The sequence below is a fragment of the Pseudomonas sp. PS02288 genome, from assembly GCF_029959715.1.
GTDB classification, from domain to species: domain Bacteria; phylum Pseudomonadota; class Gammaproteobacteria; order Pseudomonadales; family Pseudomonadaceae; genus Pseudomonas_O; species Pseudomonas_O kuykendallii.
The window spans coordinates 1-57498 of record NZ_JASCPA010000013.1; the positions used below are offsets into that span (position 1 = coordinate 1).

The following is a 57498-nucleotide window of genomic DNA, read 5'->3' on the forward strand; positions in this document are numbered from 1 at the left end:
GGGCTTGTGTGGAACCCCCCCCCTTTTAGAGAACCGCTTTCTTGCGGCGACGCATAAGGAACTGCACGGGGCCGGAAAGCGCATAGGCCAAGAAGATAAGCAGGAGAACCCGTGGCGGATCGCTAAAGATGACCGCGAACACCAGCACCACGATAAGGATGGCCACGAACGGCACACGCCCTTTCAAGTCCAGATCCTTGAAGCTGTAGTACTTGATGTTGCTGACCATCAGCAGGCCAGCGGCAGCCACCATCAACGCGAACAGCATCACCAGCGGGATCGGCATATGCACACCTTCCACGCCGAAGTCGCGCAGCGTCCACACGATTCCGGCCACCACACCCGCTGCCGCCGGGCTGGCAAGACCAATGAAGAAGCGCTTGTCGACCTTGCCGATCTGCGTATTGAAGCGCGCCAGGCGCAATGCCGCGCAGGCGACATAGATGAATGCGACCGTCAGGCCAACGTTGACCAGCCCGGACAGCGCCCACTCGTAGGCCAGCACTGCCGGTGCCAGGCCGAAGGCAACCATGTCGGACAGCGAATCGTACTCAGCGCCGAAGGCACTCTGCGTATTGGTCAGGCGGGCGACACGGCCATCGAGGCTGTCCAGCACCATGGCGACGAAGATCGTTACCGCGGCGACTTCGAAGCGGCCGTTCATTGCGCTGATGATGGAATAGAAGCCTGCGAACAGATTGGCCGTGGTGAACAGGTTGGGCAGAAGGTAGACGCCGCGGTGACGAACCTTGCGCCCCTCGGCGTCGTGACCTTCTTCGATGTGTTCATCGATGGGCAACAGACTGTCTGCCAGGGGGTCTTTTTTCGGTTCCTCGGGTTGATCGGTCATTAGCAGTACCTTGCAACGGATTCGTAAATTTTGACAGGTTCGAACATTCAGGGTTCGAGCTTGCGCCTGCGTGGCGCTTTATACCAGAACGGGCCTGTAACGAAAAAACGCGGCCAAAGCCGCGTTTTTTCATTCGTGCAACCAGCCTCAGTTCTTGGCTTTGTCGACGATCTTGTTGGCCGAGATCCAGGGCATCATCGCGCGCAGACGCTCGCCTACCTGCTCGATCGGGTGAGCGGCGTTGTTGCGACGATACGCCGTCATGGACGGGTAGTTGCCGGCGCCTTCGGCGATGAACATCTTCGCGTACTCGCCGTTCTGGATGCGCTTGAGTGCGTTGCGCATGGCCTGACGGGATTCGGCGTTGATGACTTCCGGGCCGGTTACGTATTCGCCGTACTCAGCGTTATTGGAGATCGAGTAGTTCATGTTGGCGATACCGCCTTCGTACATGAGGTCGACGATCAGCTTCAGCTCGTGCAGGCACTCGAAGTAGGCCATTTCCGGCGCGTAACCGGCTTCGACCAGGGTTTCGAAGCCGGCCTTGACCAGCTCGACGCAACCGCCACAGAGAACGGCCTGCTCGCCGAACAGGTCGGTTTCGGTTTCGTCCTTGAAGGTGGTTTCGATGATGCCGGTACGACCACCGCCCACGCCACAGGCGTAGGACAGGGCGACGTTCTTGGCATTGCCGGAAGCGTCCTGATAGATCGCGACCAGGTCAGGAATGCCGCCCCCCTTGACGAACTCGGAGCGCACGGTGTGGCCCGGCGCCTTCGGCGCGATCATGATCACGTCGAGGTCGGCACGCGGAACGACCTGGTTGTAATGGATGGCGAAGCCGTGGGCGAAAGCCAGGGTCGCGCCCTTCTTCAGGTTCGGCTCGATCTCCTTCTTGTACAGCTGCGACTGGAACTCGTCCGGGGTGAGGATCATCACCACGTCGGCGGCAGCGACGGCGCTCGGCACGTCGGTGACTTTCAGGCCATGGGCTTCGGCCTTGGCGACGGTGGCGGAACCTGCACGCAGGCCGACGGTGACGTCGACGCCCGAGTCCTTCAGGTTGCACGCATGGGCGTGACCCTGCGAGCCGTAGCCGATGATGGCGACTTTCATGCCCTGAACAATGGAGAGGTCGCAGTCTTTGTCGTAATAAACTTTCATGAACGTTTCCTTCTATTTACCTGTGGGGCCTCGCGGCCACTCGCTAATTGGGTCAGATGCTCAGCACTTTGTCGCCACGGGAGATACCGGTGACGCCGCTGCGTACGGTCTCCAGAATCGACGCGGTGCCGACCGCCTGAATGAAGCTGTCCAGCTTGTCGCTGGTTCCCGCCAACTGGATCGTGTAGACGCTGCTGGTGACGTCGACGATCTGCCCGCGGAAGATATCGGTGGTGCGCTTGACCTCGGCGCGCTGCGCGCCGGTGGCCTTGACCTTCACCAGCATCAGCTCGCGCTCGATGTGGGCGCTCTCGGACAGGTTCACCAGCTTGACCACCTCGATCAGCTTGTTGAGGTTCTTGGTGATCTGTTCGATGACCTCATCCTGGCCGACGGTGGTCAGCGTCAGACGCGACAGGGTCGGGTCCTCGGTCGGCGCCACGGTGAGGCTTTCGATGTTGTAGTTGCGTTGGGAGAACAGGCCGACCACGCGGGACAGCGCGCCCGGTTCGTTTTCCAGCAACAGGGAAATGATGTGTCGCATGCTCAGGTCCGCTCCGTCTTGCTCAGCCACATGTCACGCATCGCGCCGCCCCGGATCTGCATCGGGTAGACGTGCTCGCTGGTATCCACCGCGATATCGAGGAACACCAGGCGATTCTTCATCGCGAAGGCTTCCTCCAGGCCCGGCTTGAGGTCCTTCAGCTCGGTGATGCGCATGCCGACGTGGCCATAAGCCTCGGCCAGCTTGACGAAGTCGGGCAGCGACTCCATGTAGGAGTGCGAGTAGCGGCTGCTGTACTGCATGTCCTGCCACTGGCGGACCATGCCCAGCGCGCCGTTGTTGAGGTTGACGATCTTCACCGGCAGGTCGTACTGCAGGCAGGTCGACAGCTCCTGGATGTTCATCTGGATGCTGCCCTCGCCGGTCACGCAGGCCACGTCGTCATCCGGGAAGTTGAGCTTGACGCCCATCGCCGCCGGGAAGCCGAAGCCCATGGTGCCGAGGCCGCCGGAGTTGATCCAGCGGTTAGGCTTGTTGTAGCGGTAGTACTGCGCCGCGAACATCTGGTGCTGGCCCACATCGGAGGTGATGTAGGCGTCGCCCCGGGTCACGTCGTAAAGCGCCTCGATCACCGCCTGCGGCTTGATAATCGAACCGTCGCCCTTGTCGTACGGGAACAGGCCGCGGTCGCCGCGCCACTCTTCGATCTGCTTCCACCAGCTGGCGACGGTTTCCTTGTTCGGCGTGTGGCCGATTTCCTTGAGCACCGCAACCATCTCAGCGAGCACGCTGTCCACCGGACCCACGATCGGGATGTCCGCCTTGACGGTCTTCGAGATCGACGCCGGGTCGATGTCGATGTGGATGATCTTCGCGTTCGGGCAGAACTTCGCTGCCGTCTCGCCATTGATCACGCGGTCGTCGAAGCGCGCACCGACGGCGAGGATGACGTCGGCATGGTGCATCGCCAGGTTGGCGGTGTAGCTGCCGTGCATGCCGAGCATACCGACGAACTGACGGTCACTGCCCGGATAGGCGCCCAGGCCCATCAGCGTATTGGTGACCGGCAAATTGAGCAGTTGTGCCAGCTCGGTCAGGGCCGAGGAAGCGCCACCCATGATCACGCCACCGCCGGAATACATCACCGGGCGCTTGGCTGCGAGCAGCATCTCGGCGGCCTTGCGGATCTGCCCGGAATGCCCGCGAACGGCCGGGCTGTAGGAGCGCAGCTTGACCTTCTTGGGATGGACGTACTCGAACTTCTGCGTCGGATCGCCCATGTCCTTGGGAATGTCCACCACCACCGGACCGGGGCGACCGGATTCGGCAATGTAGAAGGCCTTCTTCAGAACCTCGGGGATTTCCGACGGGTGCTTGATCATGAAGCTGTGCTTCACGATCGGCCGGGAGACGCCGACCATGTCGGTTTCTTGGAAGGCATCGGTACCCACCACGGTGCTCGCCACCTGGCCGGAGATGACCACCATCGGGATCGAGTCCATGTACGCGGTGGCGATGCCGGTAATAGCGTTGGTCGCACCGGGACCCGAGGTCACCAGTACCACGCCGGCACGGCCGGTCGCCCGCGCATAGCCATCGGCCATATGCGTGGCGGCCTGTTCGTGGCGAACCAGAATGTGCGTTACCGCCGGTTCCTTGAACAGGGCATCGTAAATATGCAGGAGGGCACCGCCCGGGTACCCATAGATGTACTTAACGCCTTCGTCACGCAGGAAGCGGACGACCATTTCAGCGCCAGATAAGAGCTCCACGTTTGTCACCTCTAGAACGCCAGAATGCCATCCACGATGGATGGCCCTAATAGGTCTACTGCCAAGCAGAGCATGAGCGACGGTGGTCGCCGACTACGTCAGCTACTGACTGAGCAAGTATTGGGAAGGCGCCAGACTGTTGCGGTGCCATCCCACCCAGCGCGAGGTAACGCGTTGCGGGTGTTACAGGTCGGCGCGGGTATGCGCCTCATGTCTGCTGAGCTGCGGCCTGCTTGCGGCGGACCCCACTACAGCGAGCGTTGAATTGTTCGGATTAGACCGGCGCAAGTCAAGTCGCGCGTCATGCTTTATTGGATTAGGCCGTGACGCGCTGCAGGATCGCGACGAGCGGCTTTTGGTTATAGTAGCGGCACGTACCACCGCTAATCCAAGGACACCGCATGCACCGCATGATCCTCGCCGGCAGCCTGCTGCTGGCTCTCGCCGCCCCCGTTTCGGCCCAGGTCTACAAATGGGTGGACGCCGAAGGCATCACCCATTTCGGCTCGCAACCGCCACAGGGCCAGGCCGCCACGGCGGTAGACACCGCGGCGGCGCCTCCCAAGCCGGCAGCGCAGGTTCCTTCGCCAGGCAGCCTGCCAAAGCTCGACAGCCAGATGGAAGACGACGAGCAGGGTGCGATCGACGCCAAGGTGAAGGAAGAGGTCGCCGCGCGCGAGGCCGAGCGCAAGCGTTACTGCGATGCGGTGCGGACCAACCTCGCCCAGCTGCAGAACAATCCGCGGGTGCAGGTGAACATCGATGGGCAGGTGCGTCGGCTGCGCGAGGACGAACGCCAGTCGCGGATCGCCGAGAGCCAGAAGGCGATCGCCGAAAACTGCAGCAAGTGACCCGCTAGCCTCGACCGACGATCAGTCGGTCGAATTCGCCGAGGGCTTCCAGCAGCCCTCGCGCCTGATAGACCCTGTCGCGATAGACCTCTTCAGCCATTTCACGAATTCCCGATACCGCCGGCAGCGCGGCGTCGTTTTCCAGCAGCAGCTTCATCCGCGGCAGAAAGATCCACTGCAGCCATTGCTCGAACTCCAGCGTATCGATGCAGAACGGCTCGGGGCTGGACAGCGCAGCCTCGCTCGGCGAGACGTCAGCCCACCAGCCCTGTACCCGCAGCTCGCGCTCGATCAGCAGCAATTGCTCGGCTACCGCTGGAAAGCGCGAATCCATTACAGATTGACCTTCGCCTGGGCGCGCGCCTGAGCGGCGCCGGCAGTGTCACCCTGGCGTTCGCGGGCCTGGGCGATCAGGTTCCACAGGCTGCCCTGCAAGGCGGGGCGCCCGTTCGCGTAGGTCAGCCCGCGCCGTGCCAGTTGCTCGGCCTGGGCGGCGTCGCCCTGTGCCAGCCGCACTTCGGCGAGACGATAGAGCACCTGCGGCTCACGCGGGGCAATGCGCTGGGCACGCTCGAGGCTGGATGACGCGCCGTTGAGATCGCCGCCGCTCTGCTGTTGCTGCGCGGAGGTCAGCAGCGCCAGCACCGGTCCGTCGAGCTGTTCATCGGCGGACAGCACGCTGCCGCCGGCGCTGGGAATGCCGCTTGGCGCAGGCGCCGCGTACTGCGGCGTCGAGGCGTACGGGGCCGGCGCGGAATAGCTGCCGCCGGTCACAGGGCCGACGGTGATCGGCGTGGTGCTGATCGGCGCGCTGCTGGTCGCGCCGCCGTATGGGGTGGAGGTCGCCGGATAGCTCTGCACTGGCGACGAACCGGCGCCACCGGGCACCATCACCACCACGCCGGAATCTTCCTCGATGGCGCGGGGCTGGGTCTGCGCGGCCGGCGGAGTGTAGCCGCCACTGCGGGCGAAGCGCTGCTCGCCGTTGGAGACCGGCGCGCCGGCGTCGACGACGGGCACCGAGCCGCGCGGGTTGGTGGTGCAGCCGGCGAGCAGGGCGAGAACCGCCAGTGCAGGGAAAACCTTGTTCAACTTCATAACCTCCTGGCTCATGGCAGCCAGCCCTTGACCCAGTCCATCACCGAGTCGACGGGCGCCTGAATGCCGCCACAGCCGGTGCCGGCGGGCGGCTCGCTGCCGCGAATATACGGCATCTGTACGGAATTCGGGCAGCTCTGGTCGGAGCCCTGCCCGGTGCTCGCATCGATCCAGGCTAGCACCACGTTGTCCGGCATCGGCATGTCCAGCGGCAGCGGATCGGACCTGCGCATGAAGTTCGTCCACACCTGCAGCGCGCCGGTGGCGCCGGTCAGCGGGGTCTGCCCGTTGTCGTCGCGGCCGAGCCAGACCACCGCCAGCAGGTCCTGGCTGAAACCGGCGAACCAGCTATCACGCGAATCGTTGGATGTGCCGGTCTTGCCGGCCAGGGTCAGCGACGCCGGCAGCTGGTTGTAGACCGAGCGCCCGGTGCCCTCGCGCATCACCCGCTGCATGGCGTTCTGTACCAGGTAGATGGCACCCGGATCGAAGCGCTGCTGGATCTGGAACGGATAGCGCTTGAGCGGCTCGCCGTCCGCCGCCAGCACGCTGCGGATACCGCGCAACGGCGTGTTGAAGCCGCCGTTGGCGAGCGTCTGGTACATGTTGCTGACTTCCATCGGGCTCAGCGAACCGGCGCCGAGAAGCATCGACGGGAACGCCGGCCACTGCCGCGAAATGCCCAGCCGCTCGAGGGTCTTCAGCACGTTCGGCACACCCAGTTCCAGACCGAGCTTGGCCGTCGACAGGTTGAGCGAGTTGGCCAGCCCCTGGTAGAGGAAGATCGAGCCGCGCGCCTTGTGATCGAAGTTCTGCGGACTCCAGACCTGGCCGTCCTTGCCCTTCACCGAGAACGGCTCGTCCTGCACGATGCTGGTCAGGGTGTAGCGGCTGGGCTGCTCCAGCGCGGTCAGATAGACCGCAGGCTTGACCAGCGAGCCGATCGGCCGCACCGCGTCGATCGCCCGGTTGAAGCCGGCGAAACGCGGCTGACGGCTGCCGATCAGCGCCTGCACCTCGCCGGTTTCGGGGTTCGTCACGACCATCGCCGCCTCGACCTGGTCGATACCCTTGCGCGTGCCCAGGCGCTTGAAGGTCTCGGCCATCGCGCTTTCGGCCTTGAACTGCAGGATCGGGTCGAAACTGGTGAAGATGCGCAGGCCTTCCTCGGTGAGGTCTTCCTCGCGGTAATCCTCGCGCATCTGCCGTTTGACCAGGTCGATGAAGCCCGGATACGAGGTATCGGCCATGCTGCCGCGGGAGGTCACGCCCAGCGGTTTCTGCTTGGCCGCCGCGGCTTCCTCGGGGGTGACAACGCCCTGCTCGGCGAGCACGTCGAGCACCAGGTTGCGCCGTTCCAGCGCGCGTTCGGGATTGCGCCGCGGGTTGTAGTAGGTCGGCCCCTTGACCATGCCGACCAGCAGGGCGACCTGATGCAGCTTGAGTTCGGAGAGCGGCTGGCTGAAGAAGTACTGGCTGGCCAGGCCGAAGCCGTTGATCGAACGCTGGCCGTCCTGCCCGAGGAACACCTCGTTGAGGTAGCCCTCGAGGATCTCGTTCTTGTCGTAGTGCATTTCCAGCAGCACCGCCATCATCGCTTCGGTGGCCTTGCGGGTGAGGCTGCGCTCGTTGGTCAGGTAGAAGTTCTTCACCAACTGCTGGGTCAGCGTGCTGCCACCCTGGCGCAACTGGCCGGCACTAGCGTTGACCCACATGGCGCGGGCGATGGATTTGGGCGAGACGCCGAAGTGGTGGAAGAACTCGCGATCCTCCACCGCCACCAGGGTTTCCACTAGGTAGGCGGGCACCTGATCCAGCTTGATCAGGATGCGGTCCTCGTTATGCGCCGGGTAGATGCCGCCGATCATCAGCGGCTCCAGACGCGCCACGGCGAGGTCCTTGCCGTCGGCCTGGCTGAGGCCGGCGACGTAGCTGCCGGAGAAGCGCACGCGGATCGACTTGGAGGGCTCGGCGCCCTCGTAGAACTGGAAGCCACGGGTATAGAGGTCGACGGTATTGCCTGCCACCGAGGCGGAGCCAGGCCCCTCCACGGAGGGCTCGCGCCGGTAGCCGAGGGCATCGAGTTCCTTGAGGAAGTCGTCCTTGCCCAGCTTCAGCCCGGTGAACAGTTCCAGCGGCCGCGCATAGACCTTGGCCGGAATCGTCCAGCGCTTGCCGGAGAATTTTTCCTGGACCACGGCATCGAGATAAACCGCGAAACCGGCCAGTGCGACCAGGCCGACGAGGCCCAGCTTCAATACCCAGCCGAATAGAGTTCGCCAGCCGCCAGAGGGGCGTTTGGCACGGGAGCGAGAGGAGCGGGAACGAGTCATGGCGGCGGATTATACGCACTTTGCCAGGGCCGGGCAGGCGCCTCCCGGCGGTTTGCATCACCGCCCGCAGTCGCCATAATGCCGGCTCCGAACGAACCCGAAGGCAAGGAAAGACCGTGAGCCAAGCACTGATAGCCGCGCTGCAGAACCCGGCCCTGTATGCCCACCCTGTCGAGGGATTCCAGGTCATCGAGACGCATATCTCCTGGGTCCTGCTCACCGGCCCTTTTGCCTACAAGATCAAGAAGCCGGTGAATTTCGGCTTCCTAGACTTCACCACGCTCGAGGCCCGCAAGCATTTCTGCGAAGAGGAAGTGCGCCTCAACCAGCGCCTGACCAAGAACCTCTACCTCGATGTGATCGCCATCGGCGGCCGCCCCGAGGCCCCGATGCTGAACGCCGACGTCGCGCCCATCGAGTACGCCATCCGCATGAAGCAGTTCCCGCAAAGCGACCTGCTCAGCGCGGTGCAGGCGAGGGGCGAGCTGGGCAACGCGCAGATCGACCAGTTGGCCGGATCGATCGCGCACTTCCACCTGGACGCCCCCAAGGTGCCGGCGGACAACCCGCTGGGCTCGCCGGAAAACGTGCGCGCGCCGGTGACCCAGAACTTCGAACAGATCCGCCCGCTGCTGCGCGACGCCGCCGACCTGACCCAGCTCGATGCCCTGCAAGCCTGGGCCGACAGCAGTTTCGAGCGCCTCGAAGGCTTGTTCGCCCAGCGCAAGGCCGAGGGCTTCATCCGCGAGTGCCACGGCGACATTCACCTGGGCAACGCTGCTGTCGTCGACGGCCAGGTGGTGCTGTTCGACTGCATCGAGTTCAACGAACCCTTCCGCCTCACCGACACCTATGCCGATGTCGGCTTCCTGGTCATGGACTTGGAAGATCGCGGCCTCAAGTGCCTGGCGCGGCGCTTCCTCAGCAGCTACCTGGAGCTGACCGGCGACTACCAGGGGCTGGAGCTGCTCAACTACTACAAGGCCTACCGCGCCATGGTTCGGGCCAAGGTCACGCTGTTCGGCCTGACCGAGCAGAGCACCCCGGTGGAGCGCGCCGCCGCGCTGCGCCAGTACCGCCGCTACGCCAGCCTGGCGGAAAGCTACAGTGCCATCCCCTCGCGCTTCCTGGCGATCACCCATGGCGTATCGGCGGTCGGCAAGAGCCACGTCGCGCTGCGCCTGGTCGAAGCGCTCGGTGCCATCCGCCTGCGCTCGGACGTCGAACGCAAACGCCTGTTCGGTACCCAGCAGAGCACCGACAGGGGCCATCTAGACGCCGGCATCTATCACCCCGACGCCAGCCTCGCCACCTACCAGCACCTGCACCGGTTGGCCGATACGGTGCTGCACGCCGGCTTTCCGGTGGTGATCGACGCCACCTACCTCAAGCAGGCTCAGCGGCGCGGCGCGGCCCAGGTCGCCGAACAGACCGGCGTGCCCTTCCTGATCCTCGACTGCCAGGCGCCGGAGGCGGTAATCGCCGGCTGGCTGGAACAGCGGCAGCAGGAGGCCCGCGACCCCTCCGACGCGACGCTGGAGGTAATGAAGACCCAGCAGGCCACCCGCGAACCGCTGGACGCCGAAGACCAGGCGCACAGCAAACGCGTCGATACCCACGATGCCGCCAGCCTGGACAGCCTGGTGGCGCGCATCCGCGACCGTCTTCCCGGCCTCTGAAGCCGCCTCGTGTGCGCCGGGCAGAGCGCGGCGCACCTTCTATACTGGCGAGTAGCTTTCCACCGGGAGCTCGCCATGAGCCAGCCACATCAACTCGACAACCCGCTCTATGCCCTGTTGCGCGACGACAAGGTCCACGCCTTCAACGAAGGCAAGCCGCAGGAAGGCGAGATCGATCTTTCCGGCGGCGACTTTCGCGGGCTCGACCTGCGTCGGCTGAATCCGGAGCGGATCAACTTCACCGACGCCTATTTCCGGGGTGCCGACCTGCGCGGGCTGGACCTTCGCCAGGTGCGAATGGAGGGCGCCAGCATCGCCCACGCCCAGATATCCGGCACCTATTTCCCGGAAGCGCTGAGCGCCGATGAAATCCTCATGTCGCTGAATTTTGGCACTCGCCTGCGCTACCGCAGTGGCAGCCGATGAGCGAGGTCGTGCAGCTGTTCGGCGCCCGTGCGGGCGCTTACGCCAGTTTCCGCCCGCACTACCCGGATGCATTGTTCGACTGGCTCGCCGATCGCGCGCCGCGGCGCCGCCATGCCCTCGATATCGCCTGCGGAAACGGCCAGGCCAGCCGCCCGCTGGCGAAACGCTTCGAACGGGTGCTGGGTTGCGATGCCAGCGTCGAGCAACTGCAGGCAGCGGACGTCGACGGCGTGGCGCTGTTCGCCGCCGATGCCGCGCGGCAGCCGCTGGCGGATGGCAGCCTGGACCTGATCGTCGTCGCTCAAGCGCTGCACTGGTTCGCCACGCCGGCGTTCTTCGCCGAAACGCGCCGCCTGCTGAAGCCCGGCGGCCTGTTCGTCGCCTGGTGCTACGGGCTGATGCGCATCGATGCACGCACCGATGCGCTGGTCGACCATCTGTACCACGTCACCCTCGACGGCTGCTGGCCGGAAGGTCGCGCCAGCATCGAGGCCGGATACCGCGACCTGCAGCCGCCCTTTCCACGCCTCGAGGTGCCGGAGTTCAGCATGCAGGCGCACTGGAGCCTGGAGCAGTTAGCCGGCTACCTGCGCACCTGGTCGGCAGTTCAACGCTGGGAGCGCCAACACGGGCATGACCCGATCACCGACCTGATGCCGGCGCTGCGTCAGGCGTGGGGTAACGACAGGCACCAGAGGCGGGTGTCCTGGCCGCTACATTTCCTCGCCGGTTATCCCGCTGGCTGACCCCAACCCGCGCAAGGAGGCACGATGAACGACGAACTGCAGAGCATGAAGAACCTCGGCAAGACGTCCGCCCAGTGGCTGCACGCCGTGGGCATCCACACGCCCTCCGACCTGCGCCGCCTCGGCGCGGTGGAAGCCTATCGCAGCGTCCGGGCAAGAGGTTTCCGGGCCTCGCGGGTGCTGCTGTATGCCATCGAGGGCGCGCTGCTGGACATTCACTGGAACCAGTTGCCAGAGGCGCACAAGGCGGAACTGAACGCCCGGCTGCACCAGTGAACGCCACATTTAAGCGCTAGCTCACAGGCTGCGTATGAGATGATTTACGCGCGAAGCGGCGCCCTTTATCGTTGGGCCGTTCGTACGCTTTTGCCAGCCCAGCCAGTTCAAGGATTACTGTCATGTACCTACTCGGGGAGCAACCGGCCTACGCCGATCAGCTGATCAATCGCCTGCAGAGCATCCCCTCGCAGCTGCTGAAAGATCTCGCGCCGGCCGGCCCTGCGCTGCAGCTCGACCCCACCGACGATCTCGCCGAAGCGCTCCCGGGTACGCGGCTGTTCGTCATCGAAAGCGGCCTGCTGCACGCCTCCGTGGAGGACCGCCCGCTGTTCTATCTGCAGGAAGGCGATCTGCTCGGCCTGCGTCAGGGCATCGACATGCCCTCCTGCCGCTACAGCAGCGAGGAAAGCGTCAGCCTGATCCCCTACAACCGCACTGAAGTCTTCCGCCACATCTATGCCGACGAGCAACGCCAGGAGCTGTTCCTACAGTACCTGATCGGCCAGACCGCCCTCCTCTCCGACGCGGTGGCACGACTGAAGCAGCCGGAGATTCGCCCGTCCACCGGCTTCCAGCATTTCGCCGCCGGCGATCAGTTGATCCAGCAGGGCGACGAGGCGGACAACGTGTTCATCATCATCGACGGCCATGCCGAAGCGTTCGTCGATGGGCAGAAGGTCGGCGATGTGCAGAAGGACGAGATCTTCGGCGCGATGGCCGTGTTCACCCGCGAGAAGCGCAGCGCCAGCGTGGTCGCCAGCGAAGCCTGCACGGTGATGGTCATTCCCAAGGAGCAGTTCCTCAGCCTGATGCAGAGCAATCCGCGCATCGCCCACAGCCTGGTTGAAAGCATGGCCCGGCGCATCGACCTGATGAACAAGGAAATCACCCAGCTGCGCCGCGCGCAGCTCGACGACTGAAGCGAATCCGCATCCAACGGACCCGGCCATGTGCCGGGTTCGTGGTTTTTAGGGAGGCGAATATCAGGCGGCAGAAAATAAGTGAAGGTCGGGTGTTGACTATGGAATGAGAATTGTTATTATTAACTCAACTGGTCGCGAGATCAGCCAGGTAAGCAAAGAGTCCCTCATCAGGCTCTTCGGTTATCTCCTCATCAGGCTAATCACGGTTATTGACCCGGCACTTTGCCGGGTCTTTTTTTGCCTGCGATTTCTTGAATCCGGCGGCCTCAGCGACGCAGTTCGGCGCAGTGATCCTGTTCCGGCTGGGCGGCGGTGTACCAGATGAAATCTGCGCTGCCCGGCGCTACCTGCTGGCCGACCTCGACGAGCAGCAGCACGCTGGCATCGCGCACGCCGAGGTCGGTCAGGTGCAGCGGCACGCCCAGGTCGCGGCTTGCGTGGTAGGCGCCGGTGAACAACAGCGCAGGCAGCGGCGCATCGCGCAGGCGTTCGGCGATGCGCCGGTCGCGTTGCTGCTGCACCGCCAGCATCGCCGGAAGCTGCGACTCCGGCAGCAGCCCGCAGTGCGACTGGCGAATCTGCTCCAGCAGCGGCTCGCGCACGGCCGGCGCGGTGGAAGCGCGGCCACTCAGCGACGGCGCCGCGCGATAGATGCCCATGATCTCGCTGCGATCAAGATTGGCCGCGAGCAACGGATAGGGTTGCGCCAGCGCGTAGCGCACCAGAGGCCCATAACCTGCCCAGTCCCAGCCTTTCTGCCAGGCCAGCGCGGCGGGCAGGTCCGCCGGTGGCGTGCCCTCGGCCACCTGCTGGCGAGCCGCATCGACGTTCGCCTGTTGCGCCGGCTCGAGCATCTCCAGCAGCACGCTGCCCTGTGCACGCCGGCTGGCGAGCGCCTGCAGCAGCCACAGCTCCAGCGCATGGTGATCCGGGTTGTCGTGCTGCTCGCCGACCAGCACGCGGTCAGCCCCGCCGAGGCGCTCGACCAATTGCGCGGGGGTCAGCCTCGCGCCCGTGCTCGACTCGATGATCTGGCCCAACTGCGGGTCGTCACGCCCCTGCGGACTCTGCCACGCGGGAATGGGCGCCAGGCTCTGGCAAGCCGACAACAGGCCGAGACAGATCAGCAGCAGTGCACGCATGGCGCGACTCCTCGGGAAGGAACGATTGCTCCACGGTAAACGGAAGCCCGCGCCGGGCAAAGGCTCAGCGCGCGATGATCAGCGGATGGCCGCGCTCCGGGTGGCGCTGCACCAGCACGTCGAGCCCGAACACCGCCTGCAGCGGCTCGGCCCGCAGCACCTCCTCGGGCGTACCGAGCACCTGCGGGCGACCATCGCCCAGCAACAGCAGGCGATCACAGTAACGCGCGGCGAGATTGAGGTCATGCAGGATCAGCAGCACCGCCGCACCCCGCAAGGCGAATTCGCGGACCGCCTGCAACGTGGTGTGCTGGTGCAGCGGGTCGAGCATGGAGGTCGGCTCGTCGAGCAACAGCGTCTGCCCCTGCGCGCCGGGCCACAGCTGCGCCAGCACCCGCGCCAGGTGCACGCGCTGACGCTCGCCCCCGGACAACGCCAGGTAGCTGCGCCCGGCCAGGTGCGCCGCGTCCGCCGCCAGCAGCGCCGCCTCGACGATCTCGGCGTCACGGGCGCGCCCACTGGCGTGCGGCAGGCGCCCCATGCCGACCACCTCCTCCACGCGGAAGGCGAAATTCAGCGTCGACTGCTGCGGCAGCACGGCCAGTCGCTGCGCACGCTCGGCGCCCGGCCAGTGCGCCAGCGCGCGGCCGTCCAGGGTCACGTCGCCCGCGGCCGGCTGCAATTCGCCACAGAGCGCGGCAAGCAATGTGCTCTTGCCGGCGCCGTTGGGGCCGAGCACGCCAAGCACTTCGCCGGGACGCACGTCGAGATCGACGCCCCCAAGCACCAGGGTGTCGCGACGGCGGACGTCCAGCCCACGACAGCACAACATCAGGCGCGTCCCCGCAGCAGCAGATAGAGGAAGAAGGGCGCGCCGATCATCGCGGTGACGATGCCTATCGGCAGCTCCGCGGGCGCCAGCGCCAGACGTGCGACCAGGTCGGCGAGCAGCAGCAGGCTGGCGCCGGCGAGGGCCGAAGCCGGCAGCAGGATGCGGTGATCGGGCCCGGCGATCAGGCGCACCAGGTGCGGCACCACCAGCCCGATGAAGCCGATCAGCCCGGCCGCCGCCACCGCGGCGCCGACGCCCAGCGCGGTGCAGAACACCAGCTCGCGCTTGAGTCGCTCCACCTCGAAGCCCAGGTGACGCGCCTCGGACTCACCCAGCAGCAGCGCATTCAAGGCACGCGCCCGGCGCGGCAGCCAGAGCGACACCGCCAGCGCCACGATCAGCAGGGGCCAGAGCCGCGCATAGCTGGCTCCGTTCAGGCTGCCCATGTTCCAGAAGGTCAGGCTGCGCAGCGTGCTGTCGTCCGCCATGTAGGTGAACAGTCCGATCGCCGCGCCGGCCAGCGCGGTCAGGGCGATGCCGGCAAGCAGCATGGTGGCGACGCTGGTCTGGCCATCGTGACGACCGAGCCGATAGACCAGCGCGGTCACGCCGAGTCCACCGACGAAGGCGCAGAACGACAGCAGGTAAGGCTCGAACGCCACGGGCACACCGCCCAGCGAGGCCCCGGCGACGATCGCCACCGCGGCGCCGAGGGCGGCCCCGCTGGACACGCCGACCAGGCCCGGATCGGCCAGTGGGTTGCGGAACAGCCCCTGCATCGCCACCCCGGACAGCGCCAGCACCGCGCCCACGGCGAGGCCGAGCAGCGTACGCGGCAGGCGGATCTGCCCGAGGATCAGTTCGGCCTGCTCCAGGCCGGCGGCGGAAACGGGCAGTCCCACCATCCGCAACGCGGCGCGCAGCGTATCCAGCAACGGCAGGCTGACCGGCCCAAGGGCCAGCGACAGCCAGATGGCAAGCACGAGGAGGACGCCCAGGAAGATCAGCAGCCGGCGTGAACGAACGGAAGCACTCATGGTTGGCGGTCGGCGACCTTCAACGGCGGTGCCGCAGGATAGAAGCCTGCCGACAGGTCGGCCAACGCCTGGGGAATCCGTGGTCCCAGGCCGCCGACCAGCAAGGTCGGATCGACCCAGAGGATGCGCCCGCCCTTCGCCGCCTTGGTCGAAGCCAGCGCCGGCGTGCTCTTGAGCAGCGCGGCGATGGCGTCGTCACCGCTCAGCCGGCGGTCCGCGAAGACCACCACGTCAGGGTCCAGCGCCGCCATCGACTCGGCAGAGATCGGCTTGTAGCCGTCGTGCCCGGTCAGGTTCCGGCCACCGGCGTGCTCGACGAACCAGGCAGCGGCCGTGTCCTTGCCCGCGGCCATCGGGCTGTTGCCGACGTGACCAAGGAGAAACAGCACGCGCGGCGCCGGTGCGGTAACCCGCGCCTGCTCGACCCACTGTGCCTGGCGCTGCAGGCGTGCCTCGTAGTCGGCCAGGGTTCGTGCGGCTCGCTGGGGGTCGCCGAGCAGTTCGCCGAGCCGTTTCAGATTGGCTTGCAGGGCGGGCACTTCCGGCGCGGCGGAGAGGGTTTCGATACGCACCCCGGCGGCCTTGAGCTGCGCCAGCACCGTGGGCGGGCCCATCTCCTCGCTGCCCAACAGCAGGTCGGGCTTCAGCGCGAGGATGCCTTCCGCCGCCAGTTGGCGCTGGTAACCAATGCTCGGCAATGCGCGCAGGCTGTCGGGATGCTGGCTGGTGCTGTCGACGCCGACCAGCTTGCGCTCGCTACCGAGCGCCACGATCCATTCGCTCAGCGAGCCGCCGGCGCTGACCCAGCGCTGCGGCAGGTCTTCGGCGCCAGCCAGGCCAGGCGCTGCGAGAACACCCATGAACAGCGCGAGCGCGCCTGCGATTCGCCGCATGCTCATGCCTCCAGTACCGAAGCCTGCTCGGCCAGGGTCCGCCAGTCCTGACGTTCCGGGGTGCCGGGCTTGCGTTCGCCGAACAGTTGAAGGATCAGCTCGCCGTCGGCATCGAAGGCTTCCAGGCTGGTGACCACGCCGTCGACGCTGGGTTTGCGCACGCGCCACAGTTCGTGGACACCGGAGGTTTTCAGGTGCAGGTTGAACAGGGGGTCGAGCACGTTGAACCACTCGCCCATCCAGCGCAGGTTGCGCACCGGCCCGGTGTGGATCTGGATGCAGTGGCGGTTGCCGACGAAGACCATCACCGGCACTTCGCGCACGCCGGCCACATCCAGCGTGCGCGGCAGTTCGGCCGGCTGCAGCGGTTCGGCCCACTCAGCGCCGGCCAGGCGCAGCGCCTGGGTGCGGGCGACGGCGTGTTTCCTCAGCATCGCGTGGAAATGGTGGGTGTCCTTTAGGTCCGCCCAGTCGGCACGCAGCGCCTCGACGTCGACCGACGCGTCGGCCACGGTCGCGCTAGGCTCGGCGGCGGCCTGCAGCTCCAGCTCGGCGCTCTGCGATTCGGCACGGAAGCACTCGATCAACGGCTCCCAGGCGGACACCTCGCTGGCCTCGGTGAGAAAGACCTTGTGCACCGCCGCGCCCTGGCGATCGAAGAACTGCAGGCTGCGGTGGGCGCCGTGGTCAGTCTGCTCGACGATGGCGAACGCGAACGTCCAGCCGGAGAGGAAGAAGCGCAGGTCGATGTCCGGCGAAACCACCAGCCCCATCTGCCCGTTCGGCGCGATGCTGACTTCGCGGTACGGGCCTTTGCGTTCATGCACGCATTGCTCGTTGCGGGTCAACGCCATCACCTGACCGAGGTCGCCGAGCGCCGGCAGCAGCGCTGCCCACTCCGGACGCAGGCGCACCGCGTCGAGGCCGATCCGGCTGGCGATCAGTTCGGCCTCGCTGACACCCAGCGCGGCCGCGGCATCGCGGGCGCGCAGATGTGGCTGCTGCTCGCGCAGCGATTGCCAGGCCTGGTAGAGCCGCGAGGCGGACGACGCGCCGGGAGGGGAAAGACTCATCTTCGAGGTTCCTTGGACGATCAGAAAGGCGTTGGACCATAGCGCAAGCGTTTTGCACGGGTCATCCAAACTTACACTTACTGCGCCCTTATTCTCAATTGAGATTTACTTGCAATAAAGTACCGCCGCTGCTTCAGTCGAGGTCTCAGCGGCGCGAGGAACAGATGAAGCCCAAACGCCTGCGTTGACTTGCGCACATTCGGACGAATAATGCGCAGCCCGAATGGAGACCGCCGTGCACCTGCTCTGCACATCCGATCAACTGGCCGAGGGCCAGAGCCGCAGCTTCGTCTGCGCCGACCTGCCGCTGCTGGCGGTGCGCCGCGACGGCCGCGTGCACCTCTACCGCAACCGCTGCCCGCACCGCGGCGTGCGCCTCGACTGGCAACCCGACCGCTTCCTCGACGACAGCGGCAGCCTGATCCGCTGCGCCGTGCACGGAGCGTTGTTCCTTATCGAAAGCGGCGAATGCGTGACCGGCCCCTGCGAAGGCCAGGCACTGGAAGCGCTGGACTGCCTCGAGGACGAGCGCGGCATCTGGTTGAACGCGCAGCCGTAGGGCGGCTGAACCCCGCGAACGCCTGCTCGATGCAGACGTAGGGTGGGCTTCAGCCCACGCGACACACCGATGCATGGGGGGCGATGGTGGGCTGAAGCCCACCCTACGTGCAATTCACCCCTACCTGTCGATCAACGCCGTCCCAGGCGCTGCGCCGCTTCGCGCAGCACCCGCTCGGTGCCGTCCCAGCCCAGGCAGCCATCGGTGATCGAGACGCCGTAGCGCAGTTCGCAACCCAGCGGCTGGCTGCCGTCGAACAGGTGGCTTTCCAGCATCACCCCGCGCAGCGAGTCATCGCCGGCCAGGCGCTGGTCGATCACCGCGCGCAGCACCTCGGGCTGGCGCAGCGGGTCCTTGCCGCTGTTGGCGTGGCTGCAATCGACCATGATCCGCGCGGCGATGCCCTGGCGATGCAGGTCGGCACGGGCGCTGGCGACGCTGGCGGCATCGTAGTTCGGTCCGCGATGGCCGCCGCGCAAGACCAGATGGGTATCCGGATTACCCTGGGTGTGCACGATGGCCGGGCGGCCCTGGCCGTCGACGCCGAAATGCTGGTGCGCGTGGGCCGCCGAGCGCATGGCGTCGCAGGCGATGACGAGGCTGCCATCGGTGCCGTTCTTGAAACCCACCGGCAGATCCAGGCCGCTGACCAGTTCGCGGTGGATCTGCGATTCACTGGTCCGTGCCCCGATCGCCGCCCAGCCGAGCAGGTCGTCGAAGTAGCCGGCGAGCAGCGGCTGCAACAGTTCATTGGCCAGCGGCAGGCCCATCTCCGCGAGCCGCAGCATCAGCCCGCGCGAACGCTCCAGCCCGGCGTGCATGTCGCCGCTGCCATCCAGGTGCGGGTCGTAGACCAGGCCTTTCCAGCCGACGGTGGTGCGCGGCTTCTCGACGTAGGCGCGCATCACCAGCAGCAGGTCCTGGTCGACGTCGCGGGCCAGTCCGGCGAGTCGTTCGGCATAGTCGAGCACGGCCGTCTCGTCATGCAGCGAGCACGGGCCGACCACCACCAGCAGGCGCGGATCGCGGCCATCGAGGACGGCGCGGATGGCCTGGCGCTGTTGCTGGATCTGCTGGGTGAGGACGGGAGCGAGCGGCAGTCGCTCGCGCAGCTCCAGTGCGCTGGGCAGCGGCGAGGTGTGACGGCGGGGCTGGCTGGGGAAACGACGCAGTTCGGCGGTAGGCGGCGTGGCGAGGGTGGCGGCGGAAACGGCGGATGACATGGACGGGCTCCTTGGCCGGCGCGGGCATTGGCCGCGCGCGGCGCGCTATCGTGTGGTTGTTCGTTCGAGGGGAATGGCGGTGGCGAAGCGGGTAAATCGCCAGGCGTAGCGGGAGTCGTCGAAGGAGCGGCGGTAGGTGGTCATGGGTTGATCCTCGGGTTGAAAAAACGTTGGGCTGAAAAAACGAAACCCCCGGTCGGGTTACCGACCGGGGGTTCTGAGAACTCTGTGGTGGCGACCCGTCTTGCCGGGCGCCTGGTGGGGTATCAGGCGCGCGCGTGGCTAAACCAATACCCGTAAAAGAAGAAACGCACGGCAGCACCGGTAGCCCGGACACGCGCGGTCGCACTGCGCTGGGCAGCGGAACGAACGAGGGGGTTGGCGGCGTTGTGCATGGTTGTCTCCGTTGAATGTGAGCCACGTTACTGCATCGCCCGGCGTCGATCAATCGCCTGTGGCTATGGCGGTGATCGATCCGGCGCGCCGTCGTAGTCCGGGAAGATCGCCTTGCGGATGATCGCGTGCACGCCGAGGTTGCCGTCCACCACCTGGGTGACGCCAAAATCCACCGCCACCGAAATCAGCGAGATTGCCTCGTCCTCGGTCAGTCCGTGAGCCTTCATCAGGTAGTGGCGGGTCTTGCGGAAGGCGTCGCGCATCGCCGCTTCCATCGAGGACTCCTTGTACACCTGGGTCTGCGCGTTCGGTCCCAGTTCGGCCTGGTAGTTGGCGAAACTCAGCCCCTGCAGCACCCACTCCTCGGCGGTTTCGAGGAACGGGTAGCTGAGCTCGGCGAGGAAGCTGCCGGCCATCTGCACCTTCTTGTGCAGCACCAGTTGGAAGACGCCGGTCAGCGAGCACTCGATGGCGGTGCCGCACAGCTCGGAGTCGCCCTGCGAGGCGTGCGGATCGCCCACCGAGAACAGCGCGCCGTCCACCGACACCGGCAGGAATACCTTGGCGCCCTTGCCGGCCCGCCAGTTGTCGAGGTTGCCGCCGAAGTAGCTGGGCGGGATCGAGTCCACCGGGCCGAACTCCTTCGGCGCCACCGCCAGCACGCCGAAATGCGGGCGCACCGGCACCACCGCCTTGGCCAGGACGCCGTACTGCCGCTCGATGGTGGCCGGGTCGACCGGCACGCCGGGATAGTCGATGGTGGCGTGGCGCACGCCGAACGGGTCGGTCTGCGGCGTCCAGCGGAAGTTGTAGAGCGCCTTGGCGTGTGGCGGATGGGTGCGCGCGTCGATCTCGTAGACGGTCACCACCTCGCGCTTCTTCGGCTCGGTGAGCAGGTCGTCGTAGTGGAAGCCCCACCAGGCCGCCGCGTTGCTGCCGAAGCTACGGCCCTGGTGCTGCGGATGGCGACTGGGCCGCGGCAGGATGTCGAGGATGCGGATCTCCAGCACGTCGCCCGGCTCGGCACCGCGCACGTGGACCGGCCCGGTGCAGATGTGCACGCCGAAGCCTTCGCCGGCGCCGCGGCCGAGGATCGAGGCGTCCATCGGGCCGGCGCCACGGCGCTCGACGTTCTTCTTCTCGGCGCTCCAGTGGAACACGCTCTCGGCGCCGGGATCGCCTTCGATCATTCGCTCGCAGTCGTCCGAGGCGTGCTGGGTCAGCGTCTCGATGGTCAGGATGTCACCGGAATTGACCGTCAGCACCGGCGCGATGGAGCGGCTGAAATAGCCCCAGTGCACGGTCTTCTCCGAGACCGGGATGTAGTAGTGGTTGGGCAGTGCCTCGCCGGCGGGACCTCCCGGCGAATCCTTCTCCGCCACCGCCGCGCGTTTCGGCGCCAGCGCCAGGCTCAGTGCGTAGCGCGCATGGTCGTCGAGCACGCTCTGGAACGCGCGGCGCTGGCGCTCGCCGGGATCGTCGACGGCACGCGGCGGCGCCAGGTTCACCCGCTGGCTTTGCGGCGGGCGGCCGCGCTGCAGCGTCTCATGGGGATTCTTCGGCGGCTCGGCGCGGTAGGCACGCGGCGACAGGCCGAACTGCGCGGAGAAGGCGCGGCTGAAGTTCGCCGCGTCGCCGAAGCCCCAGCGAAAGCACAGCTCGGAAATGCTGAAGTGCGCCAGCGCCGGGTTGGCCAGGTCGAGCCGGCAGCGCTCCAGCCGGCGGTTGCGCAGGTATTCGCCGAAGGTGGTGGCGCCGGTCTTGAACAGCTTCTGCAGGTAACGCACGGAAAGCCCTTCCAGACGGGCGACATCCTCGACCTGCAGCTCGGCGTCGCCGAGGCGCGCCTCGATGCAGCGGCAGACGCGGCGCAAGTGGGCCAGTTGCACGGAGGTGGAATCCTCCGGCTGGCTGCGCTCGCGGTGCGACAGGCAGGCCACCAAAAGCTCGGTGAGCGTCGCCTCCAGCGGCGGCAACTGGTCGCGGTCCAAATGGGCGAGTTCGTCGGCGATCGACTGGATCAGGTTCAGGCACACCGCGCCGACACCGTTGCGGGTGGCGATGCGGTTGAGTTCCTGGCTGCCGGTACGCACCAGCCGCAGGATGAAACTGGCCGATTCGAGCTTGACCAGCAGCGCGCGGAAATCGCTGTCCAGCTCGATGCGCCAGGCCTGCGCCGGGTCGAACAGGACGATGTCGCCGGCACCGATGGCGACACGCTGGCCGTCCTCCACCAGCGCCCCGCTGCCGCCGAGCAGGGCCAGCACCAGCACGGTGCTGCCCTGGCACAGGCGCGCGTTGTCGGGGTGCGGGCTGAGCACCTGCGGCGAGGCGCTGACCTGCAGGAACACCGAATCCAGCGCCGAACTGCACAGCGCCACATGGCCGTCGGCCGGCTGGCCGACGAGGCTGCTGGCCAGGCGCACGCGCTGGAACACCTCGTCCCAGGCGGACTGGCGCAGCTCCTCGGGGAAGGCGCTGCTGGAAAAACGGCGCAGGTCGTTGAGCATCGCTATCCCGTGCAGAAGAAAGAAGTCTGGCCCGTGTACCCACCGCGCCGCGACACCGGCCGAAGCGACCGGCATTGCGAAGCGAGGGTCATGCCAGGGCAGTTCAACCCTCGCGGGCGGGGAAGATGCTCTTCTTGATCACCGCGTGCACGCCCCAGTTGCCGTCCACCACCTGGGTGATGCCGAAGTCCACCGCCACCGACATCAGCGAGATCGCCTCGTCCTCGTCCAGGCGCTGGGTGGTCATCAGGAAGTGCCGCATCTTGTGGTACGCATCGCGCAGCGCCAGGTCCACCGAGGACTTGGAGTAGATCGACTGCTGCGCACCGGCGCCCAGCTCGGCCAGGTAGTTGGCGAAGCTGAAGCCGTGCAGCACCCAGTCGTCCTGGGTTTCCAGCAGCGGATAGTTGAGTTCCGCCAGCGGCGTGCCGGGCAGTTCGGCCTTCTTGTGCAGGACGAACTGGAAGGTGCCGGTCAGGGAGCACTCGATCGCCGTGCCGCACAGCTCGGAGTCGCCCTGCGACGCGTGCGGATCGCCCACGGAAAACATCGCGCCGGCAACCGCCACCGGGAAATACAGGGTCGCGCCCTTGCCGATGCGCCAGTTGTCGATGTTGCCGCCGGTGTAGCTGGGCGGAATCGAGGTGACCATGTCGGCCTCGGCCGGGGCCACGCCGATGGTGCCGAAGTGCGGACGGATGGGGACGCGGATGTTCTTCAGCACGTTCTCGTTCTTCCTGATCGTGCTGTGGTTCACCGGAATGCCGGGGTAGTCGATGGTCGGGTGGACCACGCCGAACGGGTCGGTCTGCGGCGTCCAGCGATAGTTGTAGACCGCGCGCGCCCAGTTGCGCTCGCCGGTGGCGTCGATCTCGTAGAGGGTCACCACCTCGCGTTTCTTCGGTTCGCTGAGCAGGTCGCCGTAGTGGAACCCCCAGTTGGCGGCGGCGTTGCTGCCGAACGACTTGCCCTTGAACGCCGGGTTGGCGCTGGGCCGCGGCGCCACGTCGACGATCCGCACTTCAAGGATGTCGCCCGGTTCGGCGCCCTTGATGAACACCGGACCGGTGCAGATGTGCACGCCCTCGCCGCCGCCGGCACCGATCTTCGCGTCCATCGGCCCGGCACCGCGGCGGTTCACGCCCTTGCGCTTGGCGTCCCAGTAGAAGACGCTTTCCGCGCCCGGATCGCCCTTGACCATGCGTTCGGCATCGTCGTTGGAATGGTGGGTCAGGGTCTCGATGGTCACGTAGTCGCCGGTTTCGATCTCCACCACCGGCTTGGCCGACTTGCTGAAGTAGCCCCAGAGCACGGTCTCCGCGCTGGCCGGAATATAGTAGTGGCTGGTCGGGCCATTCCCCGGCTTGGCGCTGGCGCTCGCCGCCATCGCACTGGGCGACATCGATACGCCCAGGGCACCGAGCGTCGCCGCACCGCCGCCGACCACCATGGCGTCACGCAGGAAGCTGCGCCGCGCGGCGTGGAATTCACCCTTGATGTCTTTTTCGTTCTCGGCGGTAACGCCGTGCATGCAACCCGGACTGCAAACGTGATCGTCCATAGGAACCCCCTTGGTCAGCGCGAAAGGCGCCGGCACCTGGCGGGCCGGCGTGTCGATTATTCGCGGGGGTGGCGGCAAAGCGCTTGTCGGGCGCCGCACAAATCCTTGTCGCCGGCGCTAATCCAGCAGCACCGGCAACCGTCGGTCGATGGACAGGCCGTCGAGCGTCACCTGCGCAGCGTAGGCGAGGATTTCCACGCCGGCCGCGTGGGCGTCCTGCAGCGCCGCGGCATAGAGCGGGTCGATTTCCCGCGCCGGGCGCACCGCCTCGACCCCGGAGAGGTTGACGCAATACAGCTGCACCGCGCGAACCCCGGCCCGCGCCAGCGCCGCCAGCTCGCGCAGGTGACGCGCGCCGCGCAGGGTCTGCGCATCGGGGAAGGCGGCCACCGGGCTGTCGTCGAAACCGAGGGTGACGCTTTTGACTTCGACGAACGCCGGGCCGCTGGCGAACTCCAGGCGGAAATCGATGCGGCTGTTCTCCACGCCGTAGGGCACCTCGCGCTTGAGCGCCTCGAAACCGGCCAGCTCGGCGATGCGGCCGGCACGCAGCGCCTCCTCGATCAGCGGGTTGGCCCGCGCGGTGTTCACGCAGGCCAGCCGGCCCTGCGGGGTTTCCGCCAGCTCCCAGGTGCCCGGCAGCTTGCGCCTGGGGTCGCTGGAACGCTGGAACCACACGCGTCCGCCGGGCGCCATGCAGTTGAGCATCGAGCCGGTGTTCGGGCAGTGGATGCACAGTTCCTCGCCGCCGGCAGTGACCACGTCGGCGAGGAATCGCTTGTAGCGGCGCACCAGCAGCGCCTCTTCGAGGGGAGCGGCGAAGCGCATCAGCCCTGCCAGCTCTTCAGCCCGCGGGCGATGCGCTCGACGGCTTCCTGCAGGCGCGGCAGGCTCTGGGTGTAGGCGAAGCGCACGTGCTGGGTGGCCAGGTGGCGGCCGAAATCCAGCCCCGGCGTGATGGCGACGAACTCGGTTTCGATCATGTGCTGGCAGAACGCGAAGGCGTCGCCGCCAAACGCGGAAATATCCGCATATAGATAGAAGGCCCCTTCCGGCTCCACGGCGATGCGGAAACCCAGCTCGCGCAACGCGGGCAGTAGAAAGTCGCGGCGCCGGCCGAATTCGGCGCGACGCTCCTCAAGAATCTCCAGCGTGGCCGGCTCGAAACAGGCCAGCGCGGCGTGCTGGGCCATCGACGGCGCGCTGATGTACAGGTTCTGCGCCAGCTTCTCCAGGTCGGCGACCGCCGCCGGGGGCGCCACCAGCCAGCCGAGCCGCCAGCCGGTCATGCCGAAATACTTGGAGAAACTGTTCAGCACGAACGCCTGATCGTCGACTTCCAGCACGCTGGCGGCGTCGGTGCCGTAGGTCAGTCCGTGGTAGATCTCGTCCACCACCAGATGCCCGCCACGCACCTTCAGGGCGGAGGACAGCGCGGCCAGTTCATCGCGCTGCAACAAGGTGCCGGTAGGGTTGGCCGGAGAAGCGACCAGCGCGCCGACGCTGTCGCCGTCCCAGTAGCGCTCGACTAGATCGGCGGTCAGCTGGTAGCGGGTGTCCGCGCCGACCGGGACCAGTTGCGCGGCGCCTTCCACCAGGCGCAGGAAGTGCCGGTTGCACGGATAACCGGGGTCGGCCAGCAGCCAGTGCTTGCCCGGATCGACCAGCAGGCTGGCCGCCAGCAGCAAGGCGCCGGAACCGCCGGGAGTAATCAGGATGCGTTCGGGGTCAATGCTTAACCCGTAGCGACGCGCGTAGAAGCCGGCGATGGCCTGGCGCAGCGGTGGCAGACCGCGCGCCGCGGTGTAGCGGGTATGTCCCGCCGCCAGCGCAGCCTGCCCGGCGGCAACGATCGGCGCAGCGGTGGAGAAATCCGGCTCGCCGATTTCCAGGTGGATCACGTCATGGCCTTCACCCTGCAATTGATTGGCGCGGGCCAGCAGGGCCATGACGTGAAACGGTTCGATAGCGCGACTACGTGCGCTGTAGGACGGGGCCATTGGCCTTCCTTTATCAGGGCAAAAACGGTGATTCTAACCAAGGCTTCACCGAAGCGGCAGCATCCGGGAGTTTGGAGTAGCGCGCCCAGTTTTGATCTGGTAAGTTCGCCCGCTTGCAGACGCGGGGCCGGGTTGACCGGCGAAGGACATCTTCCTGCGCAGTGGACCAAAAAGAGTTGAGAGGCGGCCATCCATGCCCACCAAAGCTAAAGAACAGAGCAGCCAGCTGAACCGTGGCTACGAGCCCTACCAGGAAACCAAGGGCGAGGAGTACATGAGCGACAAGATGCGCGCTCACTTCACCGGCATCCTCAACAAGTGGAAAAAGGAGCTGATGGAAGAGGTCGACCGTACCGTGCATCACATGCAGGACGAAGCCGCCAACTTCCCCGATCCGGCCGACCGCGCCAGCCAGGAAGAAGAGTTCAGCCTGGAACTGCGCGCCCGTGACCGCGAGCGCAAGCTGATCAAGAAGATCGACGAGACGCTGCAGCTGATCGAAGACAACGACTACGGCTGGTGCGATTCCTGCGGCGTGGAAATCGGCATCCGCCGGCTCGAAGCCCGCCCCACCGCCACGCTCTGCATCGACTGCAAGACGCTGGCGGAAATCAAGGAAAAGCAGATCGGTTCATGATCTCGACGGGGCGCCAAGGCGCCCCGTTTCGTTTCTGCCGTTTGCCCTTCGAGCAGGCGATTTGCGTGGAACCAGGCCGTCTGGCGCAATGCCGGGCAACGCATCGATAATCCGCCGATGAACACCTCTTCCTATATAGGCCGCTTCGCACCGACGCCCAGTGGTCATCTGCATTTCGGTTCGCTGGTCGCCGCCCTTGCCTCCTGGCTCGACGCCCGCGCGCTCGGCGGTCGCTGGCTGCTGCGAATGGAAGACCTCGACCCGCCCCGCGAAGTCCCTGGCGCCCAGGCCGGCATCCTGCAGACGCTGGAGCGCTACGGCCTGCACTGGGACGGCGAGATCGTCCGCCAGAGCGAGCGTCACGCCGCCTACCTGCAGATCATCGAACGCCTGCAGCAGCAGGGCCTGGCCTATGCCTGCAGCTGCTCGCGCAAGCAGCTCGAAGGCCAGGGTGGCGTCTATCCCGGCACCTGCCGCGACGCCCGGCACGCCAGCGAAGACGCGGCGATCCGCCTGCGCGTGCCGCAGCTGGAATACCGCTTCGTCGATCGCGTGCAGGGCGAGTTCAGCCAGCACCTGGGCCGCGACGTCGGCGATTTCGTCATCCGTCGGCGCGACGGGTTGTTCGCCTACCAGTTGGCGGTGGTGCTCGACGACGCCTGGCAGGGTGTCACCGATATCGTCCGCGGCGCCGATCTGCTCGACTCGACGCCGCGCCAGCTCTACCTGCAGGAACTGCTGGGGCTGCCCCAGCCGCGTTACCTGCACGTGCCGCTGATCATCCAGCCGGACGGGCACAAGCTGGGCAAGTCGTACCGCTCGCCGCCGCTGGCCGCCGGTCAGGCATCGCCATTGCTGTTGCGCGCGCTGCGGGCGCTCGGCCAACCCACGCCGGACGCCGCCGAAGGCGCCGCCCCCGAGCAGCTGCTCGCCTGGGCCGCACGGCACTGGGACGCCGGCCTCATTCCGCGCTGTCGCACCCTGGCCGAGGCACAGCTGCGCTAGGCGCCGCCCCACGACCTTGCGCTTATAGCTTGCGGCGCGCCGCTTCCATTACCATCGCCCGACTTCCGAATCGAGACCGAGCATGTACATCTACCGACTGGTCTTGCTCCTGGTGGTGGGTATCTACCTGTTTTCCCCGGCCATCATGGATTGGTGGATCGACCCCAACGGCGCCTGGTACCGGCCGTATCTGCTCTGGCTGATCCTCATCGTGGTCACCTTCATCCTGCAGAGCCAGCGAGACGCCGATGAGCTTTAGCCTGAGCCAGCTGACGCTGGTCAGCGCCGTCTACCTGTTCGCCCTGTTCGGCGTCGCCTGGCTCAGCGAGCACGGCGTGGTGCCGAGGCGCCTGGTTCGCCACCCCCTGGTCTACACGCTGTCGCTGGGCGTCTACGCCAGCGCCTGGGCCTTCTACGGCACGGTCGGCCTGGCGTACCAGTACGGCTACGGCTTCCTCGCCAGTTACCTCGGCGTCTCCGGCGCCTTCCTGCTGGCGCCGGTGCTGCTCTATCCGATCCTGCGCATCACCCGCGCCTATCAACTGTCGTCGCTGGCCGACCTGTTCGCCTTCCGCTTCCGCAGCGGCTGGGCCGGGGCGCTGACCACGCTGTTCATGCTGATCGGCATCCTGCCGCTGCTGGCCCTGCAGATCCAGGCGGTGGCCGACTCCATCGGCATCCTCGCCGGCGAGGCGCAGCAGGCGAAGATGGCACTGGGCTACTGCCTGATGATCATCCTCTTCACCATTCTCTTCGGCGCCCGCCACATCGCCACCCGCGAGAAACACGAGGGGCTGGTCTTCGCCATCGCCTTCGAGTCGATGGTCAAGCTGATCGCCCTGGGCGGCATCGGCCTGTATTCGCTGTACGGCGTGTTCGGCGGGCCGCACCAGCTGGAGGTCTGGCTGCTGCAACACCAGACGGCGCTGACCACCCTGCACACGCCGCTGCAGGAAGGGCCATGGCGCACGCTGCTGCTGGTGTTCTTCGCGTCGGCGATCGTCATGCCGCACATGTACCACATGACCTTCACCGAGAACCTCAACCCGCGCGGGCTGGTGAGCGCCAGTTGGGGCCTGCCGCTGTTCCTGCTGCTGATGAGCCTGGCGGTGCCGCCGATTCTCTGGGGCGGCCTGAAGCTGGGCGCCACCACCAACCCGGAATACTTCTCCCTGGGACTGGGCCTCGCCGCCGGCAAGCCGGCGCTGGCGATGCTCGCCTACGTCGGCGGCCTGTCCGCCTCCAGCGGGCTGATCATCGTCTCGACGCTGGCGCTCTCGGGAATGGTCCTCAACCACCTGGTGCTGCCGGCCTACCAGCCGCCGGCCGAGGGCAACATCTACCGCTGGCTGAAATGGACCCGCCGCGGCCTGATCGCCGCGATCATCCTCGCCGGCTACGGCTTCTACCTGCTGCTGGGCGCGCAGCAGGACCTCTCCAACCTGGGCATCGTGTCCTTCGTCGCCACCCTGCAGTTCCTCCCTGGCGTGCTCTCGGTGCTCTACTGGCCGACCGCCAACCGGCGCGGCTTCATCGCCGGCCTGCTGGCCGGCATCGCGGTGTGGACGGTGGGCATGCTGCTGCCGCTGGTCGGCGACATGGAGGGCTTCTACCTGCCCTTCTTCGACCTCATCTACGTGCTCGACGACACCAGCTGGCACCTGGCGGCGATCGCCTCGCTGGCCGCCAACGTGCTGGTGTTCACCCTGGTTTCGCTGTTCACCGAGGGCAGCGTCGAGGAGAAGAGCGCCGCCGAGGCCTGCGCGGTGGACAACGTGCGCCGTCCGCAACGCCGCGAGCTGCTCGCCGCCTCGCCGCAGGAGTTCGCCGCCCAGCTGGCCAAGCCGCTCGGCGGCAAGACCGCGCAGAAGGAGGTGGCCCAGGCCCTGCGCGATCTGCACCTGCCCTTCGACGAGCGCCGCCCCTATGCCTTGCGCCGCCTGCGCGACCGTATCGAGGCCAACCTGTCGGGGTTGATGGGGCCGAGCGTGGCGCAGGACCTGGTGGAAGGTTTCCTGCCCTACAAATCCGGCAGCGAGGGCTATGTCACCGAGGACATCCACTTCATCGAGAGCCGCCTGGAAGACTACCAGTCGCGCCTCACCGGCCTTGCCGCCGAGCTCGACGCGCTGCGCCGCTACCACCGGCAGACCCTGCAGGAACTGCCGATGGGTGTCTGCTCGCTGGCCAAGGACCATGAAATCCTCATGTGGAACCGCGCGATGGAGGAACTCACCGAGATTCCCGCCCAGCGGGTGGTCGGCTCGCGCCTGTCGGCACTCGGCGAACCCTGGAAGAGCCTGCTGGAGAACTTCATCGCCGCCGACGACCAGCATTTGCACAAGCAGCACCTGGACCTCGCCGGGCACACGCGCTGGCTCAACCTGCACAAGGCGGCGATCGACGAGCCGCTGGCGCCGGGCAACAGCGGGCTGGTGCTGCTGGTCGAGGACCAGACCGAGACCCAGTCGCTGGAAGACAAGCTGGCGCACTCCGAACGGCTGGCCAGCATCGGCCGCCTCGCCGCCGGAGTCGCCCACGAGATCGGCAACCCGATCACCGGCATCGCCTGCCTGGCACAGAACCTGCGCGAAGAGCGCGAGGCCGACGAGGAACTCAGCGAAATCAGCAGCCAGATCGTCGAGCAGACCAAGCGGGTGTCACGCATCGTCCAGTCGCTGATGAGCTTCGCCCACGCCGGTAGCCGCCAGGTCGAGAGCGAATCGGTCTGCCTGGCGGACATCGCCCAGGAAGCCATCGGCCTGCTGTCGCTGAACAAACGCAGCGTCGACGTACAGTTCTACAACCTCTGCGACCCCGCGCACTGCGCCGAAGGCGATTCGCAACGCCTGGCCCAGGTGCTGATCAACCTGCTGTCCAACGCCCGCGACGCCTCGCCGGAAGGCGGCGCGATCCGGGTACGCAGCGAGGCCAGCGAGCACAGCGTCGAGCTGATCGTCGAGGACGAAGGCGGCGGAATTCCGAAGGCGATCGCCGACCGGCTGTTCGAGCCTTTCTTCACCACCAAGGACCCCGGCAAGGGGACCGGCCTGGGGCTCGCGCTGGTCTATTCGATCGTGAAAGAGCATTATGGCCAAATAACACTCGACAGCCCGGTGGACACCGAGCACCAGCGCGGCACCCGTTTCAGGGTCCGTTTGCCGAGGTATGTCGAAGCGACGTCCGCAGTGATCCCCGGGAGCTGAAATGCAGGCTGCATGCCGCTTGGCGGCTATTTCCGCGCAGCCCCGAGACCGTCGAGAGAATTCTATTGATGCCGAATATCCTGATCGTCGAAGACGAAACAATCATCCGCTCCGCCTTGCGCCGACTGCTCGAGCGCAACCAGTACGAAGTCAGCGAAGCCGGCTCCGTGCAGGAAGCCCAGGAGCGCTTCAGCATTCCGTCCTTCGACCTCATCGTCAGCGACCTACGCCTGCCGGGCGCGCCCGGTACCGAGCTGATCAAGCTCGCCCAGGGCACCCCGGTGCTGATCATGACCAGCTACGCCAGCCTGCGCTCGGCGGTGGATTCGATGAAGATGGGCGCGGTCGATTACATCGCCAAGCCGTTCGACCACGATGAAATGCTCCAGGCCGTGGCCCGCATCCTGCGCGATCGCCAGGGCGCCAGCAGCGCGCCGGCCGAACAGCCGAATGCGACGCGCGGTGCCGACAAACCGGCGTCCGCGAACGGCGAGATCGGCATCATCGGCTCCTGCGCGGCGATGCAGGACATGTACAGCAAGATCCGCAAGGTCGCGCCGACCGACTCCAACGTATTGATCCAGGGTGAATCCGGCACCGGCAAGGAGCTGGTCGCGCGCGCCCTGCACAACCTGTCCAGGCGCGCCAAGGCGCCGCTGATCTCGGTGAACTGCGCGGCGATCCCGGAGACCCTGATCGAGTCCGAACTGTTCGGCCACGAGAAAGGCGCCTTCACCGGCGCCAGCGCCGGCCGCGCCGGCCTGGTCGAAGCGGCCGACGGTGGCACGCTGTTTCTCGACGAGATCGGCGAGCTGCCGCTGGAAGCCCAGGCCCGCCTGCTGCGCGTGTTGCAGGAAGGCGAGATCCGCCGGGTCGGGTCGGTGCAGTCGCAGAAGGTCGACGTGCGCCTGATCGCCGCCACCCACCGCGACCTGAAAACCCTGGCCAAGATCGGCCAGTTCCGCGAGGACCTCTATTACCGCCTGCACGTCATCGCGCTGAAACTGCCGCCGCTGCGCGAGCGCGGCGCCGACGTCAGCGAGATCGCCCGCGCCTTCCTTGCCCGCCAATGCGCGCGCATGGGCCGCGACCTGCGCTTCGCCGCGGACGCCGAACAGGCGATTCGCCACTATTCCTGGCCGGGCAACGTGCGCGAGCTGGAGAACGCCATCGAGCGTGCGGTGATTCTCTGCGAGAGCCCGGACATCTCGGCCGACCTGCTGGGGATCGACGTGGAGCTGAGCGACCTCGACGACGACGATTTCGTGGAAAGCGCCGCGCAGGGCAGCAGCAACAGCCACGAGCCGACCGAGGACCTGTCGCTGGAGGACTACTTCCAGCACTTCGTCCTCGAACACCAGGACCACATGACCGAAACGGAACTGGCCCGCAAGCTCGGCATCAGCCGCAAGTGCCTGTGGGAACGTCGCCAGCGCCTGGGCATCCCACGCCGCAAGAGCGCCACCGCGGACGTATCCGAGATCCGGTAACGTCTCGCGACACACACATCCTGTTACCGCACACGGATGCGACGTAACAAAGCCGGGTTCATCGGTAACGGGGACCCGGCTTTTTTTCACTCCCGCCGCCGCCCATAAAAATCAAATCATTGATTTATAAGGACTTTTAAAAACTGGCACAGCTTCTGCTTTATCTATTGCACAACAACAATAACAAACGCTGAACCCCACAATAAAAACAAGACGTATCGACTCCAGCACAATAAAAACAACACGGCGGAGGCGCAGCTAACTGATTCTTTTGGAGAGGAATTGCTTTTGGGGCTTGCCCCACAGCCAGGACAAGAACAATAAAACTGCCTAGAGGCAGCGCGGACTGGTTGGATCACAAGGTCATGGCAGCGTCAGCGTCCAAAGTAATCCGTTTGCTATTAGCTCCCAGAGTGGGAGTCCGTCCTCAGGCCCCTGGCCTCGAGGAACGGGTCGGACAACAAAAACAACAAGCCGACATAATAATAAAAACAAAGAAAGCATTACTTAGGGGGAGCTTCGGCTCCCCCAGTAGCTTTACCCCCCGCAAGATCCGTCGTTCACCATCCCCCCTCGTAATGTTAGAATCCGCGAAAATCAAGCGGTCATTCTCAATCCTGGCCGATCATCCCGCCAAACAGTGCCATCCATGCTGAAGAAGCTGTTCCAGTCGTTCCGCTCACCCCTGCGCCGTGCCCAGCACCCGCGTAGCACCCCCGAGGTGCTGAGTAGTCGCCAGCATTCCCTGACCCACTCCCAGATCAGCCGTCACGCCGTGAGTGTGGTAGAGCGCCTGCAGAAGGCCGGCTACGAAGCCTACGTGGTCGGCGGTTGCGTGCGCGACCTGCTGCTCAACTACACGCCCAAGGATTTCGACGTCGCCACCAGCGCCACGCCCGAGCAGGTCCGCGCCGAGTTCCGCAACGCGCGGGTGATCGGCCGCCGCTTCAAGCTGGTCCATGTGCATTTCGGCCGCGAGATCATCGAGGTCGCGACCTTCCGCGCCAACCACCCGCAAGGCGATGACGAGGAGGACAGCAACCAGTCCTCGCGCAACGAGAGCGGGCGAATCCTGCGCGACAACGTCTACGGCACGCTGGAGGACGACGCGCAGCGCCGCGACTTCACCATCAACGCGCTTTACTACGATCCCAGCACCGAGCGCATCCTCGACTACGCGCGCGGCGTGAAGGACATCGACGATCACCTGATCCGCCTGATCGGCGTGCCGGAGCAACGCTACCAGGAAGATCCGGTGCGCATGCTGCGGGCGATCCGCTTCGCCGCCAAGCTCGACTTCGACATCGAGAAGCACAGCGCCGAGCCGATCCGCCGACTGGCTCCGATGCTGCGCGAAATCCCCTCGGCGCGGCTGTTCGACGAAGTGCTCAAGCTGTTCCTCTCCGGCGTGGCCGAGGAGACCTTCGAGCTGCTGCTCGAGTACGACCTCTACGCGCCGCTGTTCCCGGCCAGCGCGAAGGCGCTCGAGCAGCGCCCGGAGTACGCGGGCTCGCTGATTCGCCAGGCCCTGGCGAACACCGACGAACGCGTCCACCTGGGCAAACCGGTGACGCCGGCATTCCTCTTCGCCGCCTTGCTGTGGCCTGCTCTGCCGGCCCGCGTGCTGCAACTCCAGGATCGCGGCCTGCCGCCGATCGCGGCAATGCAGGAAGCCGCGCACACGCTGATCGTCGAACAGTGCCAGCGCACCGCGGTGCCGAAGCGCTTCACCATCCCGATTCGCGAAATCTGGGACATGCAGGAACGCCTGCCCCGTCGCCACGGCAAGCGCGCCGACCTGTTGCTGGAAAACCCCCGTTTCCGCGCGGGCTACGACTTCCTCCTGCTGCGCGAAAGCGCTGGCGAGGAAACCGACGGCCTGGGCGACTGGTGGACCGACTATCAGGACGCCAGCGACAGCGAACGGCGCGCCATGATCCGCGACCTCAGCGGCAAGGACGATGCCGGCGGTGCGCCACGCAAGCGTCGCCGTGGCGGCAATCGTCGCCGCCGCGGCCCGCAGGATGGCGCGCCGAGCTCGGCCGACTGATCCGTGGAACGGGTCTACCTCGGCCTGGGCAGCAACCTCGCCGAGCCACTCGCCCAGCTCGGCGCGGCGCTGCAAGCCATCGGCGAGTTGCCGCAATCGCAGCTCGTCGCCGTCTCTTCCTTCTATTCCAGCGACCCGCTCGGCCCACCGGACCAACCGCGCTACCTCAACGCCGTCGCCGCGCTCGATACCTCGCTGGCGCCCCTCGCATTGCTCGACGCACTGCAGGCCATCGAGCAGGAGCAGGGCCGCCAGCGCAAGGCCGAACGCTGGGGCCCGCGCACCCTCGACCTGGACATCCTGGCGTTCGGCGACCGGCTGATCGACGAGCCCCGGCTGCGCGTGCCGCACTACCATATGCACGCGCGGCCCTTCGTCCTCTATCCGCTGGCGGAAATCGCCCCGGGGCTGCGCCTGGCCGATGGCCGGACGCTCGACGAGCTGCTCGCCGCCTGCCCGTTCAGCGGCCTCGAGCGACTGCCGGTAACGCCGTAACACGGCGGTAACACCACCTAATTGACTTCACGCCCCCCCATCGGGACTATAGGCGTCCCGTTGCCCAGAGCCGGTGCCAAAAACCGGTGCGATCAGGACGGGTGAAGTGTCGTGCGAGCAATCCCCGCGGGCTTCCAGGCCGCCAAAACCGCCTCGTGCAGTACCATCACACCGCCTGCGAAGAGGACCTTTTCCATGCCTGAAACAACCCTGACGTCCCTGCAACAACTCAAGCTGCAGGGCGAGAAGATCGCCATGCTGACCTGTTACGACGCCACCTTCGCCGACGCCTGTTGCGCCGCTGGCGTCGAGATGCTGCTGATTGGCGACTCCCTGGGCATGGTCCTGCAGGGCCACGACAGCACGCTGCCGGTCAGCGTCGAGGACATGGTCTATCACACGGCCTGCGTGAAGCGCGGCAACAAGGGCGCAATGATCGTCGCCGACCTGCCGTTCATGGCCAACGCCACGCTCGAGCAGACGCTGAACAATTCCGCGCGGCTGATGAAGGCCGGCGCACACATGGTCAAGGTGGAAGGCGCCGCCTGGCTGGCCGAGTCGATCCGGCTTCTCGCCGAGCGCGGGATTCCGGTCTGCGCGCACCTGGGCCTGACGCCGCAGGCGGTGAACATCCTCGGCGGCTACAAGGTGCAGGGACGCGGCGACGCCCAGGCGCGTCAGCTGCGCGCCGACGCCGTGGCGCTGGAACAGGCCGGCGTGGCGATGCTGCTGCTCGAATGCGTACCCAGCGAGCTGGCCGCGGAGATCACCCAGGCGGTGAAGATTCCGGTGATCGGCATCGGTGCCGGCAGCGATACCGACGGCCAGGTGCTGGTGTTGCACGACATGCTCGGGCTGTCCCTCTCAGGCCGCATGCCGAAGTTCGTGAAGAACTTCATGGAAGGCCAGAGCAGCATCCAGGGCGCCCTCGCCGCCTACGTGCGCGAGGTGAAGGCCGTCAGCTTCCCCGCCGCCGAACACGGTTTCTCCGCATGATCACCGTGCATACCGTCGCGGAACTGCGCGCCGCCGTGCTGCACGCGCGCCGCGCAGGCAAACGCATCGGCCTGGTGCCGACCATGGGCAATTTGCACGCCGGCCACGCGGCGCTGGTCGAACGGATCGCCGAGCACGCCGACTTCGTGGTCGCCAGCATCTTCGTCAATCCGCTGCAGTTCGGCCCGCGCGAAGACCTCGCGACCTACCCGCGCACGCTCCCGGCCGATCAGGAAAAGCTCCTCGCCGCAGGCTGCGACCTCTTGTTCGCGCCCAGCGTCGAGCAGATGTACCCCAATGGCGCCGACGGCCAGACCCGGGTCAGCGTGCCCGAAGTGTCCGAAGGCCTGTGCGGCGCCAGCCGTCCGGGTCATTTCGAAGGCGTGGCGACGGTGGTCAACAAGCTGTTCAACATGGTCCAGCCGGATGTCGCGGTGTTCGGCCAGAAGGATTTCCAGCAACTGGCGGTGATCCGCAAGATGGTCGCCGACCTCAACCTGCCGATCGAGATCATCGGTGCGCCGACCGTGCGCGCCAGCGACGGGCTGGCGCTGTCCTCGCGCAACGGCTACCTCGACGAACGGCAACGCGCCACGGCGCCGGCCCTGTATCGCAGCATGACGCGCCTGGCCGACGGCCTGCGCGCCGGCAACACCGACCGCGCCGCGCTGCTCGAGCAGGCACGCACCGAGCAGGAAGCGTCCGGCCTGCGCGTCGACTATCTGGAAATCCGCGAAGCCGCCCACCTGCGCGCAGCGCGTCCGGAAGACCGTAAACTGGTGATTCTGGCCGCCGCGTACCTCGGTAGCACGCGCCTGATCGACAACCTGACCGTCGAGCTGCCGCCGACCGGCTGAGCGTCGCGAGGATGCCGCCAGGCCTCCGGGCAGAGCGGCGCGCTAGATTCGAAAAGCCCCGGAACACTGGGGGCTTTTCCTGTTCCAAGCAGTTCAGCGGTATAGGACATGCGCCCGGTCGACGCGACCGCGGTGCCTGAACAAGGCTCAAGCTAAGGAAGCCGGACATTCATGGCGTACTACCAGAATCCCCTCGACGTAACTTCCCTCCCCTCCTGGAAAGCCCTCACCGATCACCGGCTGAACCTGCAGAACTTCAGCATGCGCGAGGCCTTCGCCTCGGACCCGCAGCGCTTCAGCGACTTCTCCCTAAGCGCCTGCGGCCTGTTCCTCGACTACTCGAAGAACCTGATCACCCACGAGACCCGCGACCTGCTGGTCAGCCTGGCGCGCGAGGCCGGCGTCGAGCAGGCGCTGCACGCGATGTTCGAGGGTCAGCCGATCAATGCCTCGGAAAAGCGCCCGGTGCTGCACACCGCCCTGCGCCGCCCGGTGGGCGAATGCATCATGGTCGACGGGCACAACATCATCCCCGACGTACACCAGGTGCTGAACCAGATGACCGACGTGGTCGGCCGCATCCACACCAACCAGTGGCGCGGCTACAACGACAAGACCATCACCGACGTGGTGAACATTGGCATCGGCGGCTCCTTCCTCGGCCCCCAGCTGGTTTCCGAGGCGCTGCTGCCGTTCACCCAGAACGGCGTGCGCTGCCACTACCTGGCCAACATCGACGGTAGCGAATTCCGCGAGGTGATGGCCAAGCTGAACGTCGAGACCACGCTGTTCATCATTTCCAGCAAGACCTTCAGCACCCTGGAAACCCTGAAGAACGCCCAGGCCGCGCGGGCCTGGTACCTGGCCCGTGGCGGCACCCAGGAGAAGCTCTACCGGCATTTCATCGCGGTCACCAGCAACAAGCCGGCCGCCGTGGCGTTCGGCATCCTCGAGAAGAACGTGTTCCCGATGTGGGACTGGGTCGGCGGGCGCTACTCGCTATGGTCGGCCATCGGTCTGCCGATCGCGCTGGCGGTGGGCATGTCCAACTTCAAGGAGCTGCTTTCCGGCGCCTACACCATGGATACGCACTTCCGCACCGCGCCATTCGAGAAGAACATGCCGGTGCTGCTGGCCATGCTGGGCGTCTGGTACAGCAATTTCTGGGATGCCCAGAGCCACGCCTTCCTGCCGTACGACCACTACCTGCGCAACTTCGTCAAACACCTGCAGCAGCTGGACATGGAGTCCAACGGCAAGAGCGTGCGCCAGGACGGCTCGCCGGTGTCATGCGATACCGGGCCGATCATCTGGGGCGGCGTCGGCTGCAACGGTCAGCACGCCTATCACCAGTTGCTGCACCAGGGCACGCCGCTGATCCCGTCGGACTTCATCGTGCCGGTCGTCAGCTTCAACCCGGTCGCCGACCACCACCAGTGGCTGTATGCCAACTGCCTGTCGCAGAGCCAGGCGCTGATGCGCGGCAAGACCCGCGCGGAGGCCGAGGCCGAACTGCGCGAGAAGGGCTTGGACGATGCCGAGGTGCAGCGCCTGGCGCCGCACAAGGTGATTCCCGGCAACCGCCCGAGCAACACCCTCGTGCTGGAACGCATCAGCCCGCGCCGCCTCGGCGCGCTGATCGCGCTGTACGAGCACAAGGTGTTCGTCCAGGGTGTGATCTGGGGGATCAACTCCTTCGACCAGTGGGGTGTCGAGCTGGGCAAGGAACTCGGCAAATCGGTGTACCAGAAGCTCACCGCCTACGAGGCGGACGCCGCCGAGGATGCTTCCACCCAGGGCCTGATCGACTACTTCCGCGGCCGTCACCGCGGCTGAGCGCCCTGCGCGCCGCGCGGCTAAGCCGCGGCGCGCGGCCGCTCCCGCCGAAACATTCCTACAACTAAAGACAGCCGTCGCCCGGCCATCGGTACTTGAATGCGCCGGCGGCGCGGGTGCACCCTACGAACACAGCGGATACAAAAACAAAGGAACCCGCCCATGTTCGAGATCAGCACCCACCCCGTCAGCGACGCGGTGCGGCAGTACGCGCACCTGGACCGCGACGACTACCAGCGCCTTTACCGGCAATCCGTCGAACAGCCCGAGACGTTCTGGGCCGAGCAGGCAACGACCTTCCTCGACTGGGTCAAGCCCTGGGACAGCCTCCACGAAAGCGACATGCGGCGCGGCCACGCCTCCTGGTTCAAGGGCGGCCAGCTCAACGTCAGCTACAACTGCATCGACCGCCACCTGGAAAAGCGCGGCGAGCAGATCGCCATCGTCTGGGAAGGTGACAATCCCGCCGAGTCGGCGCAGATCACCTACCGCAAGCTCCATCACCACGTCTGCCGCCTGGCCAACGTGCTGAAGAGCCGCGGCGTGAAGAAGGGCGACCGGGTGTGCATCTACATGCCGATGATTCCCGAAGCCGCCTACGCCATGCTCGCCTGCACGCGCATCGGCGCGATCCATTCGGTGGTGTTCGGCGGTTTCTCCCCGGACGCCCTGCGCGACCGCATCCTCGATGCCGACTGCCGCACCGTGATCACCGCCGACGAGGGCGTGCGCGGCGGCAAGTACGTGCCGCTGAAGAATAACGTCGACCAGGCCCTGCAGCGCTGCCCGGAGGTCTCCACCGTGCTGGTGGTGGAACGCACCCAGGGCGAGATCGAATGGGTCGAAGGCCGCGACCTCTGGTATCACCAGGCGGTGCGCCAGGCCTCCGCCGAATGCCCGGTGGAACCAATGGATGCCGAGGACCCGCTGTTCGTCCTCTACACCTCCGGCAGCACCGGCAAGCCGAAAGGCGTGCTGCACAGTACCGCCGGCTACCTGCTCGGCGCGGCGATGACCCACCGCTACGCGCTGGACTACCACGACGGCGAAATCCACTGGTGCACCGCCGACCTCGGCTGGATCACCGGCCACGACTACGTGGTCTACGGCCCGCTGGCGAACGGCGCCACCACCCTGATGTTCGAGGGCGTACCGAGCTACCCGGACGCCTCGCGCTTCTGGCAAGTGGTCGACAAGCATCAGGTGAACATCTTCTACACCGCGCCGACGGCGATACGCGCGCTGATGCGCGAGGGCGACGAGCCGGTCCTGCGCACCTCACGCGCCAGCCTGCGCCTGCTCGCCAGCGCTGGCGAGCCGATCAACCCGGAAGCCTGGGAATGGTTCTACGAGGTGGTGGGCGACAGCCGCTGCCCGATCGCCGACACCTGGTGGCAGACCGAGACCGGCGCCATCATGATCGCCCCGCTGCCCGGCGCCATGGCGCTCAAGCCCGGCTCCGCGACGCAGCCGTTCTTCGGCGTGCAGCCGGTGATCCTCGACGAACAGGGCCAGGAAATCGAAGGCCCCGGCGCCGGCATGCTCGCAATCAAATCAAGCTGGCCGAGCCAGATCCGCAGCATCTACGGCGATCATCAGCGGCTCATCGACACCTATTTCTCGCAGTATCCCGGCTACTACTTCACCGGCGACGGCGCGCGCCGCGACGAGGACGGCGACTACTGGATCACCGGCCGCGTCGACGACGTGATCAACGTCTCCGGCCACCGCATCGGCACCGCCGAGGTGGAAAGCGCGCTGGTCAGCCATGACGATGTCGCCGAGGCCGCGGTGGTCGGCTGCCCGCATGCGGTGAAGGGCCAGGGCCTGTACGCCTTCGTCACCCTGATGAACGGCGCCCAGCCGAGCGACGGGCTCAGGCTGGACCTGCTCAAGCGGGTGGCTGGCGAGATCGGCAGCTTCGCCAAGCCGGACGCGCTGCAATGGGCGCCGAGCCTGCCGAAGACCCGGTCCGGCAAGATCATGCGACGCATCCTGCGCAAGATCGCCTGCAACGAACTGGACGAACTCGGCGACACCTCGACCCTGGCCGACCCTGGCGTGGTCGACGACCTGATCGAGAACCGCCTGAACCGTTGAGCCGTACGCGTCGTCGGCGTACGCGCCGGCGACCTGTAACGCGCGCTGCATCCGTTATCATCGACCGATGGAAATCCTTCGCCGTCGCATCGAAACTCAGGTCCTCAGCCTTACCGGCCTCGCGCTCGGCGGGGTCGACTTCGAGCATCCGCCGGGCGACCCCGGCCTGTTCGGTCCGGACTCGGCGTGTTGGAAGGTCCACGGCGACTTCACCTCGATGCTGATCGGCGGCATCTCCGCGCTGATGCTGCAAGCGCTGCATCCACTGGCGCTGGCGGGCGTCTGGGACCATTCGAACTTCCGCGAGGACATGCTCGGCCGGCTGCGCCGCACCGGGCAGTTCATCTCGGCCACCACCTACGGCAGCCGCGCCGATGCCGAACGGCTGATCGAACGGGTCCGACGCATCCATGAGGGGGTGGTCGGGCAGGCGGCGGACGGACGCCCCTATGCGGCGTCCGACCCGGCATTGCTGACCTGGGTCCACGTCGCCGAGGTCAGCAGCTTCCTCAAGGCGCATCTACGCTACCTCGACCCGGATCTGCCGGGCGCCGAGCAGGACCGCTACTACGCCGAAATCGCCCGGGTCGCCGAACGCCTCGGCGCCCATGACGTGCCGCGCTCGCGAGTGGAGATCGACCACTACCTGCAAGCGCAGCGCGCGCAGTTGGTCTGCGATGGGCGCTCGCGCGAGGTGCTGCGCATTCTCCTCGCTGCGCCGGCGCCCAGCCTCCTGGCCAAACCGTTCGGCACGTTGATGATGCAGGCCGGCATCGACCTGCTGCCGGACTGGGCGCACGGCATGCTCGGGTTCGACTTCGCACCCGGCAAACGCCGGCTGATCCGCGTCGGCGTGCGCAATGCCGCGCCACTGCTGCGCTGGGCCGTGCGCAATGGCTCGCTGGCGCGCGCCCGGCGACGCATGGGGCTGGCGCCGCTGCGCTGACCTGGCCCGGTACGTGACCGCCCGGTTCGCGTTTTGAGCGCCGCCACCGGTCTGTGCCAACATAGCGAATCGTCGCGCCAACCGCGCCCACGCTCGAGGAGTCGTCATGCAAGAAGTCGTTATCGTCGCCGCCACCCGCACCGCCGTCGGCAGCTTCCAGGGCTCGCTGGCGAACCTGCCCGCCGTCGAACTGGGCGCCGCGGTGATCCGTCGTTTGCTCGAACAGACCGGCCTCGACCCCGCCGAGGTGGACGAAGTGATCCTCGGCCAGGTGCTCACCGCGGGCGCCGGGCAGAACCCCGCCCGGCAGGCCGCGATCAAGGGCGGCCTGCCCTACTCGGTGCCGGCTCTGACCCTGAACAAGGTCTGCGGCTCCGGCCTCAAGGCGCTGCATCTCGGTGCCCAGGCGATCCGCTGTGGCGACGCCGAGGTGGTGATCGCCGGCGGCCAGGAGAACATGAGCCTGGCGCCCTACGTCATGCCCGGCGCGCGCACCGGCCTGCGCATGGGCCACGCCAAACTGGTCGACACGATGATCGAGGACGGCCTGTGGGACGCCTTCAACGACTACCACATGGGGATCACCGCCGAGAACCTGGTGGAGAAGTACTCGCTGACCCGCGAGGAGCAGGACGCCTTCGCCGCGGCCTCGCAGCGCAAGGCCGTCGCCGCCATCGAGAGCGGGCGCTTCAAGGACGAGATCACCCCGATCACCCTTCCGCAGCGCAAGGGTGAGCCGCTGGTCTTCGACACCGACGAACAGCCGCGCGCCGGCACCAGCGAGGAAAGCCTGGCCAAGCTCAAGCCGGCGTTCGCCAAGACTGGCTGCGTCACCGCCGGCAACGCCTCGGCGCTGAACGACGGCGCCGCCGCCGTGCTGCTGATGAGCGCCGACAAGGCCCGCGCGCTGGGCCTGCCGGTGCTGGCGCGCATCGCCGCCTATGCCAGCGCCGGCGTCGACCCGGCGATCATGGGCATCGGCCCGGTGCCGGCCACCCGCCGCTGCCTGGAGAAGGCCGGCTGGACGCTGGAACAGCTCGACCTCATCGAAGCCAACGAGGCGTTCGCCGCGCAATCGCTGTCGGTGGGCAAGGAACTGGGCTGGGACGCCGCCAAGGTCAACGTCAACGGCGGTGCCATCGCCATCGGCCACCCGATCGGCGCATCGGGCTGCCGCGTGCTGGTCACCCTGCTCCACGAAATGCTCAAGCGCGACGCGAAAAAGGGCCTGGCGACCCTGTGCATCGGCGGTGGCCAAGGCGTGGCACTGGCGCTCGAGCGCTAGCCAGTCGGCCCGAACGGGGCCTCGACCGGCTTTTTTCGCTACACTGCGCGGCCCTCTCTTTCGAGTCGCCGCGCATGCCCTCTCTCGATCAGGCGCTGCGCGCCGCCCTCTTGCAGCGCGAGCCGCTGCTCGCCGAACTGCACGCCCAGGCCACCGACTGCTACCGCCTGTTCCACGGCAGCCAGGAAGGCACGCCCGGCCTCACCCTCGACCGCTACGGCCCGCAACTGCTGGTGCAGAGTTTCCACCAGCCGCTGGATCAGGCCCTGCTGCCGGACCTGCTCGGCCAGGTCGAGGCGGCCCTCGGCGTGCCCTTGCTGCTGGTCTACAACGACCGCTCCGGTGGCAACTCGCGCATCGACCGCAGCGCCGGCGCGCACCAGCCCGACACCACCGCGCTGGCCGACCTCGTCGGGCGTGAATGGGGGCTGAACTACCGCGTGCGCGGTCGCCATCCCGGCCAGGACCCGCTGCTGTTCCTCGACCTGCGCAACGCGCGCGGCTGGGTCAAGGCGCACAGCGCCGGCAAGTCGGTGCTCAACCTGTTCGCCTATACCTGCGGCGTCGGCCTCTGCGCGGCGGCCGGCGGCGCGAGCGAGGTGTGCAACCTGGATTTCGCCGAAGGCAACCTCGCGGTCGGCCGGGAAAACCTGGCGCTCAATCCGGAGCTGGCGATGAGCTTCGTGCAGTCCGACTACTTCTCGGCGATCCGCCAGCTCGCCGGGCTACCGGTCAGCAGCCGCCGTGGGCACAGGCTGCCGTCGTACCAACGCCTGGCGCCGCGCACCTTCGACCTGGTGTTCCTCGACCCGCCGGCCTGGGCGAAGAGCGCGTTCGGCACCGTCGATCTGCTGCGCGACTATCAGAGCCTGCTCAAGCCCGCGCTGCTGGCCACCGCGGAGGATGGCGTGCTGCTCTGTTGCAACAACCTGGCGAAGGTCGCCCTCGCCGACTGGCGCGAGCAGGTGCTGCGCTGCGCCAGCAAGCTCGGTCGCCGCGTGCGCGACTGCCAGCAGATCGAACCGGCGGCGGACTTCCCCTCGCGCGATGGCCAGCCGCCGCTGAAGACGCTGGTGCTGCGCTTCTAGCGAAACCGCAGCGGCGCTTCGGAACCGCGACGACATGCCATACTCCAACGAACCTTTCGTCGGGACAGAAGACTACCCATGCCCAAAGGATTGAAACGCGCCGGCATCGCCGCCCTGGTCGCCCTCGCGCTGTACGCCCTGATCGGCTTCCTGATCCTGCCCGCCGTCGCGGTGCGCGTGGTCAACGCGAAGCTCGCCGAGTACGCCACGGTTCCGGCGCATCTGGAAAAGGTCCGCTTCAACCCCTTCACGCTGGAGCTGGAGCTCACCGGGCTGCGCTTCGGCGAGATCGGCGGCGAGTCGCTAGCCTTCGCCCGGCTCTACGCCAACCTGCAGCTGAACAGCCTCTGGAGCGGTGCGCTGCACCTGGCCGACGTGGAACTCGAGCAGCCGCTGGTGGACCTGCGCTTCGCCAAGGACGGCGCGTTGAACCTCGCCCAGCTGTTCAAGTTGCCGCCCGCCGAAACGGCGACCGAAGCACCGGCCGACGCCGAGGAAGGCCCGTTCCCGGTGCGTATCGACCGCCTGGCAATCGCCAGCGGCAAGCTGCACTTCGAGGACCTGCGCCCGAGCGAGCCCATCGAATTCTTCTACGACTCGCTGGATCTCGACCTGGCAAACCTCAGCACACTGCCCGATGGCAACGCCGAGGCCACGCTGTCCGCCAGCAATCCGGCCGGCGGCCGCATCGACTGGCAGGGCCAGGTGAGCCTGGCGCCGATCCGCTCCAGCGGCCACCTGCAGGTCACCGACGTCGCCTTGAAGACGTTCTGGCCCTACGTGCGCGACGCTGCGCCGCTGGACCTCGAGGACGGCACCGCCAGCCTGGACAGCCGTTACGAGCTGGACCTCAGCCAGGGCACCGAGCTGCGCCTGAGCGACGCCAGCCTCAAGCTGGCGCCGTTCTCGATCAAGGCACCGGATGGCCGTCCGCTGCTCAAGCTTGCCAGCCTGGATGTGGCCAAGGTGGCACTGGACCTGGCCCGGCGCCAGGTGGAAATCGGCGAGGTGCGCAGCCAGGGCCTGGAAGCCTGGGCCGCCCGCGAGGCCGACGGCCAGATCGACTGGCAGAAGCTGTTCGCGCAGAACGCCGCCGAGCCCGCTCCGGCCGCTGCCGTCGAAGCCGCACCGTCGGCAGCGGAAGCGACGGAAGCGACGGAAGCGCAAACGCCCTGGCAGGTACTGCTGCAGGATGCGCAGCTGCGGGGCGCGAAACTGCATCTCGCCGACCGCCAGCCGAAGCCCGCGGTCACGCTGGAAGTCGGCCCGTTGGACCTGGATGTCAGCGCCTTCGACAGCCTCGGGACCTCGCCCTTCCAGCTCAAGCTGAACACCGCCATAGCCGGCCAGGGACGCCTGCAGGTGGAAGGCCAGGCCCAGCTGCAGCCGACCAGTGCGCAACTCAAGGTCGTCAGCAAGGACATCGACCTGCGCCTGGCCCAGGCCTACCTCAGCCCATTCATTCGCCTGGAGTTGCGCAGCGGCCTGCTGAGCAGCGACCTCGATGTCGCGCTGACCGGCACCGAGCCTCTGGCATTGAGCGTCACCGGCAGCGCCGACGTGGCCCAGTTGCATACGCTCGACACGCTCAAGGGGCGCGACTTCGTCAAATGGCGCGCGCTGGCGATCAAGGGCCTGGATTACCGCCACGGCAAGAGCCTGAGCATCGACACGGTCAACCTCGACCAGCCCTACGCACGCGTGGTGATCAACGAGGACCTCACCACCAACGTAAAGGAGCTGCTGGTTCCGCAGCCGCCCTCGAACGAGCCGGACAGCCCGCCGCTGGCGATACGCATCGGTGCGATCGGCCTCAAGGACGGTTCGGCGAATTTCGCCGACTTCAGCCTGCGCCCCAACTTCGCCACCGCCATCGGCCAGCTCAACGGCAAGATCGGCACCCTCGACAACCGCAGCAAGAAGGCCGCTCCGGTGGAAATCGCCGGCAAGGTGGACCGCTACGCGCCGGTCAGCATCCGTGGCCGCCTGGAAGCCTTCGATCCGCTTAACAGCCTGGACATCGCCACCAGCTTCCACAACGTCGAGCTGACCACGCTGACACCCTACTCCGGCAAGTTCGCCGGCTACCGCATCCGCAAGGGCCGCCTCGACCTCGACCTGCATTACAAGGTTGAGCAGGGCCGGCTGAACGCCGAGAACAAGCTGGTGCTGCATCAGCTGGAGCTGGGTGAACGGGTCGACAGCAAGGACGCGGTGGACCTGCCGGTGCGCCTGGCGGTGGCCTTGCTCAAGGACACCAAGGGCGTGATCTCCATCGAGCTGCCGGTGCAGGGCAACCTCAACGACCCGCAGTTCAGCGTCATGCCGATCGTCTGGCAGACCCTGCGCAACCTGGTGCTGCGCGCGGTGCAGGCGCCCTTCAAGCTGATCGCCGGGCTGGTGCCCGGTGGCGGCGACAACCTGGATCAGGTTTCCTTCGCGCCCGGCAGCGCCGAACTGGACGACAGCGCGATGCGCTCGCTGGACACCCTCGCCGATGCGCTGAAGAAGCGCCCCGAACTGCGCCTGGAAGTCGAAGGCGTCAGCGCCCGTGCCAGCGATGGCCTGCCCCTGGCCGAGCAGCGCCTGGAGCGTGAGTACCGTACCGTCAGCTACCGCATGCTGCAGCGGCGCGGCGACAAGGTGCCGGCCAGCGCCGACGAGCTGGTGGTGGAGGACGATGACAAGCCCGCGCTGCTCGAAGGCATCTACCGCGATCGGCTCAAGCAGCAGCCGCCGGCGGAGTGGAAAGAGCTCGACCGCGAACAGCGCTTAGCGAAGATGCGCGAGGCAGTGGTCGGCTCCTGGGTACAGCGCCCGACCAGCCTGCTCTCGCGCAAGCTGGCCCAGGACCGCGCCGCGAACATCAAGGATTACCTGGTGCAACGCGGCGGCCTGGAGGATCAGCGCATCTACCTGCTCGACGTCAGCCTGATCCAGGGCGAAGGAAACGGTCCGGTGCCCACCACCCTGCACCTGGATGCAGAATGAGGCGCTGGGCCATCGGTGCACTGCTGGGCGTGATGGCCTCGACGGGCATGGCCGCCGACAGCATGCGCTGCGGCAGCAACCTGGTCAGCGCCGGCGATCGCGCCTTCGAGGTGGAGAGCAAGTGCGGCGCACCCCGGGAACGCGATCTGGTCGGTTTCACCGACGGCTATTCGCGCGCCGACCTGAAGATCGAAGAGTGGGTCTACGGCCCCAACAACGGGATGCTCTACATCCTCCGCTTCGAGGGAAACCGGCTGATACGAATCGAATCGCGGCGCCCCTGACAGCGCGCCAGCCTCGGGTGTAGGCTGGCCGCTCCTCATCCAGCAGCCATCCATCGTGACCTACCGTCTTCTCGCTCTTCTCTGCCTGCTGCCCCTGGCCGCCCAGACCCAGGCGTCCTCGTCGTTTCGCTGCGGTAATGCGCTGGTCACGACGGACGATCACATGGCGGAGGTGGCGGGCAAATGCGGCGACCCGGTCAGCCGCGATTTCCTCGGCTACCGCGAGCGCACCGACGACTACGGCTATCGCAACGAGGTGCAGGTGGAGGAGTGGCTCTACGGCCCGCGCAACGGCATGTACTACTACCTGCGTTTCGAGGGCAACCGGCTGGTCAACGTCGACAGCAAGCGCAACTAGGCGCCCCGCCGACACTAAGCTCATTAGAGGCAACGCGCATCCGGATGCGGTGCCGACTGCTGGTGCGCGTGGCGCACCCTACTGAAATGCGGTGCCGCAGTCGGCGACGGTAGGGTGCGCCGTGCGCACCCATTAGCGCGGTGTTGCCCGGCGGCGCTCAGGGGCAAACCAACGATAGAAGCGGGGCGCACGTCCAAGCCTGTATAGCGCATGAAAAAGCCCCGCCCGGTTGCCCGGGCGGGGCTTCGTACTTCCTGTCGGTCAGCAGCGGACTGCGTTCCTGTCGCTCATCCTGAGCGGTCTTCCCTGCGACAGTCCTCGCTATGAGCGGGCTGACTGTGACCGCAATCCTCCGGATTCAGGCAGCGCCATCCTGGCTGCAGCGGTCGGTACGCGGCGTGTTACTCGGTGGACTTCAGGCCGTCTGCGGAGACAGCTTTGACACCTTTGATTGTCTTGGCTTTCTGCACGGCAAGGTCACGCTCGGCATCGCTCGGCACTACGCCGGAGAGCGAAACCACACCCTTGTTGGTTTCCACTTTGATGTCCAGGCCGCTGATGCTGTCATCGGCGAGGAAGCTGGATTTGACCTTGCTGGTGATCCAGGTATCAGAAACCGCTTCTTCGGCCTGATCGACTTTCTCGTTGGCGGCCAGCATTTGCGGCTGAGACTGAACGGGGGTAGCAGCAAATGCGGCATTGGCCAGGGGCAGGCTCAGAGCAGTGGCGGCGACAGCGGCAAAAGTCCACTTGGTGAAAGGCTGTTTCATGCGGATGTACTCCTGTTTTTCTGATAGTGCCTGCAGCTATGTCCCGCCGCAGTCCACGTATAACAGCGCAAGCGCTGTGCCATCTTCTAGACAAACATAAATCCAATAAATTCAGGCACTTGAAAAACGACAGCGAAGCGACTTCCTTGCACTTTGCAAGTCGGAGAAATTTTCCACATGCAATTTGCACTATTTTCCTGGAGTCCTCGCCAAGTCCCGAAAACAAAAAAGGGCCCCGAAGGGCCCCTTTTCCTGTCGACTGATCGATCAGACGCCCGATGCCTTGGCAGCGGCGACATCCTTGATCGACAGCTTGATGCGGCCGCGGTTGTCGACGTCCAGTACCAGCACTTCGACTTCCTGGCCTTCCTTCAGCACGTCGGTGACTTTCTCGACGCGCTGATCGCTCAGCATCGAGATGTGCACCAGGCCGTCCTTGCCCGGAAGGATGTTGACGAAGGCACCGAAGTCGACGATGCGCTCGACCTTGCCGACGTAGATCTTGCCGATCTCGGCTTCCGCGGTGATCGCCAGTACGCGCTGCTTGGCAGCCTCGGCGGCGTCCTTGGTTTCGCCAAAGATCTTGATCGAGCCATCGTCTTCGATGTCGATCGAGGCCTTGGTCTCTTCGCAGATACCACGGATGGTCGCGCCACCCTTGCCGATGACATCGCGGATTTTGTCCTGGTCGATCTTCATCGCGATCATGGTCGGCGCATTGGCCGACAGCTCGGTACGCGACTGGGCGATGACCTGGTTCATCTGGCCGAGGATGTTCAGACGCGCTTCCAGAGCCTGGTTCAGCGCGATTTCCATGATCTCTTCGGTGATGCCCTGGATCTTGATGTCCATCTGCAGCGCGGTGACGCCCTTGGCTGTACCGGCCACCTTGAAGTCCATGTCGCCCAGGTGATCTTCGTCGCCGAGGATGTCGGTCAGAACGGCGAATTTCTCGCCTTCCTTGACCAGGCCCATGGCGATACCGGCGACCGGCGCCTTCATCGGCACACCGGCATCCATCAGCGCGAGGGAAGCGCCGCAGACCGAGGCCATGGAGCTGGAGCCATTGGACTCGGTGATCTCCGACACCACGCGAATGGTGTAGGGGAATTCGTCCGCGCTCGGCAGCATGGCGGCTACGGAACGGCGGGCCAGACGACCGTGGCCGATCTCGCGGCGGCCGGTGGCACCCATGCGACCACACTCGCCGACCGAATAGGGCGGGAAGTTGTAGTGCAGCATGAAGGGGTCTTTCTTCTCGCCTTCGAGGGTATCGAGCAGCTGTGCGTCACGCGCGGTGCCGAGGGTGGCGACGACCAGAGCCTGGGTTTCACCGCGGGTGAAGAGCGCCGAGCCGTGGGTCTTGTCGAGCACGCCGACTTCGATGTTCAGGCCACGCACGGTGCGGGTGTCGCGACCGTCGATACGCGGTTTGCCGTTGACGATGTTTTCGCGAACGGTGCGGTATTCGATCTCGCCGAAGGCATCCTTGACTTCGCCGGCGGACGGCTGGCCTTCCTCACCGGAGAACTTGGCGACGATCTGGTCGCGCAGCTCGCCGAGACGGCCGTAGCGCTCGTGCTTGACGGTGATGGTGTAGGCCTGGGAGATGGCTTCGCCGAACTCGCTGCGGATGGCGTCGAGCAGGCTGTTGTTGGCCGGCTTGGCCTGCCAGTCCCAGGTCGGCTTGCCGGCTTCGGCAGCCAGCTCGCCAACGGCCTTGATCACGGCCTGAAATTCTTCGTGGGCGAACAGCACAGCGCCCAGCATCTGGTCTTCGGTCAGTTCCTTGGCTTCGGATTCGACCATCAGCACGGCGTCCTTGGTACCGGCCACGACCATGTCCAGGCTCGAGGCCTTGAGCTGTTCGTAGGTCGGGTTCAGCAGGTAGCCGGTGCTTTCGTGGAAGGCCACGCGAGCGGCGCCGATCGGGCCGTCGAACGGAATGCCGGAGATGGCCAGAGCGGCCGAGGTGCCGATCATCGCAGCGATGTCCGGATCGGTCTTCTTGCTGGTGGAAACGACGGTGCAGATGACCTGCACTTCGTTCATGAAACCTTCCGGGAACAGCGGACGGATCGGACGGTCGATCAGGCGCGAGGTCAGCGTCTCTTTCTCGGACGGACGCGCTTCACGCTTGAAGAACCCACCGGGGATCTTGCCGGCGGCGTAGGTCTTTTCCTGGTAGTGCACGGACAGCGGGAAGAAGCCCTTGCTCGGATCGGCGCTCTTGGCACCAGTCACGGCGACCAGCACGGTGACGTCGTCATCGACGGTGACCAGCACAGCGCCGGAGGCTTGGCGGGCAATACGACCCGTCTCGAGGGTGACGGTCGACTGACCGAACTGGAATTTCTTGATTACCGGGTTCACGGTGTTTTCCTTCTCTTCGTTGCCTTTGGGGAAACTGCGCTTCTTGCGAAATTAGCGGGCAGTGTCGGGGTTCGGACCCGAAAACCGTCCTGGTAAAAAGCCAGAAAGCTGGAAGCCTGTGAACGGAAACCGGGAAAACCCGGCATCCAATCGCAAACTTCCAGCTTCCGGCTCAGGCAGCGTCTTAGCGACGCAGACCCAGGCGACCGATCAGGGCGCTGTAACGAGTGGTGTCCTTACCCTTCAGGTAATCCAGCAGCTTGCGGCGCTGGTTGACCATACGGATCAGACCACGACGCGAGTGGTGATCCTTGCCGTTGGCCTTGAAGTGATCCTGAAGCTTGTTGATGTTGAAGGTCAGCAGTGCAACTTGCACTTCCGGAGAACCGGTGTCGCCTTCAGCTTGCTTGTACTCGTTAACGATCTGGGATTTTTCTTCAACGCTCAGTGCCATGATTAGGGCTCCTTGAGTGAACAGGCCGGGACAGGTCCCGTGTTTTTAAAAGAGGAATGACCGTGCCTGCTGACAGCCACCCTCATTGCCTCGCGCGGACGAATCCGCACGCGGTATCGATCACTCCGATCGAATCAGTCGACGCGGCGCGATGCGCCCGTCTTCGCTCACTTCACCGATACCGATGAAGCGGCCATTGTGGTCCTGTACCCGCAGCATGCCGAACTTCGGTGCCTCGGGGGCGCGAACCGGCTGGCCGTGCAGCCAGTAGTAAGCGCTGTGTTCCGACAGCTGGATAAGCGGCCAATGCTCCAGGCCGCTGTCCGACGGCAACAGGAACTGGTCCAGTGCCTCGGCGCCGCCTTCGGCATGAGCCTGTTCCAGGGTTTCCAGACTGATCGCCTGGGCCAAAGAGTAGGGGCCGGCCTGTGTTCTGCGCAGTTCGGCGACATGCGCCCCGCAGCCCAGTTGCTGACCAAGGTCCTCGACCAGCGTGCGAATGTAAGTGCCCTTGCTGCAGCCTACCGCCAGACGCGCCTTGTCGGCCTCGAAGTTGAGCAATTCCAGGCGCGCAATAGTAACAGAACGCGCCTCGCGCTCCACCACTTCGCCCGCCCGCGCCAGCTTGTACAGCGGCTGGCCATCGCGCTTGAGCGCCGAGTACATTGGCGGGATCTGCTGGATATCGCCACGAAAGCCCGGCAGCGCGGCTTCCAGCGCTTCGCGACTGACGTCGACCGCCTGCCGATGGGTGACTTCACCCTCGGCATCGCCGGTGGTGGTGGTCACGCCGAGCTGGGCGACAGTCTCGTAACCCTTGTCGGCGTCCAGCAGGTACTGGGAAAACTTGGTCGCCTCGCCGAAGCACAGCGGCAGCACCCCGGTCGCCAGCGGGTCGAGACTGCCGGTGTGGCCGGCCTTCTCCGCATTGAGCAGCCAGCGGACCTTCTGCAGCGCCGCGTTGGAGCTGAAGCCTCGCGGCTTGTCGAGCACCAGGATTCCGCTGACGTTGCGGCGGATTCGTTTCACCTGAGCCAAGGCTTACTCCTCGGACTCGCCGCTGTGCTTGCGGTCTTCCGCCACGGCACGTTCGATCAGCGCCGACAGCTCTACGCCGCGACGAATGCTGGCGTCGTAGTGGAAATGCATCTGCGGCACGGTGCGCAGCTTCATCGCCTTGCCCAGGTGCATGCGCAGGAAGCCGGCGGCGTCCTGCAGAATCTTCAGGTTCGACGCGATCTTGTCGTCGTCCTGCCCCATCACGGTGATGAACACCTTGGCATGGGACAGATCGCGGCTGACCTCGACGGCGGTGATGGTCACCAGGCCGAGGCGCGGGTCCTTGATTTCACGCTGGATGAGCAGCGCCAGTTCGCGCTGCATCTGGTCGCCGATACGCTGGGTACGGCTGAATTCTTTGGCCATGTTCTGACTACCTGTACACCGGGCGGAAGAAAAACCCGCCCGGTTCATAAGCGGCAAACGCCCGGTCAGGCAGAGCCGAACCGGGCGTTGCGTTGAGCGACGGAAGCAGCTTAGAGGCTGCGCGCCACCTGGACCTTCTCGAAGACTTCGATCTTGTCGCCGACCTTGACGTCGTTGTAGCTCTTCACGGCGATACCGCACTCCATGCCGGCCCGCACTTCGGACACGTCGTCCTTGAAGCGGCGCAGGGATTCCAGTTCGCCCTCGAAGATCACCACGTCGTCGCGCAGTACGCGGATCGGACGATTGCGGTGCACCAGACCCTCGGTGACCATGCAACCGGCGACCGCGCCGAATTTCGGCGAGCGGAACACGTCGCGAACTTCGGCGATACCGAGGATGTTCTCGCGAACATCGCTGCCAAGCATGCCGGTCAGGGCTTTCTTGACGTCTTCGATGATGTCGTAGATCACGTTGTAGTAACGCATGTCCAGGCCTTCGGCCTCGACGATCTTGCGAGCACCGGCGTCGGCACGCACGTTGAAGCCGAACAGCACCGCGTTGGAAGCCAGCGCCAGGTTGGCATCGGACTCGGTGATGCCACCGACGCCGCCACCGACCACGCGCACCTGGACTTCGTCGTTGCCCAGGCCGCTGAGCGAACCCTGCAGCGCTTCCAGCGAACCACGGACGTCGGACTTGAGGACGATGTTGAGCGTCTTCTTCTCTTCCTGGCCCATGTTCTCGAAGATATTTTCCAGCTTGCCCGCATGCGCACGAGCCAGCTTGACCTCGCGGAACTTGCCTTGACGGAACAGGGCAACTTCGCGGGCCTTCTTCTCGTCGGCGACCACGGTCATGTCGTCGCCGGCATCCGGAGTGCCGTCCAGGCCGAGGATCTCGACCGGAATCGACGGGCCGGCTTCCTTGATCGGCTTACCGTTCTCGTCAAGCATGGCGCGCACACGGCCAAAGTTGACGCCGACCAGAACCATGTCGCCCTGACGCAGGGTGCCGTCCTGAACCAGCACGGTGGCTACCGGGCCACGGCCCTTGTCGAGACGGGATTCGACCACCACACCGCGGCCCGGGGCGGTCGGCGTGGCCTTGAGCTCGAGAACCTCGGCTTGCAGCAGCACGGCTTCCAGCAACTCGTCGACGCCGGTACCGGCCTTGGCCGAGACGCCCACGAAAGGCGCGTCGCCGCCCCACTCTTCCGGAATCACATCGAGCGCGGCCAGGCCGTTCTTGATGTTGTCCGGGTTGGCTTCCGGCTTGTCCATCTTGTTGATCGCGACCACGATCGGAACGCCGGCTGCCTTGGCATGCTGCACGGCTTCCTGGGTCTGCGGCATCACGCCGTCGTCGGCCGCCACCACGAGGATGACGATATCGGTGGCCTGGGCACCACGGGCACGCATCTGGGTGAACGCGGCGTGACCGGGGGTATCGAGGAAAGTGACCATGCCGCGGTCGGTTTCCACGTGGTAGGCACCGATGTGCTGGGTGATACCGCCGGCTTCGCCAGCGGCCACCTTGGCACGACGGATATAGTCGAGCAGCGAGGTCTTGCCGTGGTCGACGTGACCCATGACGGTAACGACCGGCGCACGGTGGAAGGATTCGCCTTCGAACTTCAACGATTCGGCCAGTTGCTCTTCCAGGGCGTTGTCGCTGACCAGCTTGACCTTGTGGCCGAACTCTTCGGCGATCAGTTGGGCAGTCTCCTGATCCAGCACCTGGTTGATGGTCACCGGGGTGCCCATCTTGAACATGAACTTGACGATTTCAGCGCCCTTGACCGCCATCTGTGCAGCCAGGTCGGCCACGGTGATGGTTTCACCGATATTCACGTCGCGCACGATGGGTCCTGTTGGGCTCTGGAACCCATGCTGATTGCGTTTCTTCAGCTTCGCCTTGCCGCGGCCACCACGACGGCCAAAGCTGTCGCTTTCGTCGTCGGTGCTGCGCGGTGCGACGCGCGGAGCGGGCACCTTGTCTTTCGGCGCGGGGCGATGCTGGGTGTGCTTGCGATCGCGACGTTCGTCGTCATCGCTGCGCGCCTTCTCGGGGCGCCGCACTTCTTCCTTCTTGCGCTCTTCGACGGGCGCCGCAGCGACCGGAAGCTCGGTGGAGGCGACTTCGACGACGGCCGCGGCAGGCACGGCTGCGCCCACTGCTTCGACGGAAGGCTGCGCCTGCTGACGGCGCGCGTCTTCTTCGGCGCGACGCTTGGCTTCTTCTTCGGCCTTCAGGCGAGCCGCCTCTTCCGCAGCGCGCTGCTCTTCCAGCTCGCGTTGCTTCTCGGCTTCGATCTCGTCAGGGCTGCGCTTGACGTAGGTCTTCTTCTTGCGCACTTCGACGCTGATGGTCTTGCTACCGGCAACCCGCAGGGTCGTGGTGGTCTTGCGCTGCAAGGTGATCTTGCGCGGCTCTTCCAGTTTCTCGCCGTGGCTGCCCTTCAGATGGGCCAGCAGGGCCTGCTTTTCGTTATCGGTCACTACTTGCTCGGCGCTGGTGTGCGACAGACCTGCCTCACGCATCTGCAGCAGCAGGCGCTCGACCGGTGTGTCGACCACTTGGGCCAGTTCTTTCACCGTGACTTGCGTCATGCATCTCTCTCCTCGACCGCGACTGCTTACTCGAACCAATGGGCTCGGGCGGCCATGATCAGCTTGCCGGCACGCTCTTCATCCATGCCGTCTATGTCGAGCAAGTCGTCGATCGACTGCTCGGCCAAATCTTCGCGGGTGATAACCCCGCGCATTGCCAGTTCCAACGCCAGGTCCTTCTCCATACCCTCCAGCGAGAGCAGGTCTTCGGCCGGCTGGGCATCCGCCAACTTCTCTTCGTTGGCGATGGCCTTGGTCAGCAGGCGATCCTTGGCACGGGAACGCAGCTCATTGACGATGTCTTCGTCGAAGCCATCGATGTTGAGCATCTCTTCCATCGGCACGTAGGCGATCTCTTCCAGACTGGTGAAACCCTCTTCAACCAGTACCTGGGCGAGTTCCTCGTCGACCTCCAGCTCGTCGATGAAGGCTTGCATGATGTCGCCGGTCTCGGCCTGCTGCTTGGCCTGGATATCGGCCTCGGTCATCACGTTCAGCGTCCAGCCGGTCAACTGACTGGCAAGGCGAACGTTCTGGCCGCCGCGCCCGATGGCCTGGGCGAGATTGTCTTCGCCAACGGCGATGTCCATCGCGTGGGCGTCTTCGTCGACGATGATCGCCGCCACTTCGGCCGGGGCCATGGCGTTGATCACGAACTGCGCAGCATTGTCGTCCCACAGCACGATGTCGACGCGTTCGCCGCCCAGTTCGCCGGACACCGCCTGCACGCGCGAACCGCGCATGCCGATGCAGGCGCCCTGCGGATCGATGCGCTTGTCCTTGGAGCGGACGGCGATCTTGGCGCGCGAACCGGGATCACGCGAAGCGGCCATCACTTCGATGAGCTCTTCGGCGATTTCCGGTACTTCGATGCGGAACAGCTCGATCAGCATCGCCGGCGCGGTGCGCGACAGGATCAACTGAGGACCACGGTTTTCGGCGCGAATTTCCTTGAGCAGCGCACGCACGCGGGCGCCGACGCGGAAAGTCTCACGCGGGATGATGTCTTCGCGGGCCAGCAGCGCTTCGGCGTTGTTGCCGAGGTCGACGATGACGTTGTCGCGGGTGACCTTCTTCACGGTGCCGAAGATGATGTCGCCAACGCGGTCGCGATAGGCCTCAACCACTTGCGCACGCTCGGCTTCGCGCACCTTCTGCACGATGACCTGCTTGGCGGTCTGCGCAGCGATGCGGCCGAACTCGATGGAATCGATCTTCTCTTCGAACACGTCGCCGTACTGGGCGTCGGCCTTGCGCTCCTGTGCCTGGTCCAGGGTGTACTGGGCAGCCGGCTCCTCGAACTCCTCGTCGGGGACCACGGTCCAGCGACGGAACGTCTCATAGTTACCGGTCTGGCGATTGATCTCCACCCGCAACTCGACGTCATCTTCATAGCGTTTCTTGGTCGCCGTGGCCAAGGCCAACTCAAGCGCCTCGAAAATCACACTGGCCGGTACGCCTTTTTCATTGGACACCGACTCAACAACCAGCAGTACTTCTTTGCTCATCGTACGCCTCGCCTCTCGCAATCCATTGGACCCGCGGGGATCCGCCCCTCAGTCAAAACGGGGAATAATGTTGGCTTTGTCGACCGAATCGATCGGCAACAGGTATTCGTGATCGTCGACCAGCACCACTACGTCCTGTTCTTCCGTACCGCGGAGGATGCCCTGAAAATTGCGCCGCCCCTCGAAGGGCGAACGCAGCTTGATCTTGACCTGCTCACCGGCATGAGCGGCGAACTGTTCCAAGGTGAACAGTGGCCGGTCCATTCCCGGAGAGGAGACTTCGAGGGTGTACTCGCTGGCGATGGGATCTTCCACATCGAGCACGCCGCTGATCTGGCGACTGACCTTTTCGCAGTCCTCGACCAGAATTCCATCGGCGCTATCGATATAGACCCGCAGCAGCGAATGCTTACCCTGAGAAATGAATTCGACGCCCCAGCATTGGTAACCCAGGGCTTCCACTACCGGCGCCAACATGGCCTGCAACTGTTCTAGCTTGCTCGACACGAAAGCCCCTCGCGCATGCTGTGCAAATAAAAAATGGGCGAAACGCCCATCCCTTGAAGCCGCCTGGAGTTGCCCGGCGGCAGACTGTCCAGCTAGCAAAAAGCCCCTGAAAAGGGGCTTCGCTACTACTGGTTGCGGGGGCTGGATTTGAACCAACGACCTTCGGGTTATGAGCCCGACGAGCTACCAAACTGCTCCACCCCGCGACAAAGCTGGGGCGAAAGTATACGGTTATTTACCCTTTCAGGTCAACCGAACCTCCGCTAACAGCAAAGCCCGCTATTGCGGGCTTTGCTGAGTATTGGTACCGAGGAGGGGACTCGAACCCCTACAGCCTATGGCCACTACCACCTCAAGGTAGCGTGTCTACCAA

At 65.8% G+C, this 57498-nt stretch carries 49 protein-coding genes and 2 tRNA genes (1 of these 51 only partly in view); 24 read left to right on the forward strand and 27 right to left on the reverse strand.

Annotation, left to right across the window (positions count from 1 at the left end):
- Positions 1–25 precede the first annotated feature (25 nt).
- From pssA to QMX85_RS07685, 4 genes are all read right to left on the reverse strand, one after another.
- Complete coding sequence (gene pssA, locus QMX85_RS07670) at positions 26–850, reverse strand: CDP-diacylglycerol--serine O-phosphatidyltransferase (RefSeq protein WP_282339544.1); 825 nt, start codon at positions 848–850, stop codon at positions 26–28.
- A gap of 147 nt (positions 851–997) precedes the next feature.
- On the reverse strand, positions 998–2014 hold the full coding sequence (gene ilvC, locus QMX85_RS07675; RefSeq protein WP_282339546.1) for a ketol-acid reductoisomerase: 1017 nt from the start codon (positions 2012–2014) through the stop codon (positions 998–1000).
- A 52-nt stretch (positions 2015–2066) separates the two neighbouring features.
- Positions 2067–2558: an acetolactate synthase small subunit gene (gene ilvN, locus QMX85_RS07680; RefSeq protein ID WP_090223537.1), complete on the reverse strand. Its 492-nt coding sequence runs from the start codon at positions 2556–2558 to the stop codon at positions 2067–2069.
- Between the two features lie 2 nt (positions 2559–2560).
- The gene (locus tag QMX85_RS07685) at positions 2561–4291 is read right to left on the reverse strand and encodes an acetolactate synthase 3 large subunit (protein WP_282339550.1); all 1731 of its coding nucleotides are present in this window, start codon (positions 4289–4291) and stop codon (positions 2561–2563) included.
- Positions 4292–4692: 401 nt separating this feature from the next.
- On the opposite strand from QMX85_RS07685, the gene QMX85_RS07690 reads away from it, so the two are divergent.
- Positions 4693–5142 (forward strand): DUF4124 domain-containing protein, encoded by a 450-nt coding sequence (locus tag QMX85_RS07690; protein WP_090223541.1) that lies wholly within the window; start codon positions 4693–4695, stop codon positions 5140–5142.
- 4 nt (positions 5143–5146) lie between these two features.
- Here the strand turns inward: QMX85_RS07690 and QMX85_RS07695 are convergent, their stop codons facing one another.
- From QMX85_RS07695 to mrcB, 3 genes are read right to left on the reverse strand one after another with little or no spacing between them, the layout of a single operon-like run.
- Positions 5147–5476 carry a YqcC family protein gene (locus tag QMX85_RS07695; RefSeq protein WP_282339552.1) on the reverse strand — a complete coding sequence of 110 codons (330 nt, stop codon included), beginning with the start codon at positions 5474–5476 and terminating at the stop codon, positions 5147–5149.
- Positions 5476–6234 (reverse strand): tetratricopeptide repeat protein, encoded by a 759-nt coding sequence (locus QMX85_RS07700; RefSeq protein ID WP_282339554.1) that lies wholly within the window; start codon positions 6232–6234, stop codon positions 5476–5478. Before QMX85_RS07700 ends, QMX85_RS07695 begins: the two co-directional genes overlap by 1 nt.
- A 17-nt stretch (positions 6235–6251) precedes the next feature.
- Entirely contained in the window at positions 6252–8573 is a 2322-nt protein-coding gene (mrcB, locus tag QMX85_RS07705; protein WP_282339556.1) for a penicillin-binding protein 1B, read from the reverse strand.
- Between the two features lie 116 nt (positions 8574–8689).
- Here mrcB and QMX85_RS07710 point away from each other — a divergent pair, with 116 nt between their 5' ends.
- From QMX85_RS07710 to QMX85_RS07730, 5 genes are all read left to right on the forward strand, one after another.
- Positions 8690–10252, forward strand: coding sequence for a bifunctional aminoglycoside phosphotransferase/ATP-binding protein (locus QMX85_RS07710; RefSeq protein ID WP_282339558.1), 1563 nt, complete (start codon positions 8690–8692; stop codon positions 10250–10252).
- A gap of 75 nt (positions 10253–10327) precedes the next feature.
- Positions 10328–10678, forward strand: coding sequence for a pentapeptide repeat-containing protein (locus QMX85_RS07715; protein ID WP_282339560.1), 351 nt, complete (start codon positions 10328–10330; stop codon positions 10676–10678).
- Positions 10675–11424, forward strand: a complete 750-nt coding sequence (locus tag QMX85_RS07720) for a class I SAM-dependent methyltransferase (RefSeq protein ID WP_282339562.1) — start codon at positions 10675–10677, stop codon at positions 11422–11424. Before QMX85_RS07715 ends, QMX85_RS07720 begins: the two co-directional genes overlap by 4 nt.
- A gap of 24 nt (positions 11425–11448) precedes the next feature.
- Positions 11449–11700 carry a TfoX/Sxy family protein gene (locus QMX85_RS07725; RefSeq protein ID WP_273234314.1) on the forward strand — a complete coding sequence of 84 codons (252 nt, stop codon included), beginning with the start codon at positions 11449–11451 and terminating at the stop codon, positions 11698–11700.
- A 122-nt stretch (positions 11701–11822) separates the two neighbouring features.
- Complete coding sequence (locus QMX85_RS07730) at positions 11823–12623, forward strand: cyclic nucleotide-binding domain-containing protein (RefSeq protein WP_282339566.1); 801 nt, start codon at positions 11823–11825, stop codon at positions 12621–12623.
- A gap of 269 nt (positions 12624–12892) precedes the next feature.
- Here the strand turns inward: QMX85_RS07730 and QMX85_RS07735 are convergent, their stop codons facing one another.
- The 5 genes from QMX85_RS07735 to QMX85_RS07755 form a co-directional block, all read right to left on the reverse strand.
- The gene (locus QMX85_RS07735) at positions 12893–13768 is read right to left on the reverse strand and encodes a ChaN family lipoprotein (protein ID WP_282339567.1); all 876 of its coding nucleotides are present in this window, start codon (positions 13766–13768) and stop codon (positions 12893–12895) included.
- A gap of 64 nt (positions 13769–13832) precedes the next feature.
- A complete protein-coding gene (locus tag QMX85_RS07740; RefSeq protein ID WP_282339569.1) occupies positions 13833–14600 on the reverse strand; it encodes a heme ABC transporter ATP-binding protein in 768 nt (255 codons plus the stop codon).
- On the reverse strand, positions 14600–15583 hold the full coding sequence (locus QMX85_RS07745) for an iron chelate uptake ABC transporter family permease subunit (RefSeq protein ID WP_282339662.1): 984 nt from the start codon (positions 15581–15583) through the stop codon (positions 14600–14602). Before QMX85_RS07745 ends, QMX85_RS07740 begins: the two co-directional genes overlap by 1 nt.
- A gap of 50 nt (positions 15584–15633) precedes the next feature.
- On the reverse strand, positions 15634–16536 hold the full coding sequence (locus QMX85_RS07750) for an ABC transporter substrate-binding protein (protein WP_282339571.1): 903 nt from the start codon (positions 16534–16536) through the stop codon (positions 15634–15636).
- Positions 16533–17603 carry a ChuX/HutX family heme-like substrate-binding protein gene (locus QMX85_RS07755; RefSeq protein ID WP_282339573.1) on the reverse strand — a complete coding sequence of 357 codons (1071 nt, stop codon included), beginning with the start codon at positions 17601–17603 and terminating at the stop codon, positions 16533–16535. The genes QMX85_RS07750 and QMX85_RS07755 overlap by 4 nt, the downstream gene beginning before the upstream one ends.
- Positions 17604–17838: 235 nt before the next feature.
- Here QMX85_RS07755 and QMX85_RS07760 point away from each other — a divergent pair, with 235 nt between their 5' ends.
- Complete coding sequence (locus QMX85_RS07760; protein ID WP_170961167.1) at positions 17839–18162, forward strand: Rieske 2Fe-2S domain-containing protein; 324 nt, start codon at positions 17839–17841, stop codon at positions 18160–18162.
- A 131-nt stretch (positions 18163–18293) separates the two neighbouring features.
- Here QMX85_RS07760 and QMX85_RS07765 read toward each other — a convergent pair whose 3' ends face one another.
- The 5 genes from QMX85_RS07765 to QMX85_RS07785 all read right to left on the reverse strand — a co-directional run bounded on the left by QMX85_RS07765 (position 18294) and on the right by QMX85_RS07785 (position 25852).
- Positions 18294–19385 carry a 3-deoxy-7-phosphoheptulonate synthase gene (locus QMX85_RS07765; RefSeq protein WP_282339577.1) on the reverse strand — a complete coding sequence of 364 codons (1092 nt, stop codon included), beginning with the start codon at positions 19383–19385 and terminating at the stop codon, positions 18294–18296.
- 458 nt (positions 19386–19843) lie between these two features.
- Positions 19844–22291, reverse strand: a complete 2448-nt coding sequence (locus tag QMX85_RS07770; protein WP_282339579.1) for an acetamidase/formamidase family protein — start codon at positions 22289–22291, stop codon at positions 19844–19846.
- A gap of 103 nt (positions 22292–22394) precedes the next feature.
- Positions 22395–23852: an acetamidase/formamidase family protein gene (locus QMX85_RS07775; protein WP_282339581.1), complete on the reverse strand. Its 1458-nt coding sequence runs from the start codon at positions 23850–23852 to the stop codon at positions 22395–22397.
- A 117-nt stretch (positions 23853–23969) separates the two neighbouring features.
- A complete protein-coding gene (gene sfsA, locus QMX85_RS07780) occupies positions 23970–24680 on the reverse strand; it encodes a DNA/RNA nuclease SfsA (RefSeq protein ID WP_282339583.1) in 711 nt (236 codons plus the stop codon).
- On the reverse strand, positions 24680–25852 hold the full coding sequence (locus tag QMX85_RS07785; protein ID WP_282339585.1) for a pyridoxal phosphate-dependent aminotransferase: 1173 nt from the start codon (positions 25850–25852) through the stop codon (positions 24680–24682). Before QMX85_RS07785 ends, sfsA begins: the two co-directional genes overlap by 1 nt.
- 193 nt (positions 25853–26045) lie before the next feature.
- On the opposite strand from QMX85_RS07785, the gene dksA reads away from it, so the two are divergent.
- The 17 genes from dksA to QMX85_RS07870 all read left to right on the forward strand — a co-directional run bounded on the left by dksA (position 26046) and on the right by QMX85_RS07870 (position 47476).
- The gene (gene dksA / locus QMX85_RS07790) at positions 26046–26489 is read left to right on the forward strand and encodes an RNA polymerase-binding protein DksA (RefSeq protein ID WP_090223573.1); all 444 of its coding nucleotides are present in this window, start codon (positions 26046–26048) and stop codon (positions 26487–26489) included.
- 117 nt (positions 26490–26606) lie between these two features.
- Entirely contained in the window at positions 26607–27494 is an 888-nt protein-coding gene (gene gluQRS, locus QMX85_RS07795; protein WP_282339588.1) for a tRNA glutamyl-Q(34) synthetase GluQRS, read from the forward strand.
- Positions 27495–27576: 82 nt separating this feature from the next.
- Complete coding sequence (locus tag QMX85_RS07800; protein ID WP_003095129.1) at positions 27577–27753, forward strand: hypothetical protein; 177 nt, start codon at positions 27577–27579, stop codon at positions 27751–27753.
- Positions 27743–30700, forward strand: a complete 2958-nt coding sequence (locus tag QMX85_RS07805; RefSeq protein ID WP_282339590.1) for a sensor histidine kinase — start codon at positions 27743–27745, stop codon at positions 30698–30700. The genes QMX85_RS07800 and QMX85_RS07805 overlap by 11 nt, the downstream gene beginning before the upstream one ends.
- 68 nt (positions 30701–30768) lie before the next feature.
- Positions 30769–32190: a sigma-54 dependent transcriptional regulator gene (locus tag QMX85_RS07810; RefSeq protein WP_282339591.1), complete on the forward strand. Its 1422-nt coding sequence runs from the start codon at positions 30769–30771 to the stop codon at positions 32188–32190.
- Positions 32191–32839: 649 nt separating this feature from the next.
- A complete protein-coding gene (locus tag QMX85_RS07815) occupies positions 32840–34240 on the forward strand; it encodes a polynucleotide adenylyltransferase PcnB (RefSeq protein ID WP_282339593.1) in 1401 nt (466 codons plus the stop codon).
- Positions 34241–34243: 3 nt separating this feature from the next.
- Positions 34244–34735 (forward strand): 2-amino-4-hydroxy-6-hydroxymethyldihydropteridine diphosphokinase, encoded by a 492-nt coding sequence (folK, locus tag QMX85_RS07820; protein ID WP_282339594.1) that lies wholly within the window; start codon positions 34244–34246, stop codon positions 34733–34735.
- A 195-nt stretch (positions 34736–34930) separates the two neighbouring features.
- Positions 34931–35731 (forward strand): 3-methyl-2-oxobutanoate hydroxymethyltransferase, encoded by an 801-nt coding sequence (gene panB, locus QMX85_RS07825; RefSeq protein WP_090223584.1) that lies wholly within the window; start codon positions 34931–34933, stop codon positions 35729–35731.
- The gene (gene panC / locus QMX85_RS07830) at positions 35728–36588 is read left to right on the forward strand and encodes a pantoate--beta-alanine ligase (protein ID WP_090223585.1); all 861 of its coding nucleotides are present in this window, start codon (positions 35728–35730) and stop codon (positions 36586–36588) included. Before panB ends, panC begins: the two co-directional genes overlap by 4 nt.
- 171 nt (positions 36589–36759) lie before the next feature.
- The gene (gene pgi, locus QMX85_RS07835) at positions 36760–38424 is read left to right on the forward strand and encodes a glucose-6-phosphate isomerase (RefSeq protein ID WP_282339598.1); all 1665 of its coding nucleotides are present in this window, start codon (positions 36760–36762) and stop codon (positions 38422–38424) included.
- Between the two features lie 162 nt (positions 38425–38586).
- Positions 38587–40524, forward strand: coding sequence for an acetate--CoA ligase (acs, locus tag QMX85_RS07840; protein WP_282339600.1), 1938 nt, complete (start codon positions 38587–38589; stop codon positions 40522–40524).
- Positions 40525–40591: 67 nt separating this feature from the next.
- Positions 40592–41470 (forward strand): oxygenase MpaB family protein, encoded by an 879-nt coding sequence (locus tag QMX85_RS07845; RefSeq protein WP_282339602.1) that lies wholly within the window; start codon positions 40592–40594, stop codon positions 41468–41470.
- Between the two features lie 106 nt (positions 41471–41576).
- Positions 41577–42755: an acetyl-CoA C-acetyltransferase gene (locus QMX85_RS07850; protein WP_282339604.1), complete on the forward strand. Its 1179-nt coding sequence runs from the start codon at positions 41577–41579 to the stop codon at positions 42753–42755.
- Positions 42756–42829: 74 nt separating this feature from the next.
- Positions 42830–43843, forward strand: coding sequence for a class I SAM-dependent methyltransferase (locus tag QMX85_RS07855; protein WP_282339607.1), 1014 nt, complete (start codon positions 42830–42832; stop codon positions 43841–43843).
- 78 nt (positions 43844–43921) lie between these two features.
- Positions 43922–46834: a DUF748 domain-containing protein gene (locus QMX85_RS07860; protein ID WP_282339608.1), complete on the forward strand. Its 2913-nt coding sequence runs from the start codon at positions 43922–43924 to the stop codon at positions 46832–46834.
- Complete coding sequence (locus tag QMX85_RS07865; RefSeq protein ID WP_282339609.1) at positions 46831–47118, forward strand: DUF2845 domain-containing protein; 288 nt, start codon at positions 46831–46833, stop codon at positions 47116–47118. Before QMX85_RS07860 ends, QMX85_RS07865 begins: the two co-directional genes overlap by 4 nt.
- Positions 47119–47173: 55 nt before the next feature.
- The gene (locus QMX85_RS07870) at positions 47174–47476 is read left to right on the forward strand and encodes a DUF2845 domain-containing protein (RefSeq protein ID WP_090223600.1); all 303 of its coding nucleotides are present in this window, start codon (positions 47174–47176) and stop codon (positions 47474–47476) included.
- 401 nt (positions 47477–47877) lie between these two features.
- Here QMX85_RS07870 and QMX85_RS07875 read toward each other — a convergent pair whose 3' ends face one another.
- The 10 genes from QMX85_RS07875 to QMX85_RS07920 form a co-directional block, all read right to left on the reverse strand.
- Positions 47878–48246 (reverse strand): BON domain-containing protein, encoded by a 369-nt coding sequence (locus tag QMX85_RS07875; protein ID WP_090223602.1) that lies wholly within the window; start codon positions 48244–48246, stop codon positions 47878–47880.
- A 267-nt stretch (positions 48247–48513) separates the two neighbouring features.
- Positions 48514–50619 (reverse strand): polyribonucleotide nucleotidyltransferase, encoded by a 2106-nt coding sequence (gene pnp / locus QMX85_RS07880; RefSeq protein WP_090223603.1) that lies wholly within the window; start codon positions 50617–50619, stop codon positions 48514–48516.
- Positions 50620–50803: 184 nt separating this feature from the next.
- Positions 50804–51073: a 30S ribosomal protein S15 gene (rpsO, locus tag QMX85_RS07885; protein ID WP_090223605.1), complete on the reverse strand. Its 270-nt coding sequence runs from the start codon at positions 51071–51073 to the stop codon at positions 50804–50806.
- A 120-nt stretch (positions 51074–51193) separates the two neighbouring features.
- Positions 51194–52111, reverse strand: a complete 918-nt coding sequence (gene truB, locus QMX85_RS07890; RefSeq protein ID WP_282339616.1) for a tRNA pseudouridine(55) synthase TruB — start codon at positions 52109–52111, stop codon at positions 51194–51196.
- 3 nt (positions 52112–52114) lie between these two features.
- A complete protein-coding gene (rbfA, locus tag QMX85_RS07895; protein ID WP_090223609.1) occupies positions 52115–52498 on the reverse strand; it encodes a 30S ribosome-binding factor RbfA in 384 nt (127 codons plus the stop codon).
- Positions 52499–52608: 110 nt separating this feature from the next.
- Positions 52609–55110 (reverse strand): translation initiation factor IF-2, encoded by a 2502-nt coding sequence (gene infB, locus QMX85_RS07900; RefSeq protein ID WP_282339619.1) that lies wholly within the window; start codon positions 55108–55110, stop codon positions 52609–52611.
- Between the two features lie 26 nt (positions 55111–55136).
- Positions 55137–56618: a transcription termination factor NusA gene (gene nusA, locus QMX85_RS07905; RefSeq protein WP_273234266.1), complete on the reverse strand. Its 1482-nt coding sequence runs from the start codon at positions 56616–56618 to the stop codon at positions 55137–55139.
- 48 nt (positions 56619–56666) lie between these two features.
- Complete coding sequence (gene rimP, locus QMX85_RS07910) at positions 56667–57125, reverse strand: ribosome maturation factor RimP (protein ID WP_282339622.1); 459 nt, start codon at positions 57123–57125, stop codon at positions 56667–56669.
- Positions 57126–57254: 129 nt separating this feature from the next.
- Positions 57255–57331, reverse strand: a tRNA-Met gene (locus QMX85_RS07915).
- Positions 57332–57427: 96 nt separating this feature from the next.
- Positions 57428–57498: transfer RNA gene (locus QMX85_RS07920), tRNA-Leu, on the reverse strand (it continues 15 nt past the right edge of the window).

Excerpts from the sequence above, each read along its gene's own strand:
- QMX85_RS07730 (WP_282339566.1), top strand. The coding sequence starts at position 11,823 with ATGTACCTACTCGGGGAGCAACCGGCCTACGCCGATCAGCTGATCAAT.
- QMX85_RS07725 (WP_273234314.1), top strand. The coding sequence starts at position 11,449 with ATGAACGACGAACTGCAGAGCATGAAGAACCTCGGCAAGACGTCCGCC.
- rpsO (WP_090223605.1), bottom strand. The coding sequence starts at position 51,073 with ATGGCACTGAGCGTTGAAGAAAAATCCCAGATCGTTAACGAGTACAAG.
- acs (WP_282339600.1), top strand. The coding sequence starts at position 38,587 with ATGTTCGAGATCAGCACCCACCCCGTCAGCGACGCGGTGCGGCAGTAC.
- QMX85_RS07845 (WP_282339602.1), top strand. The coding sequence starts at position 40,592 with ATGGAAATCCTTCGCCGTCGCATCGAAACTCAGGTCCTCAGCCTTACC.
- dksA (WP_090223573.1), top strand. The coding sequence starts at position 26,046 with ATGCCCACCAAAGCTAAAGAACAGAGCAGCCAGCTGAACCGTGGCTAC.
- QMX85_RS07865 (WP_282339609.1), top strand. The coding sequence starts at position 46,831 with ATGAGGCGCTGGGCCATCGGTGCACTGCTGGGCGTGATGGCCTCGACG.
- ilvN (WP_090223537.1), bottom strand. The coding sequence starts at position 2,558 with ATGCGACACATCATTTCCCTGTTGCTGGAAAACGAACCGGGCGCGCTG.
- nusA (WP_273234266.1), bottom strand. The coding sequence starts at position 56,618 with ATGAGCAAAGAAGTACTGCTGGTTGTTGAGTCGGTGTCCAATGAAAAA.
- ilvC (WP_282339546.1), bottom strand. The coding sequence starts at position 2,014 with ATGAAAGTTTATTACGACAAAGACTGCGACCTCTCCATTGTTCAGGGC.
- sfsA (WP_282339583.1), bottom strand. The coding sequence starts at position 24,680 with ATGCGCTTCGCCGCTCCCCTCGAAGAGGCGCTGCTGGTGCGCCGCTAC.
- QMX85_RS07770 (WP_282339579.1), bottom strand. The coding sequence starts at position 22,291 with ATGCTCAACGACCTGCGCCGTTTTTCCAGCAGCGCCTTCCCCGAGGAG.
- QMX85_RS07785 (WP_282339585.1), bottom strand. The coding sequence starts at position 25,852 with ATGGCCCCGTCCTACAGCGCACGTAGTCGCGCTATCGAACCGTTTCAC.
- QMX85_RS07765 (WP_282339577.1), bottom strand. The coding sequence starts at position 19,385 with ATGTCATCCGCCGTTTCCGCCGCCACCCTCGCCACGCCGCCTACCGCC.
- QMX85_RS07695 (WP_282339552.1), bottom strand. The coding sequence starts at position 5,476 with ATGGATTCGCGCTTTCCAGCGGTAGCCGAGCAATTGCTGCTGATCGAG.
- QMX85_RS07810 (WP_282339591.1), top strand. The coding sequence starts at position 30,769 with ATGCCGAATATCCTGATCGTCGAAGACGAAACAATCATCCGCTCCGCC.
- infB (WP_282339619.1), bottom strand. The coding sequence starts at position 55,110 with ATGACGCAAGTCACGGTGAAAGAACTGGCCCAAGTGGTCGACACACCG.
- QMX85_RS07750 (WP_282339571.1), bottom strand. The coding sequence starts at position 16,536 with ATGAGCATGCGGCGAATCGCAGGCGCGCTCGCGCTGTTCATGGGTGTT.
- pgi (WP_282339598.1), top strand. The coding sequence starts at position 36,760 with ATGGCGTACTACCAGAATCCCCTCGACGTAACTTCCCTCCCCTCCTGG.
- QMX85_RS07775 (WP_282339581.1), bottom strand. The coding sequence starts at position 23,852 with ATGGACGATCACGTTTGCAGTCCGGGTTGCATGCACGGCGTTACCGCC.
- QMX85_RS07755 (WP_282339573.1), bottom strand. The coding sequence starts at position 17,603 with ATGAGTCTTTCCCCTCCCGGCGCGTCGTCCGCCTCGCGGCTCTACCAG.
- QMX85_RS07720 (WP_282339562.1), top strand. The coding sequence starts at position 10,675 with ATGAGCGAGGTCGTGCAGCTGTTCGGCGCCCGTGCGGGCGCTTACGCC.
- mrcB (WP_282339556.1), bottom strand. The coding sequence starts at position 8,573 with ATGACTCGTTCCCGCTCCTCTCGCTCCCGTGCCAAACGCCCCTCTGGC.
- QMX85_RS07875 (WP_090223602.1), bottom strand. The coding sequence starts at position 48,246 with ATGAAACAGCCTTTCACCAAGTGGACTTTTGCCGCTGTCGCCGCCACT.
- panB (WP_090223584.1), top strand. The coding sequence starts at position 34,931 with ATGCCTGAAACAACCCTGACGTCCCTGCAACAACTCAAGCTGCAGGGC.
- QMX85_RS07850 (WP_282339604.1), top strand. The coding sequence starts at position 41,577 with ATGCAAGAAGTCGTTATCGTCGCCGCCACCCGCACCGCCGTCGGCAGC.
- QMX85_RS07805 (WP_282339590.1), top strand. The coding sequence starts at position 27,743 with ATGAGCTTTAGCCTGAGCCAGCTGACGCTGGTCAGCGCCGTCTACCTG.
- QMX85_RS07715 (WP_282339560.1), top strand. The coding sequence starts at position 10,328 with ATGAGCCAGCCACATCAACTCGACAACCCGCTCTATGCCCTGTTGCGC.
- QMX85_RS07860 (WP_282339608.1), top strand. The coding sequence starts at position 43,922 with ATGCCCAAAGGATTGAAACGCGCCGGCATCGCCGCCCTGGTCGCCCTC.
- QMX85_RS07815 (WP_282339593.1), top strand. The coding sequence starts at position 32,840 with ATGCTGAAGAAGCTGTTCCAGTCGTTCCGCTCACCCCTGCGCCGTGCC.
- pssA (WP_282339544.1), bottom strand. The coding sequence starts at position 850 with ATGACCGATCAACCCGAGGAACCGAAAAAAGACCCCCTGGCAGACAGT.
- QMX85_RS07740 (WP_282339569.1), bottom strand. The coding sequence starts at position 14,600 with ATGTTGTGCTGTCGTGGGCTGGACGTCCGCCGTCGCGACACCCTGGTG.
- panC (WP_090223585.1), top strand. The coding sequence starts at position 35,728 with ATGATCACCGTGCATACCGTCGCGGAACTGCGCGCCGCCGTGCTGCAC.
- QMX85_RS07855 (WP_282339607.1), top strand. The coding sequence starts at position 42,830 with ATGCCCTCTCTCGATCAGGCGCTGCGCGCCGCCCTCTTGCAGCGCGAG.
- QMX85_RS07800 (WP_003095129.1), top strand. The coding sequence starts at position 27,577 with ATGTACATCTACCGACTGGTCTTGCTCCTGGTGGTGGGTATCTACCTG.
- gluQRS (WP_282339588.1), top strand. The coding sequence starts at position 26,607 with ATGAACACCTCTTCCTATATAGGCCGCTTCGCACCGACGCCCAGTGGT.
- rbfA (WP_090223609.1), bottom strand. The coding sequence starts at position 52,498 with ATGGCCAAAGAATTCAGCCGTACCCAGCGTATCGGCGACCAGATGCAG.
- QMX85_RS07735 (WP_282339567.1), bottom strand. The coding sequence starts at position 13,768 with ATGCGTGCACTGCTGCTGATCTGTCTCGGCCTGTTGTCGGCTTGCCAG.
- QMX85_RS07690 (WP_090223541.1), top strand. The coding sequence starts at position 4,693 with ATGCACCGCATGATCCTCGCCGGCAGCCTGCTGCTGGCTCTCGCCGCC.